At 72.7% G+C, this 57528-nt stretch carries 53 protein-coding genes and 1 tRNA gene (1 of these 54 only partly in view); 45 read left to right on the top strand and 9 right to left on the bottom strand.

Annotated features, from left to right (window positions below):
• From AB0N76_RS09060 to AB0N76_RS09070, 3 genes are all read right to left on the bottom strand, one after another.
• Window positions 1-202: hypothetical protein (locus AB0N76_RS09060; protein WP_363554775.1), on the bottom strand; the 202-nt coding region annotated here is incomplete at its 3' end.
• A gap of 314 nt (window positions 203-516) precedes the next feature.
• On the bottom strand, window positions 517-2472 hold the full coding sequence (locus AB0N76_RS09065; protein WP_363554777.1) for an FAD/NAD(P)-binding protein: 1956 nt from the start codon (window positions 2470-2472) through the stop codon (window positions 517-519).
• On the bottom strand, window positions 2469-3470 hold the full coding sequence (locus AB0N76_RS09070; RefSeq protein WP_363554779.1) for an amino acid ABC transporter permease: 1002 nt from the start codon (window positions 3468-3470) through the stop codon (window positions 2469-2471). The genes AB0N76_RS09065 and AB0N76_RS09070 overlap by 4 nt, the downstream gene beginning before the upstream one ends.
• Window positions 3471-4169: 699 nt before the next feature.
• On the opposite strand from AB0N76_RS09070, the gene AB0N76_RS09075 reads away from it, so the two are divergent.
• The 7 genes from AB0N76_RS09075 (at window position 4170) to AB0N76_RS09105 (ending at window position 11002) form a co-directional block, all read left to right on the top strand.
• A complete protein-coding gene (locus tag AB0N76_RS09075) occupies window positions 4170-5339 on the top strand; it encodes an LLM class flavin-dependent oxidoreductase (protein WP_363554781.1) in 1170 nt (389 codons plus the stop codon).
• Between the two features lie 14 nt (window positions 5340-5353).
• A complete protein-coding gene (locus AB0N76_RS09080) occupies window positions 5354-5824 on the top strand; it encodes a GNAT family N-acetyltransferase (RefSeq protein ID WP_363554937.1) in 471 nt (156 codons plus the stop codon).
• A gap of 34 nt (window positions 5825-5858) precedes the next feature.
• The gene (locus tag AB0N76_RS09085) at window positions 5859-6809 is read left to right on the top strand and encodes an ABC transporter substrate-binding protein (RefSeq protein ID WP_363554783.1); all 951 of its coding nucleotides are present in this window, start codon (window positions 5859-5861) and stop codon (window positions 6807-6809) included.
• A gap of 34 nt (window positions 6810-6843) precedes the next feature.
• Window positions 6844-7848 carry an amino acid ABC transporter permease gene (locus tag AB0N76_RS09090; RefSeq protein WP_363554785.1) on the top strand — a complete coding sequence of 335 codons (1005 nt, stop codon included), beginning with the start codon at window positions 6844-6846 and terminating at the stop codon, window positions 7846-7848.
• Between the two features lie 50 nt (window positions 7849-7898).
• Entirely contained in the window at window positions 7899-8651 is a 753-nt protein-coding gene (locus AB0N76_RS09095) for an amino acid ABC transporter ATP-binding protein (RefSeq protein WP_363554939.1), read from the top strand.
• 49 nt (window positions 8652-8700) lie between these two features.
• Window positions 8701-9687, top strand: a complete 987-nt coding sequence (locus tag AB0N76_RS09100; RefSeq protein WP_363554787.1) for an ABC transporter substrate-binding protein — start codon at window positions 8701-8703, stop codon at window positions 9685-9687.
• Between the two features lie 121 nt (window positions 9688-9808).
• Window positions 9809-11002: a serine/threonine-protein kinase gene (locus tag AB0N76_RS09105; protein WP_363554789.1), complete on the top strand. Its 1194-nt coding sequence runs from the start codon at window positions 9809-9811 to the stop codon at window positions 11000-11002.
• Here the strand turns inward: AB0N76_RS09105 and AB0N76_RS09110 are convergent.
• Window positions 10958-11659 (bottom strand): MBL fold metallo-hydrolase, encoded by a 702-nt coding sequence (locus AB0N76_RS09110; protein WP_363554791.1) that lies wholly within the window; start codon window positions 11657-11659, stop codon window positions 10958-10960. The genes AB0N76_RS09105 and AB0N76_RS09110 overlap by 45 nt on opposite strands.
• A gap of 257 nt (window positions 11660-11916) precedes the next feature.
• Here AB0N76_RS09110 and AB0N76_RS09115 point away from each other — a divergent pair, with 257 nt between their 5' ends.
• Window positions 11917-12777 (top strand): fumarylacetoacetate hydrolase family protein, encoded by an 861-nt coding sequence (locus AB0N76_RS09115; protein ID WP_363554793.1) that lies wholly within the window; start codon window positions 11917-11919, stop codon window positions 12775-12777.
• Window positions 12778-12836: 59 nt separating this feature from the next.
• Here the strand turns inward: AB0N76_RS09115 and AB0N76_RS09120 are convergent, their stop codons facing one another.
• Window positions 12837-13589: a TetR/AcrR family transcriptional regulator gene (locus tag AB0N76_RS09120; protein ID WP_363554795.1), complete on the bottom strand. Its 753-nt coding sequence runs from the start codon at window positions 13587-13589 to the stop codon at window positions 12837-12839.
• A 236-nt stretch (window positions 13590-13825) separates the two neighbouring features.
• Here AB0N76_RS09120 and AB0N76_RS09125 point away from each other — a divergent pair, with 236 nt between their 5' ends.
• From AB0N76_RS09125 to AB0N76_RS09145, 5 genes are all read left to right on the top strand, one after another.
• Window positions 13826-14602 carry a rhomboid-like protein gene (locus tag AB0N76_RS09125; RefSeq protein ID WP_363554797.1) on the top strand — a complete coding sequence of 259 codons (777 nt, stop codon included), beginning with the start codon at window positions 13826-13828 and terminating at the stop codon, window positions 14600-14602.
• Between the two features lie 87 nt (window positions 14603-14689).
• Window positions 14690-16414, top strand: a complete 1725-nt coding sequence (locus AB0N76_RS09130; RefSeq protein WP_363554799.1) for a DUF885 domain-containing protein — start codon at window positions 14690-14692, stop codon at window positions 16412-16414.
• Between the two features lie 219 nt (window positions 16415-16633).
• Entirely contained in the window at window positions 16634-18196 is a 1563-nt protein-coding gene (locus tag AB0N76_RS09135) for an MFS transporter (protein ID WP_363554801.1), read from the top strand.
• Window positions 18197-18390: 194 nt separating this feature from the next.
• Complete coding sequence (locus AB0N76_RS09140) at window positions 18391-19362, top strand: serine protease (RefSeq protein ID WP_363554803.1); 972 nt, start codon at window positions 18391-18393, stop codon at window positions 19360-19362.
• An 83-nt stretch (window positions 19363-19445) separates the two neighbouring features.
• Complete coding sequence (locus tag AB0N76_RS09145) at window positions 19446-20288, top strand: LppX_LprAFG lipoprotein (protein ID WP_363554805.1); 843 nt, start codon at window positions 19446-19448, stop codon at window positions 20286-20288.
• Between the two features lie 135 nt (window positions 20289-20423).
• On the opposite strand, the gene AB0N76_RS09150 is transcribed toward AB0N76_RS09145, so the two are convergent.
• Window positions 20424-20495 (bottom strand) — tRNA-Arg (locus AB0N76_RS09150).
• A 167-nt stretch (window positions 20496-20662) separates the two neighbouring features.
• Between AB0N76_RS09150 and AB0N76_RS09155 the strand changes: the two genes are divergently transcribed.
• From AB0N76_RS09155 to AB0N76_RS09280, 26 genes are all read left to right on the top strand, one after another.
• Window positions 20663-21106 carry a response regulator gene (locus AB0N76_RS09155; RefSeq protein WP_363554807.1) on the top strand — a complete coding sequence of 148 codons (444 nt, stop codon included), beginning with the start codon at window positions 20663-20665 and terminating at the stop codon, window positions 21104-21106.
• A 73-nt stretch (window positions 21107-21179) separates the two neighbouring features.
• Window positions 21180-22841 (top strand): arginine--tRNA ligase, encoded by a 1662-nt coding sequence (argS, locus tag AB0N76_RS09160; protein ID WP_363554809.1) that lies wholly within the window; start codon window positions 21180-21182, stop codon window positions 22839-22841.
• Between the two features lie 89 nt (window positions 22842-22930).
• Window positions 22931-24325, top strand: a complete 1395-nt coding sequence (lysA, locus tag AB0N76_RS09165) for a diaminopimelate decarboxylase (RefSeq protein WP_363554811.1) — start codon at window positions 22931-22933, stop codon at window positions 24323-24325.
• 140 nt (window positions 24326-24465) lie between these two features.
• Window positions 24466-25758, top strand: coding sequence for a homoserine dehydrogenase (locus AB0N76_RS09170; RefSeq protein ID WP_363554813.1), 1293 nt, complete (start codon window positions 24466-24468; stop codon window positions 25756-25758).
• 9 nt (window positions 25759-25767) lie between these two features.
• Window positions 25768-26865: a threonine synthase gene (thrC, locus tag AB0N76_RS09175; protein ID WP_363554815.1), complete on the top strand. Its 1098-nt coding sequence runs from the start codon at window positions 25768-25770 to the stop codon at window positions 26863-26865.
• A gap of 419 nt (window positions 26866-27284) precedes the next feature.
• A complete protein-coding gene (gene thrB, locus AB0N76_RS09180; RefSeq protein ID WP_363554817.1) occupies window positions 27285-28220 on the top strand; it encodes a homoserine kinase in 936 nt (311 codons plus the stop codon).
• Window positions 28221-28819: 599 nt separating this feature from the next.
• A complete protein-coding gene (rho, locus tag AB0N76_RS09185; protein WP_363554819.1) occupies window positions 28820-30913 on the top strand; it encodes a transcription termination factor Rho in 2094 nt (697 codons plus the stop codon).
• Window positions 30914-31086: 173 nt separating this feature from the next.
• Window positions 31087-32184, top strand: a complete 1098-nt coding sequence (locus tag AB0N76_RS09190) for an LCP family protein (protein WP_363554821.1) — start codon at window positions 31087-31089, stop codon at window positions 32182-32184.
• A gap of 139 nt (window positions 32185-32323) precedes the next feature.
• Entirely contained in the window at window positions 32324-32545 is a 222-nt protein-coding gene (rpmE, locus tag AB0N76_RS09195; protein ID WP_148642921.1) for a 50S ribosomal protein L31, read from the top strand.
• 166 nt (window positions 32546-32711) lie between these two features.
• The gene (gene prfA, locus AB0N76_RS09200; protein WP_363554823.1) at window positions 32712-33788 is read left to right on the top strand and encodes a peptide chain release factor 1; all 1077 of its coding nucleotides are present in this window, start codon (window positions 32712-32714) and stop codon (window positions 33786-33788) included.
• A gap of 58 nt (window positions 33789-33846) precedes the next feature.
• Window positions 33847-34713, top strand: a complete 867-nt coding sequence (gene prmC / locus AB0N76_RS09205) for a peptide chain release factor N(5)-glutamine methyltransferase (RefSeq protein ID WP_363554825.1) — start codon at window positions 33847-33849, stop codon at window positions 34711-34713.
• 102 nt (window positions 34714-34815) lie between these two features.
• Entirely contained in the window at window positions 34816-35463 is a 648-nt protein-coding gene (locus tag AB0N76_RS09210; protein WP_363554827.1) for an L-threonylcarbamoyladenylate synthase, read from the top strand.
• A gap of 29 nt (window positions 35464-35492) precedes the next feature.
• Window positions 35493-36134 carry a protein-tyrosine-phosphatase gene (locus AB0N76_RS09215; protein ID WP_363554941.1) on the top strand — a complete coding sequence of 214 codons (642 nt, stop codon included), beginning with the start codon at window positions 35493-35495 and terminating at the stop codon, window positions 36132-36134.
• A 147-nt stretch (window positions 36135-36281) separates the two neighbouring features.
• Entirely contained in the window at window positions 36282-37577 is a 1296-nt protein-coding gene (locus AB0N76_RS09220; RefSeq protein ID WP_363554829.1) for a serine hydroxymethyltransferase, read from the top strand.
• A gap of 160 nt (window positions 37578-37737) precedes the next feature.
• A complete protein-coding gene (locus tag AB0N76_RS09225; RefSeq protein ID WP_363554831.1) occupies window positions 37738-39087 on the top strand; it encodes an MraY family glycosyltransferase in 1350 nt (449 codons plus the stop codon).
• A gap of 291 nt (window positions 39088-39378) precedes the next feature.
• Entirely contained in the window at window positions 39379-39834 is a 456-nt protein-coding gene (locus AB0N76_RS09230) for a hypothetical protein (RefSeq protein ID WP_363554833.1), read from the top strand.
• A 285-nt stretch (window positions 39835-40119) separates the two neighbouring features.
• Complete coding sequence (gene atpB / locus AB0N76_RS09235; protein ID WP_363554835.1) at window positions 40120-40932, top strand: F0F1 ATP synthase subunit A; 813 nt, start codon at window positions 40120-40122, stop codon at window positions 40930-40932.
• Window positions 40933-41025: 93 nt separating this feature from the next.
• Entirely contained in the window at window positions 41026-41262 is a 237-nt protein-coding gene (gene atpE / locus AB0N76_RS09240) for an ATP synthase F0 subunit C (RefSeq protein WP_148642913.1), read from the top strand.
• Window positions 41263-41296: 34 nt separating this feature from the next.
• The gene (locus tag AB0N76_RS09245; RefSeq protein ID WP_363554837.1) at window positions 41297-41854 is read left to right on the top strand and encodes a F0F1 ATP synthase subunit B; all 558 of its coding nucleotides are present in this window, start codon (window positions 41297-41299) and stop codon (window positions 41852-41854) included.
• Window positions 41851-42666: a F0F1 ATP synthase subunit delta gene (locus tag AB0N76_RS09250; protein WP_363554839.1), complete on the top strand. Its 816-nt coding sequence runs from the start codon at window positions 41851-41853 to the stop codon at window positions 42664-42666. Before AB0N76_RS09245 ends, AB0N76_RS09250 begins: the two co-directional genes overlap by 4 nt.
• A 156-nt stretch (window positions 42667-42822) precedes the next feature.
• Window positions 42823-44397 carry a F0F1 ATP synthase subunit alpha gene (gene atpA, locus AB0N76_RS09255; protein ID WP_363554841.1) on the top strand — a complete coding sequence of 525 codons (1575 nt, stop codon included), beginning with the start codon at window positions 42823-42825 and terminating at the stop codon, window positions 44395-44397.
• Window positions 44398-44429: 32 nt separating this feature from the next.
• A complete protein-coding gene (locus AB0N76_RS09260) occupies window positions 44430-45344 on the top strand; it encodes a F0F1 ATP synthase subunit gamma (protein WP_363554843.1) in 915 nt (304 codons plus the stop codon).
• Window positions 45345-45346: 2 nt separating this feature from the next.
• Window positions 45347-46792, top strand: a complete 1446-nt coding sequence (gene atpD, locus AB0N76_RS09265) for a F0F1 ATP synthase subunit beta (protein ID WP_363554845.1) — start codon at window positions 45347-45349, stop codon at window positions 46790-46792.
• 186 nt (window positions 46793-46978) lie between these two features.
• A complete protein-coding gene (locus tag AB0N76_RS09270; RefSeq protein ID WP_045694825.1) occupies window positions 46979-47362 on the top strand; it encodes a F0F1 ATP synthase subunit epsilon in 384 nt (127 codons plus the stop codon).
• Between the two features lie 150 nt (window positions 47363-47512).
• The gene (locus AB0N76_RS09275) at window positions 47513-48013 is read left to right on the top strand and encodes a DUF2550 domain-containing protein (RefSeq protein ID WP_363554847.1); all 501 of its coding nucleotides are present in this window, start codon (window positions 47513-47515) and stop codon (window positions 48011-48013) included.
• A 114-nt stretch (window positions 48014-48127) separates the two neighbouring features.
• The gene (locus AB0N76_RS09280; RefSeq protein ID WP_363554849.1) at window positions 48128-48700 is read left to right on the top strand and encodes a cob(I)yrinic acid a,c-diamide adenosyltransferase; all 573 of its coding nucleotides are present in this window, start codon (window positions 48128-48130) and stop codon (window positions 48698-48700) included.
• A 1-nt stretch (window position 48701) separates the two neighbouring features.
• Here AB0N76_RS09280 and AB0N76_RS09285 read toward each other — a convergent pair whose 3' ends face one another.
• A complete protein-coding gene (locus AB0N76_RS09285; protein WP_363554851.1) occupies window positions 48702-49253 on the bottom strand; it encodes a hypothetical protein in 552 nt (183 codons plus the stop codon).
• 163 nt (window positions 49254-49416) lie between these two features.
• Between AB0N76_RS09285 and AB0N76_RS09290 the strand changes: the two genes are divergently transcribed.
• From AB0N76_RS09290 to AB0N76_RS09310, 5 genes are all read left to right on the top strand, one after another.
• On the top strand, window positions 49417-50628 hold the full coding sequence (locus AB0N76_RS09290) for a histidine kinase (RefSeq protein ID WP_363554853.1): 1212 nt from the start codon (window positions 49417-49419) through the stop codon (window positions 50626-50628).
• A complete protein-coding gene (locus AB0N76_RS09295; RefSeq protein WP_363554855.1) occupies window positions 50625-51275 on the top strand; it encodes a response regulator transcription factor in 651 nt (216 codons plus the stop codon). Before AB0N76_RS09290 ends, AB0N76_RS09295 begins: the two co-directional genes overlap by 4 nt.
• Window positions 51276-51493: 218 nt before the next feature.
• Window positions 51494-52363 carry a 3-hydroxyacyl-CoA dehydrogenase family protein gene (locus AB0N76_RS09300; protein ID WP_363554857.1) on the top strand — a complete coding sequence of 290 codons (870 nt, stop codon included), beginning with the start codon at window positions 51494-51496 and terminating at the stop codon, window positions 52361-52363.
• A 430-nt stretch (window positions 52364-52793) separates the two neighbouring features.
• On the top strand, window positions 52794-53126 hold the full coding sequence (locus AB0N76_RS09305; RefSeq protein ID WP_363554859.1) for an STAS domain-containing protein: 333 nt from the start codon (window positions 52794-52796) through the stop codon (window positions 53124-53126).
• A 146-nt stretch (window positions 53127-53272) separates the two neighbouring features.
• On the top strand, window positions 53273-55681 hold the full coding sequence (locus tag AB0N76_RS09310; RefSeq protein ID WP_363554861.1) for an ATP-binding protein: 2409 nt from the start codon (window positions 53273-53275) through the stop codon (window positions 55679-55681).
• Between the two features lie 4 nt (window positions 55682-55685).
• Here AB0N76_RS09310 and nucS read toward each other — a convergent pair whose 3' ends face one another.
• On the bottom strand, window positions 55686-56345 hold the full coding sequence (nucS, locus tag AB0N76_RS09315; protein ID WP_363554863.1) for an endonuclease NucS: 660 nt from the start codon (window positions 56343-56345) through the stop codon (window positions 55686-55688).
• A 453-nt stretch (window positions 56346-56798) separates the two neighbouring features.
• Here nucS and AB0N76_RS09320 point away from each other — a divergent pair, with 453 nt between their 5' ends.
• Window positions 56799-57191 (top strand): SCO5389 family protein, encoded by a 393-nt coding sequence (locus tag AB0N76_RS09320; RefSeq protein WP_363554865.1) that lies wholly within the window; start codon window positions 56799-56801, stop codon window positions 57189-57191.
• 63 nt (window positions 57192-57254) lie between these two features.
• Here the strand turns inward: AB0N76_RS09320 and AB0N76_RS09325 are convergent, their stop codons facing one another.
• Window positions 57255-57528: the final stretch of an LLM class flavin-dependent oxidoreductase gene (locus tag AB0N76_RS09325; protein WP_363554868.1), read on the bottom strand. Its footprint extends 1034 nt past the window's final position; 274 of the gene's 1308 nt are visible here — the last part of the coding sequence; its start codon lies beyond the right edge, outside the window; its stop codon occupies window positions 57255-57257.

The following is a 57528-nucleotide window of genomic DNA, read 5'->3' on the forward strand; positions in this document are numbered from 1 at the left end:
CGGCGTGGGTGGTGGGCAGGGCGCCGTCCCGGACGAGCGCGGCCAGGGCGGCGGGGCCGTGGAGGAGCACGAGGAAGGTGCCGTCGCGCAGGGCCCGGATGGCCTTGCCGTCACTGCCCGAGGCGTGCAGGGCCAGCGCGGATTCCTGGGCGGCGGCGGGGACCGGGGTGAGGGTGGCGGCGGTGGCCGCGGAGCCGGCCACGTCAGCAGTTGTTCTTGATCGTGGTGATGCCCAGCACCTCGGCGGCGGCGCAGACCACGGCGACGGCACTGGTCTTGAACATTCGGGTACGCACGGTTGAGACCCTTGTCTGATGAGGAAAGGGGAGGGTTGGGTGCGCCGAACGGCCGTGATGCGTCGGGGAGTCGGGCCTGACCCCGGTCCGGGGCGCGGGCCGCGGCGCGGACCGAACGTACGGATCGGATGATCGATCAGGCAAGGTGATCTGATGGAGACTTGAGCCTTACCCGCGAGTAGTCCGGGCGGCGGGGTGGGGCACCCCGCCGCCCGGCGGGTCAGACGGGGACGGAGCGGCCCCGCGGGGTGGATGCGGCGTCCGCCGGGGCCGCGGTAACGGACTCGGGCCCTGCCAGGGCGCGGAGCAGGGCGCGGGCCGCCGCGTCGTTCTGCCGGAAGCCGGGGGAGTCGGTGCGCGGGCGGGCGAAGGCGGCGGCGGCGCGCAGGCTGGTGTGCGGGCCGAGCGCGGTGCGGCGCGGGTGCGGGGCGCCGTCGAGGAGCGGGTCGAGGACGCGGCTGTCGGCGGGGCGGATGGTCAGCAGCCCGGAGCGGTGGGTGTACTCGGGGTCGGTGACCACCTCCTCGACGATCCGTCCGGCCCGGTGCAGCTCGCGCAGCAGTGGGTCCCGGGTGCGGGCCAGCGCGTGCTTGGGCAGGTAGGCCTCGACCAGGGCGGTGGCGGTGACGGAGTGGCCGGGCACGGTGGCGCCGGAGGCCCGCCAGGTGCCGGTGGCCTCGTCCCGTTCGACCCGGACGCCCGCGCCGAGGAAGCGGACCACCCCGGCCTCGGAGAGGGCGAGCAGCTGGCGCAGCCGGAAGCCGGGCGGGCCGGAGGCCAGGTAGCTGAAGTAGCCGAAGAACCACTCGTCGACGTCCCGGGCGACCGACCGGGCGGTGAGCCGGCCGGAGCCGAGCACCCGGGGCAGCTGGACGAAGAGCGACAGGATGCCGAGGAAGGCGCCGAGGTCGGCGCTGTGCGCGGGGTCGGCGCGGCGGTCGGCGTCCTCGGTGATGTAGCGGCGCAGGTGCTCCTGGAGTTCCTCGTCGGTGCCGAGTTCGAGGCCGGCCAGCGGGAAGTCCAGCCGTTCGAAGTCGATCCGGTCGGCCGGGTCGGGGACGGCGCGTTCGATCAGCGCGCGCAGCCCGGGGGCGTACCAGTCGTGCGCGTCGTAGCCGGCCAGGAACTCCGGCCAGGGCAGCGTGGTGCGCCCGGGGTGGGCGTGGAACAGTTCGTGGTAGTGCCCGAAGGCGATGTCCTTGGCCATCAACGGCCAGACGTCGCGCCGCAGTTCGAGCTCCCCGGGCCGGTCGAGCAGGGCGTCGACGGCGGCCGCGTCGAAGTAGCGGGGGAGCGGCGGGCGCGGGCCCTGGAGCCGGTAGCCGGTCTTGGAGTGGTACGGGACGCCGCGCCGCGAGCCGACGTGGACGACCGGCTCGCGGCCGGACGGCCGGTACACCAGGCCGTCGCCGGTCTGCTCGAAGCGGCCGCCGCGGCCCTCGGTGAGCAGTGAGACCAGGTCGACGAAGGCGAGTCCGAAGCCGCGCAGCACGGTGTGCTCGCCGGGCGCGATGCCGTCGAGGTCGGCGTCGGCGGAGTAGGCGGGCGGCAGGTGGAAGCGGCCGTGCCGGGCGGCGAACGCGGCGTCGGCGGCGTAGCCGGGGGCGGGCGCGGAGTCGAGGTGGCCGAGGGTGAGGACGACGTGGTCGGCGGTGAGCACCCGGTCGGTGAGGTGGACCCGCTGCGGGCCGTCGGCCGGGCCCTCGATCCGGTGCGCGGTGTCGCGGTGGACGGTGACCGTGACGTGCGGCGGCAGGTCGGCGACGGCGCGCCGGAACACCCAGTCCAGGTAGGCGCTCTGGGCCCGCCGGGTGGGGAAGTCGGTCGGGTCCAGGTCGCGCAGTTCGGCCCGGACGTCGGGGTCGGCGACCTCCCGGTACGGCGCGAACTCCGCGCGGCGGGCGGCCCATTCGGCGAGCGAGGGGCCGGGGCGGACCGGGCCGTCGATGGTGGAGCGCTCGTCGGTGAACATCGTGACGTCCTCGGCCATCGAGTTCATCCGCAGCAGCGGGGACTGCTCGTGCCGCCAGATCCGGCCCGCGCCGGGCGGGTAGGGGTCGACCAGGTGGATGTGCAACGGCCGGTCGGGGGGCAGCAGTTCGGGGGCGTTGGCGGCGATCCGCTCCAGCACGCCGGTGCCGCGGGGACCGGCGCCGACGATGACCAGGGTGTTCACTTGGCGGTCACCTCCGCGGCGGCGGTGGCGCGCAGTCTGCGGTACGCGGCCCGGGCCCGCTGCAGCGGGGTGGGCGGCAGGCCCTCGCGGGTGGCGCCCTTGGCGTAGTACCGCTCGACGTAGTACTGCCCGATGGACAGCACGGTGGTGATCACGATGTACCAGATGGTGGCGACCATCAGCATCGGGATGACCTGGTAGGTCTGCAGGTAGACCAGCTGGACCGAGTAGAGCAGGTCGGAGACGGCCAGCACGCTGATGATGCTGGTCCCCTTGAGTGCGCCGATCAGCATGTTGCCGGCGGTCGGCACGATCGAGCGCATCGCCTGCGGGACGACGATCCGCCGCAGCACCCGCCACCGGCCCAGGCCGAGCGCGGCGGCGGCCTCCAGCTGGCCGCGGTCGACGGACAGGATGCCGCCGCGCACCACCTCGGCGGCGTACGCGGCCTCCAGCAGGGTGAGGCCGACGACGGCGGTGAGGGTCGGGCCGAACAGGTTGACCGTCCGGACGGTGAGGAACTCCGGGCCGAACGGGATGCCCAGGCCGAGCGTCGGGTAGAGGGCGCCGATGTTGAAGAAGAGCAGCAGCTGCACCAGCGCCGGGGTGGAGCGGAAGATCCAGATGTAGATCCAGCTGAGCGTGCGCAGCACCGGGTTGGCGGACAGCCGCATGGTGGCGAGGAGGGTGCCGAGGACGAAGCCGAGGCCCAGGGTGACGGCGGTCAGCCAGAGCGTCAGGGTGAGGCCGTTCAGCACCGAGGTGGCGGTGAACCAGTCGGCGACCACGTCCCACTGGAAGGCCTTGTTGCGGGCCAGCGAGTTGACCACCATCGCGAAGGCCAGCAGGGCGACGGCGGCGGAGACCCACTGGCCGGGGCGGCGGCGGGGGACGGTCCGGGCGCCGGCGATCGCGGCGTCGGGGGCGGTGTCCGGCGGCGGGCCGGGGGGCTTGGTGAGGGTGGCGGGGGCGGGCAGGACGTCCGGCGGGGTGGCCATGGCGGAGGCTCCAGGCGGGAGGCGCGCGGGGCGGCGCGGGCAGGCGGGCGGGGTACGGCGTGGTCACGTACGGCCGTTGCGGCCGGCCCGCGTCCCTCAACACGGCCGGCCCTGCACTGCACTCCGCTTCGATCGTACGCGTGAGCGATCGGCGGGTGTCAAGGGTGGCGAGGGGGTGGTGCACCGGCGCCCCGGGGCGCTTCGCGGGGCGACAGGAGATCGCAACAGAGCGGTAATGGACGGTGGTTGACGCCGTGCGCGGTTCACTGCTCAACTTGAGGCCATGTACGCCGAGCAGCCCCTGGTCACCCGCGACCACATCGACTTCGGTCGAGTGTGGTCCGCGGCGTGTCGCGGCTGACCCGGCAGCGGGCCGTCCGTCCGGCCCCGTCCTCCCTCGGAGGGCCCTCCCTCGGTGCCCCGTCACGGGCCGGGAGAACCGTCGTGATCTGACGGTTCGTCAACCGCGCGCTGCCGCCGCCCCCTTCTCCGCACCTCCGCGCTGTGCTCCGGCAGTTCCCCCGTCCGCCCCGTGGGTCGTCACGTGCCCGCGCCTCCTCGCACCGAGCTCGGCCCCGCACCGAGCCGCACTGAACCGCGCACCGCACCACGCACCACGGCCCGGGCCCGCCCCGGCCGCCTCCGGTCTGCCCACCCGCAGCCCACCGGACTGCGCACGACCCGAAAGGTTCCGCCACCATGCCCGTCGAATTCCTCGGCATCGCCGCCACCGGCGACGGCTCGGAGAGCGCCGCCCGCACCACCGCCGCCTTCGACCGCGACTACACGCTGCGGCTGGCCCGCGCCCACGAGGACCACGGCTGGGACCGGGTGCTGTTCGCCTACGGCGCCGGCGCCCCCGACCCGGCGCCCGCCGCCGCGTTCCTCGCCTCGCGCCTCGACAAGCTGCAGATCCTGCTCGCCCACCGGCCGAACGTCTCGTACCCGACCTTCGCCGCCAAGACCTTCGCCACCCTCGACCGGATCAGCGAGGGCCGGCTCACCGTCCACTTCATCACCGGCGGCAACGACCACGAGCAGCAGCGCGAGGGCGACTTCCTCACCAAGGACGAGCGCTACGCCCGCACGCGGGAGTACATCGGGATCGTCAAGAAGGCGTGGACCAGCCGGGAGCCCTTCGACCACGAGGGCGAGCACTACCGGTTCAACGACTTCGTCTCGGACGTCTTCCCGGTCCAGCAGCCGCGGCCGGGCGTCTCCTTCGGCGGCTCCTCGGACGCGGCGTACGCGGCCGGCGGCGCCGAGGCGGACGTCTACTGCCTGTGGGGCGAGCCGCTGGCCCGGACCGCCGAGCAGATCGAGCGGGTGAAGGAGGCGGCGAAGGCCGCCGGACGGGCCGACGTGCCGCGGATCCAGGTGGCGTTCCGGCCGATCATCGCGCCCACCGAGGAGCTGGCCTGGGAGAAGGCGCACCGGACGGTCGACGCGATCCGGACCCGCCGGGCCAACGGCGAGCTGGTCCGGCGCGGCCGCCCGCTGGGCGACAGCGCGCCGGAAAACACCGGCTCGCAACGGCTGGTGGAGATCGCCGAGGCGGGCGAGCGCTACGACCGGGCGCTGTGGACCCCGACCGCCGCCGCCACCGGCGGGGCCGGCAACTCCAACGCCCTGGTCGGCACCCCGGAGACGGTCGCCCAGGCGCTGCTCGACTACTACGACCTCGGCGTGGACATCCTCTCCGCGCGCGGCTACCAGCTGCTGGACGACGCCATCGACTTCGGCCGGTACGTCATCCCGCTGGTCCGCGAGGAGGTCGCCAAGCGGGACGCCGAGAAGGCCGCGGCCGCCGCCGAGCAGGCCGACCGGGCCGAGCGCGACCGGCGGCAGCTGATCGCGGTGCAGTCGTGAGCGGAGCGCGGGCCCTGGAGGTCGAGGTCCGCCGGGTCGCCATCGACGACCCGCTCGCCGAGCCGCTGGTGCGCGAGCTCACCGAGGAGTACGTCACCCGCTACGGGCCCGACGCGCACCAGGAGATGACCCGCTACCCGGCCGACAGCTGGACTCCGCCGCACGGCGGTGAGCTGCTGCTCCTGCTGGAGGACGGCGAGCCGGTGGCCGGCGGCGCGTACAAGCGGTACGACGAGCACACCGCCGAGGTGAAGCGGATGTGGACGCACTCGGCGCACCGCCGCCGGGGCCTGGCCACCCGGGTGCTCGCCGAACTGGAGCGCTCCGCCGCCGCCGTCGGCTACCGCCGGATCTACCTCACCACCGGCCCGCGCCAGCCCGAGGCCAAGGGGCTCTACCTGGTCAACGGCTACACCCCGCTGTTCGACGTCACCGCCGATCCGCTGACCATCGGCCCGCTGCCGTTCGAGAAGCAGCTCCCCTGAACTCGTGCAGAAACCCCCGAAAGGCACCTCTCCCGTGAGAACCACCACCGTCCGCCGCCGCCTGCTCGCGAGCACCGCCCTGCTGCCGGTCCTGGCGCTGGCCGCGTGCGGCTCGGACCCGAAGACCCCGTCCGCGCTGGCCCCCGGACAGCAGGCCGTCTCCGCCGCCGCCGAGGACCTCGTCTCCGGCATCAAGAAGTCGGACGCCGCCGCCGCGCTGCTGCCCGCCGAGGTCAAGGCCGCCGGGACGGTGAAGTTCGGTTCCTCGTTCGGCACCCCGCCCTCCGCGTTCTACGCCGACCAGGCCACCAAGAAGGCGGCCGGGATCGACGTCGACTTCTCCGACGCGGTGGCCAAGGTGCTCGGCCTGACCGTGCAGCGCGAGGAGGCCGCGTTCGAGACCATCCTGCCCGCGCTCGGCAGCGGCAAGTACGACGTCGGCACCGGCAACTTCGGGGTCACCACGGCCCGGCTGAAGACCATCGACTTCGTCACCTACATCGACGACGGCCAGGGCTTCGCGGTCAAGAAGGACAACACCACCATCCAGCCGGTCACCGACCTCGTCCAGCTCTGCGGCCTGACCATCGGCACCGGCGCCGGCACCACCTTCGAGACCACGCTGAACGCCAAGAAGAACGTCTGCACCGACGCCGGCAAGCAGCCCTACGAGGTGAAGGCGTTCAGCGAGACCGGCGCCGTCCTGACCGGCCTCCAGCAGGGCCGGATCGACATCACCATGTCGACCATCAACGGCCTGCGCTACCAGGCCTCCCAGGAGGCGGCGGGCATCAGGTTCCTCGGCGAGTTCCACCGCCTGGACGTCGGGTTCGCGTTCAAGAAGGGCTCCCCGCTCACGCCCGCGTTCCAGGCGGCCGTCAACCAGCTGATCAAGGACGGCAGCTACGACCGGATCCTCAAGAAGTGGGGCGTGACCGACTCCGCCATCAAGGAGTCGCAGATCAGCCCGCCCGAGCACACGTGACCCGCTGTCCACGCCCCCTCGGAGGAGTCCCGCCATGACCGTCAGCACCACCGCACCACTCGTGAAACCCGCAGCCACCGTCCTCAAGCCCCCGCTCGACCTCGGCGAGCTGGCCGGACTGCGCACCGTCCGCGCCCGTCACCCCTGGCGGCTGGCCGCCGGCCTCGCCGCCCTCGTCGTACTCGCCCAGTTCGCCCACGGGCTGGCCACCAACCCCGGCTGGGACTGGGCCACCTTCCGGCTCTTCTTCTCCACCGACACCATCCTGCGCGCCGTCGGCCGGACCATCGAACTCACCGCCTACGGCACCGTGCTGGGCTTCCTGCTGGGCGCCGTGGTGGCCGCGCTGCGGCTCTCCCGCAGCGTGGTCCTGCAGTCCATCGCCTGGGCCTACGTCTGGGCGTTCCGGTCGATCCCGCTGATCGTCCAGCTGGTCTTCTGGTTCAACCTGTCCTACCTCTACAAGACCTTCGGCTTCGGCATCCCGTTCGGGCCGACCTTCGGCGACTTCGAGACGGTCGGCGTGCTGGGCGCGCTCGGCGCGGCGGTGCTCGGCCTCGGGCTGCACCAGGCCGCGTTCGCCGCCGAGATCATCCGCGGCGGCATCATCGCCGTCGACCCCGGCCAGCGCGAGGCCGCCGCCGCCCTGGGCGTGCCGCGCTGGCGGCAGGCCTGGCGGATCGTCCTGCCGCAGGCCATGCGCGGCATCCTGCCGGCCGCCGCGAACGAGGTGATCTCGCTGTTCAAGGGCACCTCGGTGGTCTACGTGATGGCCATCGGCGAGCTCTTCTACCAGGTGCAGGTGGTGTACGGCCGGACCGGCCGGGTGGTGCCGATGCTGATGGTCGCCACCGTCTGGTACGTGCTGCTGACGACCGTGCTGTCGATCGGTCAGTACTACGTCGAGCGCTACTTCGCCCGCGGCGCGGACCGCACCCCGCCGCCGACCCCGCTGCAGCGGGCCCGGGACCTCGTCCGGGGCCTGCGCGCCCGCACCCTCGCCGCCACCAAGACCGCATCCCCTGGAGGACGCTCGTGACCACCGCCGTCGAGGAAGCCGCCCAGGGGCCCGCCGCCGGGCCGGCGCCGATGGTGCAGGTCCGCGGCCTGCACAAGAGCTTCGGTCCGCAGGCGGTGCTGCGCGGCGTCGACCTCGACGTCCCGGCCGGCTCGGTGACCGTGGTGCTCGGCCCGTCCGGCTCCGGCAAGTCCACCCTGCTGCGCTCGATCAACCACCTGGAGAAGGTGGACCGGGGCTTCGTCGCGATCGACGGCGAGCTGATCGGCTACCGCCGCTCCGGGGACCGGCTGCACGAGCTCCGGGAGCGCGAGGTGCTGCGCCAGCGCACCGACATCGGGTTCGTCTTCCAGAACTTCAACCTCTTCCCGCACCTGACCGTGCTGGAGAACCTGGTGGAGGCGCCGGTCAGCGCGTTGCGCCGGCCGAAGGCGCAGGCCAGGGCCCGCGCCCTGGAGCTGCTCGACCGGGTCGGCCTGGCCGAGAAGGCGGACGCCTACCCGCGCCAGCTGTCCGGCGGCCAGCAGCAGCGGGTGGCGATCGCCCGGGCGCTGGCGCTGGACCCCAAGGTGCTGCTGTTCGACGAGCCGACCTCGGCGCTCGACCCGGAGCTGGTCGGCGAGGTGCTCGACGTGATCAAGGACCTGGCCCGGGCCGGCACCACGATGATCGTGGTCACCCATGAGATCGGCTTCGCCCGCGAGGTCGCCGACACCGTGGTCTTCATGGACGACGGCGTGGTGGTCGAGCAGGGCCCGCCGCGGGCCGTCCTCGACGAGCCGCGGCACGAACGGACCAAGGCCTTCCTCGCCAAGGTCCTCTGAGCACACCGCTTTCTCCCCTCTCTCTCACCACACCCGCAGGAGTTCCGCCATGTCCGTACCCCGTCGCGCCCTCGTCACCGCCGCCGCGCTCGCCGCCGCCCTCACCCTGGCCGCCTGCGGCAGCTCCTCGGACGCCGCGGCGGAACTCGCCCCCGCCAAGGGCAGCACCGCGCCCAACGGCGCCACGGTGAACCTCACGCCGAACCAGAACCGGGTGAGCACGCCCAAGGTGGACGCGCTCGCGGCCCTGGTGCCGGAGGAGATCAGAAAGCGCGGCACGCTGACCGTGGTCGACTCGATCGGCACCACGCCGCCACTGGACTTCTACGCCAACGACGACAAGACGATCATCGGCGTCGAGCCGGACATCGCCTCGCTGATCGGCAACGTGCTCGGCCTGAAGGTCGAGTTCAACCCGGTCTCCTGGGAGAACATCTTCGTCGGCCTGGACAGCGGCAAGTACGACGTCGGCATCTCCAACATCACCGTCACCGAGGCCCGCAAGGAGAAGTACGACTTCGCCACCTACCGCCTCGACATCCTCGGCTTCGAGGCCAAGAAGGGCGCCGGCTGGAAGGTCACCGGGCCGAAGGACATCGCCGGCAGGACGCTCGCCGTCGCCTCCGGCACCAACCAGGAGAAGCTGCTGCTGGCCTGGAACGAGGAGAACGTCAAGAACGGCCTGAAGCCGGCCGAGATCAAGTACTTCCAGGCCGCCGCCGACTACTATCTCTCGCTCTCCTCCGGCCGGATCGACGCCTATGTCGGCCCCAACCCGGTGGCCGCCTTCCACGCCGTGCAGACCGGCGAGACCGAGGTGATCGGCACCTACTCGGGCGGCGGCGCCGAGGTGCTCGGCAAGATCGCGGCCACCACCAAGAAGGACAACGGCCTGGTCAAGGCGCTGAACGGGGCGATCGACGAGGTCATCAAGAACGGCACCTACGCCCAGGTGCTGAAGCGCTGGGGCCTGGACGCGGAGGCCGTCCAGGCCTCCGAGGTCAACCCGGTGGGCCTGCCCAAGACCAAGCCGTAGCGCCCTCGCGGCGCCGGCTCCGGCGGCCGTCCCGGCCCGTTCACCTCCCTGCCGCCCCCCACCGCTATCGTGACCCGGTCAGCATGAACGGCGTTCGATTCCGGCGGACTTGGGGGCAGGCATGAAGGCGGGCGATGTCGTGGGCGGCCGCTACCGGCTGGACCGGGAGCTCGGCCGGGGCGGGTTCGGCGTGGTCTGGGCCGCCCACGACGAGACCATCGGGCGGCCGGTCGCGCTCAAGGCGCTCTCCGAGGAGAAGGCCGGCGACGAGGACGCGGTCGGCCGGTTCATCCGGGAGGCCAGGACGGTCGGCGGCCTCTCCAATCCGCATATCGTCACCCTGTACGACTACGGCCGGGTGCGGGACGGCGCCCGCTGGACCCACTACCTGGTGATGGAGCTGGTCCAGGGCCGTCCGCTCTCCGCGCTGCTGGCCGCCGGCCGGCCGGAGGTGCCGGTCGCGCTCCGCTGGGTGCGGCAGGTGTGCAAGGCGCTGGACGCCGCGCACCGCAACGGCGTGGTGCACCGGGACATCAAGCCCGAGAACATCATGATCACCGATGACGGCGAGGCCAAGGTGCTGGACTTCGGCATCGCCCGCCTGCTCACCCAGGCCGGCGGCGGGCTCACCTCCACCGGCGTGGTCATCGGCACCCCGCCCTACCTGGCGCCCGAGTGCTGGTCGGGGGAGCAGCTCGACGGCCGGGCCGACCTGTACGCGCTCGGCGTCGTCCTCTACCAGCTGTGCACCGGCAGCCGACCGTTCAACGCCGGCTCGGCGGTCACCATGATGTACGCGCACCTCCACGAGGAGCCGCCGCCGCCCGGCACCCCCGACCCGGCGCTGGACCGGCTGATCCTCCAACTGCTCGCCAAGGACCCGGCCGACCGGCCCGCCGACGCCGCCGAGGTCCGCCGCCGGCTGCGCGACATCAAGGTCGGCACCGACCCGGAGGAGTTGCGGCGCAAGGCCGACGACGCCTGGCGGCGCGGCGCGGCCGGCTCGCCGGAGCGGGCCGTCGAACAGCTGGTCGCGCTGATCCCGCAGTTCGCCCGCGCCTTCGGCCCGGCCGACCCGCGGACCCTGCGGACCTGCCACGACCTGGCGCTCTGGCTGGCCCGCTCGGGCAGTCCGCGGGCCGCCGCCGCACTGCTGCGCGAGCTGCTGCCGACCTTGGACGGCCACCCGCGGGCGCACGCCGACGTCGCGCGCGACCTGGCCCGCTGGGAGCGCGCGAGCGACGGCGCGGAGCCCGACCGGGCCGGGCCGCTACCGCTCGCCGAACTGCTCGGCGGCACGGCGCAGCGCGGCTGAACCGCCCGCCGCGATCGGCTCGCCGTGTCCGAACAGCACGGTCTCGGCGTCGAGTTCGGTCAGCCGGTGGAAGGACGCAAGGGCCAGCGCCGGGTCGGTGTGGAAGACGCCCGGCATGGTCCGGCCGTCGACGTTGGCCGCGAGGTCGCCGGTGAACAGCACGCCGTGCTCGGGCAGGTGCAGCGCGATCGAGCCGTCGGTGTGGCCGGGCACGTGCACCACCACGGCGCCGCCGCCGAAGCCGAGCACCTCGCCGGCCTCGACCTCGCGGTGCACCCGGCACGGCGGGGCCGGCGGCCGCGGCGGCAGGGCGTCCCAGATCTCCTGCTCGAAGGGGCTCAGCACGGGTGGCACGGGCTCCCGCTCGCCGCGGATCACCGGGGCCTCCAGCCGGTGCGCCAGCACCTCGGCGCCCAGCCGCCCGCTCAGTTCGGCGGCCGAGCCGCTGTGGTCCTCGTGGTGGTGGGTGAGCACGATGGCGCGCAGGGCCGCCGGGTCGGCGCCGACGGCGCGGATCGCGGCCTCGATCGCGTCGGCCTGTCCGGCGATGCCGGTGTCGACCAGGGTGAGCGTGCCGTCCGGGTCGCGCCAGAGGTAGGCGGTGCCGAAGGCGAGGGTGACGGCGGTCAGTTCGGGTCGTACGCGGGTGATCTCCATGAGCGGATCCTGCGCCACCGGGCGGCGGTTCGATCGCGTGTTCGCCCGGGGCGTGAAGCGGACCGGGTCCGGCGCCCTGTCAATCGTGCGGACGGCCGGGGCCGGGCCGGTCCGGCGGGGGCGGATCGGGAGGTTCCCGCCGGGTCCGGGGGGCTGGCCCGGCCCGGCGGGCCGTTGATATACCTCACGGACGAGCGCCGGGACCGGTCCGCGACCACCCGGCGCACCGCGACGAACGTGGGGTGGGTGAGGACCGGATGAAGTTCCTTCGCGTCGGCCCGCCGGGCGCCGAGCGCCCGGTCGTGCTGGACCGGGACGGGACCGCGTACGACCTCTCCGGGGTGACCGGGGACATCGACGGCGGCTTCCTCGCCGGGCTGGACCGGAGCGGCCTGGCAGACCTGGCCGGGCTGCTGGCGGCCGGCCGGCTGCCGGTGGCCGAGATCGGCGGACAGCGGGTCGGGCCGCCGGTGGCCCGGCCGGGCAAGGTGGTCGGCATCGGCCTGAACTACCGGGACCACGCGGCCGAGGCGGGCGTCCCGGTGCCGGACGAGCCGGTGGTCTTCCTGAAGCCGAGCTCGACGGTGGTCGGCCCGTACGACGAGGTGCTGGTGCCGCGCGGCGGCGAGAAGACCGACTACGAGGCCGAACTGGCCGTGGTGATCGGCCGCACCGCCCGCTACCTGGACGACCACGCGGCGGCGGCCGCGGTGATCGCCGGGTACACCATCGCCAACGACGTCACCGAGCGGGCCTTCCAGTTCGAGCGCGGCGGCCAGTGGGACAAGGGCAAGTCGGCGGAGACCTTCACCCCGCTCGGGCCCTGGCTGGTCACCGCCGAGGAGGTGGCGGACCCGCAGCGGCTGCCGCTGCGGCTCTGGGTCAACGGCGAGCAGCGGCAGGACGGGTCCACCGAACGGATGATCTTCCCGGTGCTGGAACTGGTCCGCTACCTCAGCTGGTTCATGGTGTTGGAGCCGGGCGACGTGATCGTCACCGGCACCCCGGCCGGGGTCACCCTGGGCCGCCCGGGCACGCCGTTCCTGGCCCCCGGCGACGTGGTCGAGATCGAGATCGAGGGCCTCGGCCGACAGCGGCAGGTCCTCGGCAAGGCCTGAGGCAGCCCGGGGCCCGCCCGGCCCGGCCCCGGCCCCGGCCCCGGGCACGGGGGTCGGGGTCAGGAGGGCGGGGCCGGCACCGTGAGCGCCGCCCGCAGCCGCGCCGTCCGGGGCGAGTCCTGGCCCTCCAGGACGAGCAGCGCGGCCAGCACCTCGGCGGTCTGCCCGTCGTGCAGCGCGGTGGCCGCCGCCATCGCCACGAACTGGTCCACCAGCAGCTCCCGCAGCTCCGCCACCGGCAGCGCCCGGCCCTCGTCGAGCCAGCTCAGCGAGGCCCCCTCGACCACCGCGATCCAGGACCGCACCAGCAGGCTCAGCCGCGGTCCGGGCTGGCGCACCCCGAGGTGGCCCAGCGTCCGCCGCAGCGCCGCCCGCCGGACGTCGTCCACGATCGCCGAGGTGCGCGCCGTCGCCACCACCGAACCGCCGCGCAGCAGCGCCGAGTAGCCGGCGTCGTGCTCGGCGACGAAGTCGAAGTACCGCTCCAGCACGGCGGACAGCTGCTGGGTCGGGGTCCCGCTGACCGGCACCGTGAACCGGGCGGTCAGCCGGTCGGCGGCGCTGCGCAGCGCGGCCTCGTACAGCTGCTGCTTGCCGCCGGCGAAGTAGCGGTACACCAGCGGCCGGGAGGCGCCGGCGGCCTCCGCGACGTCGTCCAGGCCGACCTCCTCGGGAGGCCGGGTGGCGAACAGCTCCAGCGCCACCGCGATCAGCTGCTCGCGCCGCTGCTGCACCGGCAGCCGCCGGTACCCGGCACGGCGCGGCCGTGCCGGTTCGGTCGCGGGCGGGACGGGCGCTGAGCTGGCATCCATGGCGGTCAGCGTAACGGCCGCGGGCCGGATGGGATCCGGCTGTGCGCCGATCTTCCGAACGGGTGTTTGCCGCTCCCCGGGCGGGCACCCGGTCCGTCCCGCGGGCGCCGGGTCCGTCCGGCGGGTGCCCCGGGCGGCGGGCGGGCGCTCCGGACCGCAGGATGGGGACGGACCGCGGGGCGGGGGCCGCGCGAGGGGGGCGGACCGGATCGGATCGATCGAGGAGGCCCCGCCGGATGGCGCAGACGCTGGAACGGCCGCCCCGCGCGCACCGGCTGCGCGGGGCGCCCCGCGCGCTCTGGTCGTGGGTCCGCTCGGCCCCGGGGACGTACCTGTGGCTGCTGGTGCTGGCGGCCACCAGCTTCGTGGTGGCGCGGATGGACCAGCGGACCCTGGACTGGTTCCTGGCCGCCCGGTCGACCAACCTCGACCAGCTGCGCTCGCGCCCGGTGCACGCCCTGATGGCCAGCGCGCTGTGGACCGAGCAGTCCAGCTGGCCGCTCTACCTGGTGCTGTTCACCCTGTTCCACGCCAACGCCGAGCGCTGGCTGGGCACCGCGCGCTGGTTCACCGTGGCGGCGACCGCGCACGTGCTGGCCACCCTGGTGAGCGAGGGGGTGGTCGCCTGGGGGATCGTCCGGGGGAGTCTGCAGCGGAGCATGGCCGACACCGTGGACGTCGGGGTCTCGTACGCGCTGGCCGGGGTGGTCGCGGTGCTCGCCCACCGGTTCGCCGGCCGCTGGCGGTGGCTGTACGGGGGCGGGGTGCTGGTCGTCTACCTGGTGCCGCTGGTCGCCTCGCACACCTTCACGGACCTCGGGCACTTCACCGCGATGCTGATCGGCTTCTGCTTCTTCCCCTTCGCGCGCGGCCGGCCGCGCTGGGACCCGGGCCTGGTCCTGCGCGGACTGCGCGCGCGACTGCGGCCCGGAACGCGGCCCGGAACGCGGCCCGGAGCACCTCCCGCAGCGGGTCCCGGCGCACCTCCCGGAGCCCGCCGGAAGGACGGGTGAAGGAAAACCGGCCGTTCATCCGATTTGGCCGGTCCATGCCACCGGTTAGGGGCTTGCAATCGGGCCGGGTCACGAAATGATGTCCGGATGGTTGAACTGATCAGCTCCGACGGCACCACCCCCCGCCGTATCGCCGACGACTACGTGCGGGACCTCGCCGAGCTCGACCCGCTGACCGCGGTGTACCTGGGCCTCAACCCCGAGGACGACCGCCTCCCCGACCTCTCCCCGGCCGGCGCCGAGGCGATCGCGGACCTCGGCCGCTCCAGCCTGGCCCGGCTCGACGAGGCCGAGGCGGCGCTCGACGCGGCGGAGGCGGCCGGCGCCCCCCGGGACGAGGCCGAACGGCGCTGCGCCCGCCTGCTGCGCGAGCGGCTCACCGCCGAACTCGCCGTCCACGACGCGGGGGAGGGGTTCCGGGCGGTCCAGAACCTGGGCTCGCCGGTCCACAACACGCGGGACGTCTTCACCCTGATGGCCACCGACACCGAGGAGGAGTGGGCGATCCTCGGCCGCCGCCTCGCCCGGGTGCCGGCCGCGCTCACCGGCTACCGCGCGACCCTCGCCGAGGGCATCGAGCGCGGGCTGCTCTCCGGCCCCCGCCAGGTGACCACGGTGGCCGGCCAGTTCGACGAGTGGCTGGCCGGGGACACCCCGGGCGGCTGGTTCGGCGAGCTGGTCAAGGACGCCCCCGAGGCGCTGCGCGCGGAGCTGGCCGGGCACGCCGTCGCCGCCGCGGCGGAGCTCACCGCGCTGCGCGACTGGCTGCGCGAGGTCTACGGCCCGGCCGCCGCCGACGCCCCGGACACCGCCGGCCGGGAGCGCTACGGCCGCTGGGTCCGCTACTGGACCGGCGCCGACCTCGACATCGACGAGGCCTACGCGTGGGCCTGGCAGGAGTTCCACGGCCTGCTCGCCCAGATGCGGATCGAGGCCGAGAAGGTCAAGCCCGGCGCCGACCCGATGGAGGCGATGAAGTGGCTGGAGACCGACGGGCCCGCGCGGTTCGGCGCCGAGGCCGCCCGTGAGTTCCTCCAGGGCCTGATGGACGGCGCGATCGCCGACCTCCAGGGCGTCCACTTCGACCTGGCCGAGCCGATCACCCGGGTCGAGTCGATGCTCGCCCCGGCCGGCAGCGCCGCCGCGCCGTACTACACCGCGCCCTCGCTGGACTTCACCCGCCCGGGCCGGACCTGGCTGCCGACCCTCGGCCGGGAGCGCTTCCCGGAGTGGGACCTGGTCTCGACCTGGTACCACGAGGGCGTCCCCGGCCACCACCTCCAGCTCGCGCAGTGGAACTACGTCGCCGACCAGCTCTCCACCTACCAGGTCAGCCTCGGCGGGGTGAGCGCCAACCTGGAGGGCTGGGCGCTGTACGCCGAGCGCCTGATGGACGAGCTCGGCTACCTCACCGACCCGGGCCACCGGCTCGGCTACCTCAACGCGCAGATGATGCGGGCGCTGCGGGTGATCGTCGACATCGGCATGCACGCCGGCCTGGACTTCCCGGCCGACTCGCCGTACCACCCGGGCGAGCCGGTCGCCCCGGACGCCGCGCGCGAGTTCTTCGGCCTGTACTGCGGGCTCTCCGCCGACTTCCTGGACAGCGAGCTGGTCCGCTACCTGGGCCTGCCCGGCCAGGCGATCGGCTACAAGCTGGGCGAGCGGGCCTGGCTTCGCGGCCGGGCGGCGGCCCGGGCCGCGCACGAGGCGCGCGGCGAGGAGTTCGACCTCAAGGCCTGGCACATGGCGGCGCTCTCGCAGGGCTCGCTCGGCCTGGACGACCTGGTCGCGGAGCTCTCGGCGCTCTAGCCGCGCTCCGGCCGGGCCCCGACGGGCACGGCCGGCCGACCCCTCCCCGCAGGCCCCCGGGCATGGTCCCGGGGGCCTCGGGCGGTGGTCCCGGGCCGTCTGGTTCTTTGGTCCCATTTCAACCGATTTGGTCAGATTTTTCCTTGCCAATCGCGATTTCGCGCGTTTGGCTGGAAGGCGACTGCGTGACCTCTCCGCCCCTTCGGAAAGGCTCCCGACGTGTCTTCCCAAGCTGCCACCGGTCATCAGCCGGCGGACTCCCGCCGCTGGTGGGCCCTGGCGGTCATCGCCATCGCCCAGCTGATGATCGTCCTCGACATCACCATCGTGAACATCGCCCTCCCGTCGGCGCAGAAGGACCTCGGGATATCGGACGCGGACCGGCAGTGGGTGATCACCGCCTACACGCTGGCCTTCGGCGGACTGCTGCTCCTCGGCGGCCGGCTCGGCGACCTCTTCGGCCGTAAACGGGTCTTCACCATCGGCCTGCTCGGCTTCGCCCTCGCCTCCGCGATCGGCGGCGCCGCGAGCGGCCCCGAGATGCTCTTCGGCGCGCGTGCCCTCCAGGGCGCCTTCGGAGCCCTGCTCGCCCCGTCCGCGCTGGGGCTGCTCTCCACCACCTTCTCCGATCCGAAGGAACGGAGCACCGCCTTCGGCATCTTCGGCGCGATCGCCGGCGGCGGCGCCGCGATCGGCCTGATCCTCGGCGGCCTGCTCACCGAGTACCTGAACTGGCGCTGGTGCCTGTTCGTCAACACCCCGATCGCGATCGGGGCCGCCTTCGCGGCCTTCTCGGTGCTGACCCGCGACCACATCGGCAAGGGCACCCGGGTGAAACTCGACCTGCCCGGCGCACTGCTCGGCTGCGGCGGTCTGCTCGCCATCGTGTTCGGCACCTCCGAGGCGGTCACCCGGGGCTGGGGCGACTGGCTGGTGCTGGGCTCGCTGCTGCTCGGCGTGGCCCTGCTGGCGTTGTTCGTGCTGGTGGAGAAGCGCACCCCGCACGCGCTGCTGCCGCTGCACATCGTCGCCGAACGGAACCGGGGCGGCGGCGCGCTCTCGGTCGGCCTGGCCATGGTCGGCATGTTCGGCCTGTTCCTGTTCCTGACCTACTACCTGCAGGTGATCAAGGGGTTCTCGCCGGTGATGTCCGGCGTCTCGTTCCTGCCGATGACCGCCGCCATCGTGATCGCCTCGACCGGCTTCGCGGCCCGGCTGATGACCCGGATCCCATCCCGCAACCTGATCGGGCCGGGGCTGCTGCTCGCCGCCGCCGGGATGGCCTGGCTGACCCAGATGAAGGTCAGCAGCCCGTGGGCCGGCATGGTGCTGCCCGCCGAACTGCTGCTCGGCTTCGGTATGGGCCTGGTGTTCATGCCGTCGATGAGCCTGGCCACCCTCGGCGTCGCGCCGAACGAGGCCGGCGCCGCCTCGGCCACCATCAACTCGGCCCAGCAGGTCGGCGGCTCCTTCGGCACGGCGCTGCTCAACACCATCGCGGCCAGCGCCACCGCGAGCTGGCTGGCCACCCGGATCGCCTCCGATCCAGGGGTGCGGGCCCAGGGCGCGGTGCACGGCTACGTGGTGGCCACCTGGGTGGCGATGGGCATCCTGCTGCTGGCCGCGCTGATCGCCTTCGTGATGATCGACCACCGGCCGGCACCGGGCGAGGCCACCGGCGCGACGGGCGGGGCGACGGACGCGACCGCCGCGACCGCCGCCGCCGAGACCCCCGCCGGAGCGGACGCGCAGACCGCGGCCCAGCGGCAGCGCGCCCCCTGACCCTTCACCCTCCGTCCCGTACCTCCGTACCCCCGTACCCCCGTCCCCGCCTCCGGTCGCCGAAGACCGGGGGCGGGGACGACCGGTTGAATTCTCATCCGGCTCCCAGCCGCGCATCACGGCCCTCCAAGCTCCAGCCGCCATAGTCGGACCGTCCCCGCAGCACCGCCGACCAGGGCAGGAGCCGACCAGGCATGGGCCAGCACCGCCGCCGACGACCCCGACGCCGCCTCCTGGCCCCGACCCTGCTCACCACGACGCTCTCCGTGCTCACCGTGGCCGCGGTCGTCACGGGCACCCACAGCGTGACCTCCCGGGCCACCGCCGCCGACTCCCCGGCCGCCACGCCCACCGCCGCCACGCCCACCCCGGTCCCGCCCGCGGTCGCCGCGCCGCCCCCCGAACCCACGCCCGCGGCCCAGCCCACGCCCGCGTCCGAGCCCGTCCTCACGACCGAACGCACCCCCACACCCACTCCCACCCCCGCCGTCACTCCCGCGTCGGACACCCCGCCGGGCACCACCGCCGTCGCCCCGGCCACCCCCGAGGCGGCCACCGTCGGCGCGCTGTTCACCGGCGCCGTCCAGCCCGGCGACCACTTCTGCACCGCCAGCGTGCTGCACAGCCCCACCGGGAACCTGCTGCTCACCGCCGCCCACTGCCTGGACGACCCGGCCGGCGTCACCTTCGCCCCCGGCTACCGCGACGGCCGCGCCCCGTACGGCACCTGGCGGGTCACCGCCGTGCACACCACCGCCGGCTGGTCCCGGGACGGCGACCAGGACGAGGACTTCGCGATCCTGGAGACCGCCGCCGACGCCGCCGGTCGCCGGATCGAGGACGTGGTCGGCGGCAACACCCTCGGCACCGACGAGCCGTTCGGCACCCCCGTCCGCCTCTACGGCTACCCGGCCGGCCGTGAACAGCCGCTGCTCTGCACCAACACCACCGGCCGGCAGAGCGCCTTCCAACGGGTCGTCGACTGCCCCGACTACCCGGGCGGCACCAGCGGCGGCCCCTGGATCTCCACCACCACCGGCCACGTCATCGGCGCCATCGGCGGCTACCAGGAGGGCGGCGACACCCCCGACATCTCGTACAGCGCCTACTTCGACCACACCATCGCCGCCCTCTACACCGAGGCCGCGGGCACCCCCGCCCACTGACCCGGATACCGGTTCGATTCCCGCGGGCCGTTCGTGCCAAGCTCTTCGCACACAGAGCCACGAAGCCCCGGGGGGAATCCGCCATGCGCCGTGCCACCGTCCTCGTCGCCACCGCGACCGTCGTCGCCCTGACCGCCCTCACCGGCTGCAACGACGACACCGACAAGTCCACCGCCGCCACCTCGGCCGCACCCACCTCCACCTCGGCCGCACCGACGAGCGCGGCACCCACGAGCGCGGCACCCACGAGTGCCACGCCCACGAGCGCCGCACCCACCTCGGCGGCCCCGTCCGCCGCCGGGGACTTCGACCCCGCGCAGGCGCTGGCGACCAAGCGCGCGCCCGGCGCGGCGACCATGACGATCCTCACCGAGGCCGCCGGCCGGAAGGTGCTGACCACCACCGGCCGGGTCAACGTCGACACCGTGTTCACCGGCCGGATGGAGGTCCGCACGGCGGACGACATGCCGGAGGCCCAGGCGGTGCGGATGGAGACCGTCGTGACGGCCGACGGCTACTACTACCGCGACCTGGCCAAGCCGGGCAGCGGCTGGACGAAGGCCCCGCGCTCCGAGGACAACCAGCAGGCCGACTACGCGGGCTACGCCAAGCTCCTGCTGGCGACCGGCCCCGCCGCCCGGGTCGGTATGGAGCAGCAGGACGGCGTCCCGACCTACCACCTGAAGGGGCACCTCGGCATCGACGACGTGGCCGCCATCGACCCGAGCACCCAGCGCAGGATGAAGGCCAAGGGCGTCACCGGCTTCGACTGCGACCAGTGGATCGACAAGCAGGGCCGCACCATCCGCTTCGAGCAGCGGATGGACATGCGGGGCATCCCGGGCCTCAACACGGCCACTTTCAAGGACTTCGGCCCGGTCGAGTCGTTCCCAGCCCCGGTGGAGGGCACCGCCAACGCGGCCTGACCGTACGGCGGCGGCCGGGGGCGGGGGACAACTCCACCGCCCCCGGCCGCCGTTGCGTGGTCCGGAAAACGAATCAGGCCCAGTCCTGCGGTAACTAACCGCTGGGCTGGGCCTGTTCAAGCACTTCTCGCGAAGTGCCCCCGGCAGGATTCGAACCTGCGCACCCGCCTCCGGAGGGCGGTGCTCTATCCCCTGAGCTACGGGGGCCTGCTGTTGTTGTCGTCGCGTTCGCTTCGACGTGGAGAACATTACCAGGCTCCGGACGTGCTCCGTGCACGGGTTTCGGGGCGGGGTGCCGGAGGCGGATCCGCGGGGGCGGGTGGAAGTGCGGAAAGGCCGGACGGGGCGGTGGGGGCGCCGATACCCTCGGTGAGGTGTCGGGAGTGTCCGGGCGGGTCCTCGTGGTGGACGACAGCGAGGTGATCCGCCAGCTGATCAGGGTCAACCTGGAGCTTGAGGGCTTCGAGGTGGTGACCGCCGCCGACGGTGCCGAGTGCCTGGAGGTGGTCCGCCGGGTGAAGCCCGACGTGGTGACGCTGGACGTGATGATGCCGAGGCTGGACGGTCTGCGGACGGCGGCCCGGCTGCGGGCGGCGCCCGGGACGCGGCTGCTGCCGATCGCCATCGTGAGCGCGTGCACGCCGGCCGATCTGGACCTGGGGGAGTCGGTCGGGGTGGACGGCTACCTCGGCAAGCCCTTCGACCCGGCGGACCTGGTGGCCCTGGTGCGCCGCCTGATGACGTTGGGGCGCGTCACCCCGGGCCGACCGGCCGAAGGGTTTCGCCCTCAGCGAACAGAGGGGACCGATCGGGGCTGAGTGCTGTGCAACTGCGTCTCAACCGGCAAACCGAGTGGCGGGCGCCCACCCCACCTCGCCTACGCTTGGCGTCGTGACCCCCGCAGAGCTTTCCCAGGCAGTCCAGGCCGCAGTGAGCGCCGCCGTCGAGGCGGGCGAGCTGACCGTCGCCGTGCCCGAGCACGTGACGATCGAGCGGCCCAAGAACAGGGACCACGGCGACTACGCGACCAACGTGGCCCTCCAGCTCGCGAAGCCGGCCGGCAAGCCGCCGCGCGCCGTGGCGGACGTCCTGGCCTCCCGCCTGCGAGGGATCACCGGGGTCGCGAAGGTCGACATCGCCGGTCCGGGCTTCCTGAACATCACCTTCGACGCCGCCACCCAGGGCGAGCTGGCCCGCACCATCGTCGAGGCCGGGGCGACGTACGGGCACAACGACGCCCACAAGGGTCTGAAGATCAACCTGGAGTTCGTCTCCGCCAACCCCACCGGCCCGATCCACATCGGCGGCGTCCGCTGGGCCGCCGTCGGCGACTCGCTGGCCCGCGTGCTGCGCGCCACCGGTGCCGACGTCACCACCGAGTACTACCTCAACGACGCCGGCGTGCAGATCTCCAAGTTCGCCAAGTCGCTCCAGGCCTCCGCCAACGGCCGGCCGGTGCCGGAGGACGGCTACGTCGGCGAGTACATCGCCGACATCGCCAAGGCGATCACCGAGGGCGTCCCGGGCGTGACCGACCTGCCCGAGGACGAGCAGCTGCAGGTCTTCCGCACCGAGGGCCTCAAGCTCATGGTGGCCGAGATCCAGCGCTCGATGGAGGAGTTCGGCACCCACTTCGACGTCTGGTTCTCGGAGAAGTCGCTGCACGACTCCGGCGCCGTCGAGAAGGCCATCGAGCGGCTGCGCGAGCAGGGCCACGTCTTCGAGCAGGACGGCGCGATCTGGCTGCGCACCACCGACTTCGGCGACGACAAGGACCGGGTCCTGATCAAGGCCGACGGCGAGACCACCTACTTCGCCGCCGACGCCGCCTACTACCTCTCCAAGCGGGACCGCGGCTCCGAGGTCTCGGTCTACATGCTGGGCGCGGACCACCACGGCTACGTCAACCGCCTCAAGGCCATCGCGGCCTGCGCGGGCGACGACATGGACCGCAACATCGAGGTCAAGATCGGCCAGTTCGTGAAGATGATTCGCGACGGCGAAGAGGTCCGCATGTCCAAGCGGGCCGGCAACATCATCACCATCGACGACGTGGTCGACTGGATCGGCGTGGACGCGGCGCGCTACACCCTGGGCCGCACCCCCACCGACTCCACCATCACGCTCGACATCAACGTGCTGACCAGCCAGACCAACGAGAACCCGGTCTACTACGTCCAGTACGCCCACACCCGGATGTGCGGCGTGGCCCGCAAGGCCGCCGAGCTGGGCGTCGACAAGGGCGCGGCCGCCGACTTCAAACCCGAGCTGCTCGCCACCCAGTGGGAGAACGACATCCTCGGCGTCCTCGGCGAGTTCCCGAAGGTGCTGGCCACGGCCGGCGAGCTGCGCGAGCCGCACCGGGTCGCGCGCTACCTGGAGGTCCTCGCGGGCAAGTACCACCGCCTGTACGAGAACTGCATGTTCCTGCCCAAGGGCGACGAGGAGCTCACGGACACGCACCGGGCCCGGCTCTGGCTGGTCGAGGCCACCCGCACGGTCATGGCCAACGGCCTCACGCTCCTGGGCGTGACGGCGCCCGAGCGGATGTAAGTACCACCCCCTAGCGCACAGCGGGGGCGGCTGACGGTCAACGAGGACCGTCGCCGCCCCTCGCCATAGGTCTCGAAGGACATTCGAAGATGAGTCGCTCCGCACACCCGGCAGGCCCCCGCCACGGTGACGTCCTGCCCGAGGGCCACTACCAGGCCCCGCCGACCGACCTGAACGCGCTCGACCCCAAGGTCTGGTCCCGCACCGTCGTCCGGGACGCCGAGGGCGTGGTCACCGTCGGCGGCGTCGACGTCAAGCGGCTGGCCGCCGAGTTCGGCACCCCGGCGTACGTCCTGGACGAGGCCGACTTCCGGGCCCGGGCCCGCGCCTGGCGCGAGGCCTTCGGCACCGAGGCCGACGTCTTCTACGCGGGCAAGGCCTTCCTCTCCAAGGCGGTCGTGCGCTGGCTGCACGAGGAGGGCCTCAACCTCGACGTGTGCAGCCCCGGCGAGCTCGCGGTGGCGCTGGCCGCCGGGATGCCGCCGGAGCGGCTCGCGCTGCACGGCAACAACAAGTCGGTGGACGAGCTCGAACACGCGGTGAAGACCGGGGTCGGGCACATCGTGGTCGACTCCTACGAGGAGATCGAGCGGCTGGCGGCGATCGCCGGCCGGCAGGGCGTCCGCCAGCCGGTGCTGATCCGGATCACGGTCGGCGTCGAGGCGCACACCCACGAGTTCATCGCGACCGCGCACGAGGACCAGAAGTTCGGCCTCTCGCTGACCGGGGGAGCCGCCGCCGAGGCGGTCCGCCGGGTGCTCGCGCACGGCGACAGCCTCGAACTGCGCGGCATCCACTCGCACATCGGCTCGCAGATCTTCGACATGGCCGGCTTCGAGGTGGCCGCCCGCCGGGTGGTCGGCCTGCTGGCCGGGATCCGTGACGAGCACGGCGTCGAGCTGCCCGAGATCGACCTCGGCGGCGGCCTGGGCATCGCCTACACCAGCGAGGACGACCCGCGCGAGCCGGCCGAGATCGCCGCCGCGCTGGCCGAGATCGTCCGCCGCGAGTGCGCCGCCGCGAACCTCACCGCCCCCCGGCTGAGCGTGGAGCCGGGCCGGGCGATCGTCGGCCCGACCGCCTTCACCCTGTACGAGGTGGGTACCGTCAAGCCCCTGGAGGGCCTGCGCACCTACGTCAGCGTGGACGGCGGGATGTCCGACAACATCCGTACCGCGCTCTACGACGCCGAGTACTCGGTCGCCCTGGTGTCGCGGACCAGCGACGCGGAGCCGATGCTGGTCCGGGTGGTCGGCAAGCACTGCGAGTCCGGCGACATCGTCGTCCGGGACGCCTTCCTGCCGGCCGACCTGGCCCCCGGCGACCTGATCGCGGTGCCCGCCACCGGCGCCTACTGCCGCTCGATGGCGAGCAACTACAACCACGCCCTGAAGCCTCCGGTGCTGGCCGTCAAGGACGGCGCGGCCCGGGTGATCGTCCGGCGCGAGACGGAGGAGGATCTCCTGCGTCTCGATATCGGATGACGAAATCCTTGTCTCAGATCATGGAACGACCGTAGTTCCGTACGGAAAGTCCCGGAGACTGGGTAGAGACCGAAAGTCCGGCGGACCCCCGAAATACCCGCCGGAACGACCGAAGAACGATGAATGCAGAGCGGAGTCGGATGATGCGTACGCGGCCGCTGAAGGTGGCGTTGCTGGGCTGTGGTGTGGTGGGCTCCGAGGTGGCGCGCATCATGACGACAGACGCCGCCGACCTCGCCGCGCGCATCGGCGCGCCGGTCGAGCTCGTCGGCATCGCGGTGCGCCGGGCCGGGCGCACCCGCCCGGGCGTGCCCGAGCACCTGCTCACCACCGATGCCGAGGCCCTGGTGAACCGGGGCGACATCGACGTGGTGATCGAGGTCGTCGGCGGGATCGAGCCCGCCAAACAGCACATCCTGTCGGCGTTCAAACGGGGCGCCTCGGTGGTCAGCGCCAACAAGGCGCTGCTCGCCCAGGACGGCGCCGAGCTGCACGCGGCGGCGGCCGAGGCCGGCGTGGACCTCTACTACGAGGCCGCGGTGGCCGGGGCGATCCCGCTGCTGCGCCCGCTGCGCGAGTCGCTGGCCGGCGACCGGGTGAACCGGGTGCTGGGCATCGTCAACGGCACCACCAACTTCATCCTCGACAAGATGGACACCACCGGCGCCGGCTACTCGGAGGCGCTGGAGGAGGCCACCGCGCTCGGCTACGCCGAGGCCGACCCGACCGCCGACGTGGAGGGCTTCGACGCCGCCGCGAAGGCGGCGATCCTGGCCGGCATCGCCTTCCACACCAAGGTGACCGCGGCGGACGTCTACCGCGAGGGCCTGACCGAGGTGACGGCCGCCGACATCGCCTCCGCCAAGGCGATGGGCTGCGTGGTCAAGCTGCTGGCGATCTGCGAGCGGGCGGCCGACGGCGAGTCGGTCACCGCGCGCGTCCACCCGGCGATGATCCCGCTGTCGCACCCGCTGGCCTCGGTCCGCGAGGCCTACAACGCGGTGTTCGTGGAGGCCGAGGCGGCCGGCCGGCTGATGTTCTACGGCCCGGGCGCGGGCGGCGCGCCGACCGCCTCGGCGGTCCTCGGCGACCTGGTCGCGGTCTGCCGCAACAAGCTCGCCGGCGCCACCGGCCCCGGCGACTCGGTGTACACCCAGCTGCCGGCCAAGCCGATGGACGAGGTGATCACCCGCTACCACGTCAGCCTGGACGTGGACGACCGCGCCGGCGTGCTCGCCCAGGTCGCGTCCGTCTTCGCCGAGCACGGCGTCTCCATCGACACCGTGCGCCAGCAGGGCCGCGACGGCGACGCCTCGCTCGTCGTGGTCACCCACCGGGCCACCGACGCCGCGCTGTCGGCGACCGTGGACAAGCTCCGCGCACTCGACAGCGTGCGCGACGTGGCCAGCATCATGCGGGTCGAAGGGGAATAGGAACAGATGATGAGCAGCGTTGCCGAGAACGCCGCCCGTGGCACCCACACCCACCAGTGGCGGGGCCTGATCGAGGAGTACCGGGACCGCCTGCCGGTCACCGCGGCCACCCCGGTGGTCACCCTGCTGGAGGGCGGCACCCCGCTGGTGCCCGCCCAGGTGCTCTCCGAGCGCACCGGCTGCGAGGTCTACCTCAAGGTCGAGGGCGCCAACCCGACCGGGTCCTTCAAGGACCGCGGCATGACGATGGCCATCTCCAAGGCGAAGGAGGACGGCGCCCAGGCCGTCATCTGCGCCTCCACCGGCAACACCTCGGCCTCCGCCGCCGCGTACGCGGTGCGGGCCGGGATGGTGTCGGCGGTGCTCGTCCCGCAGGGCAAGATCGCCCTCGGCAAGATGGGCCAGGCGCTGGTGCACGGCGCGAAGATCCTCCAGGTGGACGGGAACTTCGACGACTGCCTCACCCTTGCGCGTGAACTGTCCGAGAAGTACCCGGTGGCCCTGGTCAACTCGGTGAACCCGGTCCGGATCGAGGGTCAGAAGACCGCCGCCTTCGAGATCGTGGACATGCTCGGCGACGCGCCGGACATCCACGTCCTCCCGGTCGGCAACGCGGGCAACATCACCGCGTACTGGAAGGGTTACCGGGAGTACGCGACGGACGGCCTGGCCGCCCGCACCCCGCGGATGTGGGGCTTCCAGGCGGCCGGCTCGGCCCCGATCGTGGACGGGGCCCCGGTGCTCAGCCCGCAGACCATCGCCACCGCGATCCGGATCGGCAACCCGGCCTCCTGGGACTTCGCGCTCGCCGCGCGGGACGAGTCGGGCGGTCTCATCGACAAGGTGACCGACCGTCAGATCCTCTCCGCGTACCGGCTGTTGGCCTCGCAGGAGGGCGTCTTCGTGGAGCCCGCCTCGGCCGCCTCGGTGGCCGGTCTGCTGGCCAAGGCGGAGGCCGGCCTGGTCGACCCGGGCCAGCGGATCGTCTGCACCGTGACCGGCAACGGCCTCAAGGACCCGGACTGGGCGGTGGCCGGCGCGCCGCAGCCGCAGATCGTCCCGATCGATCCGGAGGCCGCCGCCCAGCGCCTCGGCCTGCTGGACTGACGCTCCGCCTGCCGGGCTGAGGCCCTGCTCGCCGGACTGACGTTCCGCCAACAGCCCCCGGGCCCCCACCCGGAGGAGCGCGCGTGATTCGACCGGGCCGACCCTTTCGGGGGTCGGCCCGGTCTCGTTCCCGAGTGACACTTTGGTGTCGATTCCGCGCCGCTTTCCGAACCGATTCCGGCATGAATTCCGGCCAGAACCGGCAACACACCAGATCGAAGGCCCACGGGGTGTACCGCTGTGGAACCTCTCTTCGATACTCTGGGTCCGGCCGTGTGGCACATGCCCCGGGTCCGGCCCCACAGCGGGCCGCACCATCGACTGTGACCGTCCGCCCCGGTCGGGGCCCGCGGCCCCCGCTCCCCACCCTCGCACCGACGCGCTTCGCGCCGCCCGATTTCCCCAGGAGAGTCCACCGCATGGCCGGTCCTGCGTTCCGTGCCGCCGCCGTCCGGGTCCGGGTTCCCGCGACCAGCGCCAACCTCGGCCCCGGCTTCGACGCCTTCGGACTCGCGCTGGGTCTGTACGACGACGTGGTCGTCCGGGTCGCCGACTCCGGCCTCTCCGTCGACATCGCCGGCGAGGGCGCCGAGACGCTGCCGCGTGACGAGCGCCACCTGCTGGTCCGCTCGATGCGGGCCGCCTTCGACCGCCTCGGCGGCCAGCCGCGCGGCCTCGAAGTGGTCTGCGCCAACCGGATACCGCACGGCCGCGGCCTGGGCTCCTCCTCGGCCGCGATCTGCGCGGGCATCGTGGCCGCCCGCGCCGTCACCATCGGCGGCCCGTCCGCCCTGGACGACGACGCGCTGCTGGCCCTCGCCTCCGAGCTGGAGGGCCACCCGGACAACGTGGCCGCCTGTCTGCGCGGCAACTTCACGGTCGCCTGGACCGAGGAGGACACCGCCCGGGCGATCGCCCTGGAGCCGTCCGCCGACGTCGTCCCGGTGGTGTTCGTGCCGGCCGTCGAGGTGCTCACCGAGACCGCCCGCGGCCTGCTGCCGAAGACCGTCCCGCTGGCCGACGCCGCCGTCAACGCGGGCCGGTCCGCGCTGCTGGTCGAGGCGCTGACCCGGCGGCCCGAGCTGCTGCTCACCGCCACCGAGGACCGGCTGCACCAGGACTACCGGGCCTCCGCGATGCCGGACAGCGCCGCCCTGGTGGCCGCGCTGCGCTCGGAGGGCGTCCCCGCCGTGATCTCCGGCGCCGGCCCGACCGTGCTGGCGCTCACCGACGAGGCGGGCGTGCAGAAGGTCCTGGGCTTCGCGGCCGACCACGGCCCGGCCGGCCCGGTGTTCGCCGCGCACCGCCTGGAGCTGGACCGGACCGGCGCCGCGGTGCTCCCGCTCGACGTCTGAGCACCCGTCCGGGGCGGCCCGGACCGGTGCCCCGGCGCCGGGCCGTCCGGACACGATTGGCAAGCGCAAGGCTGGGGAATGTCTGAGGGGGTCGGTAGTGTTAACCTCATTGCTGCACCAGGTGCCCTCCGGGGCTCGGTGCGCCGCGTCCCGATCCCAGCACTCCGCACCAGCGGAGTCCCGGCGATGCACGGGGCGACGATTCTCCGGGAGCCCACCGCAGCGCGTACGCAGCCTGCCTGCGCGACTTGCGGCCGCATCCCGAAGCCGTGACGGCACCTGACTCCCACCCGCGGCCTCCCACCTCGAGGCCAGGACGGGCGGAGCGCGGGCCACCGTCACGCGACGGGGGCCCGGGATTCGCAGGCAGCGTGGGGGCAGCTCCCGGCCGGCGGCCGGGGGGAGGGTCGACACACGACCGTCCCGCCACGCCACTCAGCACCACCGTGCTTCACGCACCGCACCTCGCAGCTCTCCCTCGACTGGTCAGCCATTCGGGGGATCACCGCCTCGGACCGACGCAGTCGAGCGTTGGTCAGGACAGCACAACCGGTCGCCGAGCCAGACAGGCCGACGTCCGCTCCAGGGAAGGACCCTTAGTGAGCGACACCACCGATCTGATGGGCGCGCGCCCGGACGCCGAGGCGTCGGACGCGGCCACCCCCGCGGCCCCGGCGCGGCGCCGTCGTACCGCTGCCGCCGGGCTGGACGGCATGGTCCTGGCCGAGCTGCAGAAGCTCGCCGCGGACCTGGGCATCACCGGTACCGGACGCATGCGCAAGAGCCAGCTGATCGAGACCATCAAGGAGAAGAGCGGCGGCGACCCGCTGCTCGCCGGTGCCTCCGCCCCCGCCGCGGCGCCCGCCAAGCGCGCCGCCAAGGCCGAGACCGCCGAGCCGGCCGAGAAGCCGGCCCGCCGGACCAAGGCCGCCGCCCGCACCGAGGCGCCCGCCGCCGAGGCGCAGGCCCAGATCGAGATCCCGGTCCAGGCCGCCGCCGAGACCGCCGCCGCGCCGGCCCGGGCCGAGCGCACCCGCCGTCGGGCCACCTCGGCCGCCGGCGCCCCGGTGGCCGAGGCCGCCGCCGAGGCGCCCGCCGCCGTGGTGACCGAGGCCAAGGCGGCCGAGGCCCGTCCCGAGGGCGCCCGCGCCTTCGAGGGCCGCGAGGAGGGCCGCACCGAGGCCCGCCGCGACCGCCGGGACCGCCGCGACCGCCGCGAGGGCGGCGAGCGCGAGGCCCGCCCGGAGGCCGCCGAGGCCCAGGCCGGCCAGGACGGCGAGCGCGAGTCGCGCCGCGACCGTCGCAACCGCCGGGACCGCGCCGACCGCCAGGGCGGCCAGCAGCAGGGCACCCAGGGCGAGGGCCAGCAGCAGGGCCGCCAGAGCGGCGGCGGCCAGCAGGCCCAGCCGCAGGCGCAGCCGCAGGGCGGCTTCGACGACGACGAGTACGGCGACGGCCGTCGCGGCCGCCGCGGCCGCTACCGCGACCGCCGGGGCCGTGGCAGCCGCCGCGAGGGCTTCGAGGCCGGCGCCACCCCCGACGTGCAGATCGGCGAGGACGACGTCCTGATCCCGGTCGCGGGCATCCTCGACATCCTCGACAACTACGCGTTCGTGCGCACCTCCGGCTACCTGCCGGGCCAGAACGACGTCTACGTCTCGCTCGCCCAGGTCCGCAAGAACGGCCTGCGCAAGGGTGACGCGATCACCGGCGCGGTGCGCCAGCCGCGCGACGGCGAGCGCCGCGAGAAGTTCAACGCCATGGTGCGGCTGGACTCCGTCAACGGCATGGACCCGGAGAGCGGCCGCGGCCGTCCCGAGTTCAACAAGCTGACCCCGCTCTACCCGCAGGAGCGGCTGCGCCTGGAGACCGACCCGGGCGTGCTGACCACCCGGATCATCGACCTGGTGTCGCCGATCGGCAAGGGCCAGCGCGGTCTGATCGTCGCGCCGCCGAAGACCGGCAAGACGATGGTGCTGCAGGCGGTCGCCAACGCGATCACCCACAACAACCCCGAGTGCCACCTGATGGTCGTCCTGGTCGACGAGCGTCCGGAAGAGGTCACCGACATGCAGCGGTCGGTGAAGGGCGAGGTCATCTCCTCGACCTTCGACCGCCCGGCGGAGGACCACACCACGGTCGCCGAGCTCGCCATCGAGCGCGCCAAGCGCCTGGTGGAGCTGGGCCACGACGTGGTGATCCTGCTGGACTCGATCACCCGCCTGGGCCGCGCCTACAACCTGGCGGCGCCGGCCTCCGGCCGCATCCTGTCCGGTGGTGTCGACTCGACCGCGCTGTACCCGCCGAAGAAGTTCTTCGGTGCCGCGCGCAACATCGAGAACGGCGGCTCGCTGACCATCCTGGCCACCGCGCTGGTCGAGACCGGCTCGCGGATGGACGAGGTGATCTTCGAGGAGTTCAAGGGCACCGGCAACATGGAGCTCAAGCTCGACCGGAAGCTCTCGGACAAGCGCATCTTCCCGGCCGTCGACGTGGACGCCTCCAGCACCCGCAAGGAGGAGATCCTGCTCGGCAGCGAGGAGTTGGCCATCGTCTGGAAGCTGCGCCGGGTGCTGCACGCGCTCGACTCGCAGCAGGCGATCGAGCTGCTGCTGGACAAGATGAAGCAGACCAAGAGCAACGCCGAGTTCCTGATGCAGATCGCCAAGACGACCCCCGGGTCCGGCGACTGACCGTCGCGAGACGCGTTGACAGCACGGAACCCCGGCCCGCGCCAGCGGACCGGGGTTCCGGCGTTTCCGGGGCCGGCCGCGGGGCCGGTCGTGGGGGCTGCGGCGCGGCTTTGTTCCAGAGTTGGGACATCTTGGGGTCTTTCAAGCATCTTGTCCGATTTACTCTGGACCGTATGGCCGAACACAAGAGGGTCCCGAGCCGCCGCCGCAAGCTCCTGCGCGCGGCCGCGTGCGCGCTCGCCGCGCTCGTCGTCCTCGGGGCCGGGGCGGCCGGCTACGCGTACCACCGGCTGAACGGCAACATCAAGAGCGTCGACATCGACGCCCGGCTCGGCACCTCCCGCCCGCCGACCGCCACCGACGGCTCGTTCAACCTGCTGGTGCTGGGCTCCGACTCGCGCGCCGGCGGCAACGCCGGGCTGGCCGGTGGCGACACCGGCGGCACGGCCCGCTCGGACACCGCGATGGTGGTGCACGTCGACCAGGGCCACACCCGGGCCGACGTGGTCTCCATCCCGCGCGACACCCTGGTCCCGCGCCCCGACTGCGTCGACGCCCAGGGGAGGACCGTGCCCGGGGCCAAGCGCGCGATGTTCAACAGCGCGTACGAGACCGGCGGCGCGGCCTGCGCGGTCAAGACCGTGGAGCAGCTCAGCGGGCTGCGGATGGACCACTACGTCGAGGTGGACTTCGCCGGCTTCGCCCGGGTCGTGGACGCGATAGGCGGGGCCACCGTGACCACCACGGTGGCCATCCACGACAAGGACAGCGGCCTGGACCTCGCGGCCGGCGAGCACCACCTGGACGGCCGGCAGGCGCTCGCCTTCGTCCGCACCCGGCACGGCGTCGGCGACGGCAGCGACCTCGGCCGGATCGAGCTGCAGAAGCAGATGGTGCGCTCGCTGCTCAAGCAGGCCGGCGGGATCGGGCTGCTGGGCAACCCGGTCAAGCTCTGGGCGGTCGGCGACACCCTGACCCGCTCGATCACCACCGACTCCGCGCTCGCCTCGGTCAACTCCCTGGTCGGGCTGGCCGAGCAGCTCAAGGGGATCGGACCGGACCAGCTCACCATGGTCACCCTGCCGGTGGTGACCGCCCCGACCGACCCGGACCGGGTGGTCCAGCAGCAGCCGCAGGCGGACCAGCTCTGGGCGGCGCTCAAGGCCGACCGGCCGGTGCCGCAGGCGGTGGTGGGCGCCCAGCCCGTCAACCCCGCCCAGGCCGCCCCGACGGCCCCCGCCAAGGCCCCCGCGGCCCCGGCGAAGCGGTAGCGGGCGGCGCGGAATATCCCGGGGCGCCCCCCGGTTTGGGAAGAAGCGGCCGGTCCTGGCAGACTGGTACGTCGGTCCCGGTTCACGTGCGGCATTCCAGCCGCCGACCCGGTGCCCTCCCGAACACTAGGAGAACCCCTTGAAGCCCAACGTTCACCCCGAGTACGTGGTCACCCGTGTGACCTGCACCTGCGGCAACGAGTTCACCACCCGCTCGACCGAGACCAGTGGCGAGATCCGCGCCGAGGTCTGCTCGCAGTGCCACCCGTTCTACACCGGCAAGCAGAAGATCCTCGACACCGGTGGCCGCGTGGCCCGCTTCGAGGCCCGCTTCGGCAAGCAGCACAGCGCGAAGGCCTAGCGCTCACTCGGCGCCGGTTCCCGGTGCCCCCGTACTCGTTCCGGGGGCGCTGGGGACCGGCGCCGTTCGCGTCCCCCCGCAGTGTCCCCGCGGCGTCCGCGCCCGCGGCGCCCGCGACCTCCCCGCACCGCTCCCACCCACCGATCCCCGGGAAGAAGGCCACCCCATGTTCGAGGCAGTCGAAGAGCTCCTCGTCGAGCACGCCGACCTCGAGACGAGGCTGGCCGATCCGTCCGTCCACGCCGACCAGGCGAACGCCCGCAAGCTGGCCAAGCGCTACGCCGAGCTGACCCCGATCACCCGGGTCTACCGGGCCTGGAAGCAGGCCGGCGAGGACATCGAGGCCGCCCGCGAACTCGCCGCCGAGGACCCGGAGTTCATCGCCGAGGTGAAGGACTCCGAGGCGCGCCGCGAGGAGCTGACCGAGGAGCTGCGGCTGCTGCTGGTCCCGCGCGACCCGAGCGACGACAAGGACGTCATCCTGGAGATCAAGGCCGGTGAGGGCGGCGAGGAGTCCGCGCTGTTCGCCGGCGACCTGCTCCGGATGTACCTGCGGTTCGCCGAGCGGATCGGCTGGAAGACCGAGATCATCGACGCCAACGAGTCCGACCTCGGCGGCTACAAGGACGTCTCGGTGGCCGTGAAGACCAAGGGCAACGCCGAGCCCGGCCAGGGCGTCTGGGCCCGGCTGAAGTACGAGGGCGGCGTGCACCGCGTGCAGCGCGTCCCCGCCACCGAGTCGCAGGGCCGCATCCACACCTCCGCGGCGGGCGTGCTGGTCACCCCCGAGGCGGAGGAGGTCGAGGTCGAGATCGTCGCCAACGACCTGCGGATCGACGTCTACCGCTCCTCGGGCCCCGGCGGCCAGTCGGTCAACACCACCGACTCGGCGGTCCGGATCACCCACCTGCCGACCGGTATCGTGGCGTCCTGCCAGAACGAGAAGAGCCAGCTGCAGAACAAGGAGCAGGCGATGCGCATCCTGCGTTCGCGGCTGCTGGCCGCCGCGCAGGAGGAGGCCGAGCGCGAGGCCTCGGACGCGCGCCGCAGCCAGGTCCGCACGGTGGACCGCTCCGAGCGGATCCGGACGTACAACTACCCCGAGAACCGCATCTCGGACCACCGCACGGGCTTCAAGTCGTACAACCTGGACCAGGTCCTGGACGGTGAGCTGAACGCCGTCATCCAGTCCTGCGTCGACGCGGACGCCGCGGCCAAGCTGGCCGCGGCCCAACAGAACTGACACCGCCGGCAGCGAGACCGACGTCGAGGCCGGAGAGCGGAAGCAAGAGGTCGTACGGATGAACCTGCTACTCGCCGAGGTGGCCCAGGCCACCCAGCGGTTGGCCGCGGCCGGCGTGCCGTCGCCGCGCTTCGACGCGGAGGAGCTCGCCGCACACGTCCACAACGTGAAGCGCAGCCAGCTGCACACGGTGAAGGACGCCGACTTCGACGCCCGGTACTGGGAGGCCGTCGCCCGCCGCGAGGCCCGCGAGCCGCTCCAGCACATCACCGGGCGGGCCTTCTTCCGCTACCTGGAGCTGGCGGTCGGCCCCGGCGTCTTCGTGCCCCGCCCGGAGACCGAGACGGTCGTCGAGTGGGCCATAGACGCGGTCCGCGACATGGACGTCGCCGAGCCGCTGGTGGTCGACCTCTGCTCCGGCTCCGGCGCCATCGCGCTCGCCCTGGCCCAGGAGCTGCCGCGCTCCATCGTGCACGCCTTCGAACTCGACGAGGGCGCGCTGCCGTACACCCGGCGCAACATCGAGGCCTCGCCCGACCGCGCCCGGATCACCCTGCACGAGGGCGACGCCACCCGGGCCTTCGAGGACGACCGCAGCTGGGACGGCCGCTTCGACCTGGTGATCTCCAACCCGCCGTACATCCCGCTCACCGAGTGGGAGTACGTCGCGCCCGAGGCCCGCGACCACGACCCGCAGATGTCGCTGTTCTCCGGCGAGGACGGCCTCGACACCATCCGCGGCATCCAGCGGGTGGCCGCCCGGCTGCTGCGCCCGGGCGGCGCGGTGGTGATCGAGCACGCCGACACCCAGGGCGGGCAGGTGCCGTGGATCTTCAACGAGGAAGCCGGCTGGACCGACGCCGCCGACCACCGCGACCTGAACAACCGCCCGCGCTTCACGACCGCCCGAAAGGCGTCGTTGTGACCGACAGCCACCGCAGCACGGCGCGCAAGGCCTCGCTGTGAACACCGCGGCGGACACCGCCGCGAACACCGTCATGAGCCCGTCCGGAAGGGGACCGCACCGATGAGCCGCCGTTACGACTGTGCCGACGCAGGGGACCGCGCCACCGGCCTGCGGGAGGCCGCCTCGGCGATCCGCCGCGGCGAACTCGTCGTGCTGCCCACCGACACCCTGTACGGCGTCGGCGCCGACGCCTTCTCCCCGGAGGCCGTCGGCGCGCTGCTGGCCGCCAAGGGCCGCGGCCGCAACATGCCCTCGCCGGTCCTGGTCGGCTCGCCGACCACCCTGCACGGCCTGGTCACCGACTTCTCCGAGCAGGCCTGGGAGCTCGTCGACGCGTTCTGGCCGGGCGGGCTGACCCTGGTCGCCCGGCACCAGCCCTCGCTGCGCTGGGACCTCGGCGAGACCCGCGGCACCGTCGCGGTCCGGATGCCGCTGCACCCGGTCGCCATCGAGCTGCTGAACGCCACCGGCCCGATGGCCGTCTCCAGCGCCAACAAGACCGGCGGCCCGTCCCCGGCCACCTGCGACGAGGCCCAGCAGCAGCTCGGCGACGCCATCTCGGTCTACCTGGACGGCGGCACCGCCGACCACGCCCAGGCCTCGTCGATCGTCGACGTCACGGGCAAGGTGCCGGTGCTGCTGCGGGCCGGCGCGATCTCCGTCGAGCAGCTGAGGGAGGTCGTCCCCGACCTGGAGGCCGGCAGTTGACGGCCGCCTCCCTCCATGCCGGGCCCGGCATATCGCCGTACCTGAGCGTGGGCCCCAGGCCGCTGGACCACTTCCGGATCCTGTACGTGTGCACGGGCAACATCTGCCGCTCGCCGATCGCCGAGCGGCTCACCCGGCGTGAGCTGGACACCCGGCTGAGCCCCCGGGTGGCCGGGCGGATCCTGGTCGAGTCGGCCGGCACCTGGGGCCACGAGGGCGCGCCGATGGAGGACCACGCCGCGACCGTGCTCGACGAGTACGGCGCGGACAGCGGGGGCTTCACCGGCCGCGAGCTGCTGGACGTGCACGTGGTCGAGGCCGACCTGGTGCTCACCGCCACCCTGGACCACCGGGCCCAGGTGATCTCGATGGGCCACGAGGCGGGCCTGCGGACCTTCACCCTGAAGGAGTTCACCCGGCTGGTCCGGACGATCGACCCGGGCACCCTGCCCGACCCCCGGCGCGGCGCGGACGTCACCGAGCGGGCCCGCGCCCTGGTCCGGGCGGCGGCCTCGCTGCGCGGCTGGCTGCTGGCCGCCACCCCCGAGTCGGACGAGGTGCACGACCCGTACGGCGCGCCGATCGGCATGTTCCGCAACTGCGGCGAGGAGATATTCCACGCGGTCGACCCGGTGGTGACGGCCCTCACCGGAGTACCCGCCCGGTACTGAGGACATCCCCGTCCGGCCCGGAGCGTCCCGACGGCCGAGCCGGGTTCGTACAACAGGACGTACCCCGGCCCGCGTCGCCGTGCCGGGGCCCGGGGGCGGTCATACGCTGGAGAAACTCCACCCCCCGACGCGCCCGGGAGCCCCGCGATGACCGTCACCGATGCCGCGACCGGTCCCACCGAGACGACCGGGCACCGGTGGGTGTCCGAGGCCCCCTACCGGGAGGCCCTGTACCGGGCCGATCCGCAGCTGGCCGACCTGCTGGCCGCCGAGGACGAACGGCGGGCCGAGACGATCCAGCTGCTGGCGGGGGAGAACCTCACCAGCCCGGCGGTGCTGGCCGCGCTCACCGGCCCGCTGATCGACAAGTACGCCGAGGGCTACCCCGGCCGCCGCCACCACACCGGCTGCGCGCTCGCCGACGCCGCCGAGCTGCTGGCGATCGACCGGGCCCGGTCGCTGTTCGCCGCCCCGCACGCCAACGTCCAGCCGCGCTCCGGCACCTCCGCGATGCTCGCCGCCTACGCCGCGCTGCTGCGGCCCGGGGACATCGTGCTGGCCATGTCGCTGGAGCACGGCGGCCACCTGAGCTGCGGCTCGCGGGCCAACTTCTCCGGCCGCTGGTTCGACTTCGTCGGCTACGGGGTGCGCCCGGACGACGGGCTGATCGACCTCGACCAGGTCCGCGAGCTGGCCCGCCGGTACCGCCCCAAGGCGATCGTGGCCGGCTCCATCTCCCACCCCCGGCACCCGGACTGGGCCGCCTTCCGGGAGATCGCCGACGAGGTGGACGCCTACCTGGTGGCCGCCGCCGCGCAGACCACCGGCCTGATCGCGGCCGGTGTGGCGCCGTCCCCGGTGCCGTACGCGGACGTCACCGTGGCGGCCACCCACAAGCTGCTCCGCGGCCCGCGCGGCGGCCTGCTGCTGTGCACCGCCGAGCTGGCCGAGCGGGTCGACCGGGCGGTCTTCCCGTTCAGCCAGGGCGGCGCCGCGATGAACGAGGTGGCCGGCAAGGCGGTCGCGCTGGCCGAGGCCGCCACCCCCGGCTACCGCGCCTACGCGCACCGCACGGTGGCCGGGGCGCGGGTGCTGGCGGCCGGGCTCGCGGCGGCCGGGGCGCGCCCGCTGACCGGCGGGACCGACACCCACCTGGTGACCGCAGACCTCGCCCCGCTCGGGGTCAGCGGGGCGGAGGCGGAGCGCCGCTGCGCGGCGGCCGGACTGCTGCTCGGCAAGTGCGCGCTGCCGTACGACCCGGCGCCGCCGTCCGAGGCCTCCGGGATCCGGCTCGGCACCGCCACGGTGACCTCGCAGGGCATGGGCGAGGAGGAGCTGACCGAGATCGCCGGGCTGGTCGGACGGCTGCTCGCCGGGGGTACGGACGTCCGGGTGGGGGAGCGGGTCCGGGAGCTGGCGCGGGCCTTCGCCGGGCGCCGCTGAGCGGGTGACGCAATCTCCTACCCGGTAGGGCGAACCGCGATGCGCGCCCCCGGCGTCGGACTCAATAAGGTGTGTGCCGTGGCGACGCACCTCGAACCCCGGACAGGCACGGGAGTACCTTCGGTACCCACCCGTCGGACGATGCTGCAGGAGGCCAGTGGTGCGTGAGTATCTGCTGGTGCTGTTCTGCACGGCGGCCGTCACCTACCTGCTGACCGGCCCGGTCCGGAAGTTCGCCATCGCGGCGGGCGCGATGCCCCCGCTGCGCGCCCGCGACGTGCACCGCGAGCCCACGCCGCGGCTCGGCGGCATCGCCATGTTCGGCGGTCTGTGCGCCGGCATCCTGGTCGCCTCCCAGCTGGACAACCTGAGCAAGGTGTTCTCCCAGGGCACCGACATCCGGGCGCTGCTCTCCGGCGCCGGGATCATGTGGCTGCTCGGCGTGCTGGACGACAAGTGGGGCGTGGACGCCCTGGTGAAGCTCGGCGGCCAGATGATCGCCGCCGGTGTGATGGTCTGGCAGGGCGTCACGGTGATCACCCTGCCGGTGCCGGGCGTCGGCCCGGTCGCGGTCAGCCCCACCCAGGGCATGGTCATCTCGGTGACCCTGGTCGTCGTCATGGTCAACGCGGTGAACTTCATCGACGGCCTGGACGGCCTGGCCGGCGGCATGGTCTGCATCGCCGCGATGGCGTTCTTCCTGTACTCCTACCGGCTCTGGTACGGCTACACGATCACCGACGCCGCCCCCGCCGTGCTGTTCAGCGTGCTGCTGATCGGCATGTGCCTGGGCTTCCTGGCGCACAACATGCACCCGGCCCGGATCTTCATGGGCGATTCCGGGTCGATGATGCTCGGCCTGATGCTGGCCGTCGCCGCGATCTCCATCACCGGCCGGGTCGACCCCGACCTGATCACCAGCGAGCTCGGCTCGCAGACCGCCGCCACCCACGCCCTGGTGCCGATCTACATCCCGCTGCTGCTGCCGCTGACGGTCATCGCGCTGCCGCTGGCGGACCTGCTGCTCGCGGTGGTCCGCCGCACCTGGGCGGGCCAGTCCCCGTTCGCCGCCGACAAGCGGCACCTGCACCACCGACTGCTCCAGGTCGGCCACTCGCACAGCCGCGCCGTACTGATCATGTACTTCTGGGCCGCGCTGATCGCGTTCGGGACCGTCGCCTTCTCGGTCACCAACACCGGCCGGACCGTCGTCCTCGCGCTGGCCGGGCTCTGCCTGGTCGGCCTGGTGGTGCTGCTGACGCCGCGGTTCCGGCCGCGGGCCCCGCGCGCGGTGCAGGCCTTCGTGCCGCCGCGCTACCGGCGCCGTCCGGTGGCCCGGACCGCCGCCCCGGTCACCGAGGGTGAGGTGCTCACCGGCGAATCGGCCGCCCGCGCGGCGTCCGAACCGATGGCCGAACTGTCGGCCGAGGACAAGCGCCTGCTGGGCGGGGTGCCGAAGGGCTCCTCGACGGCCGGCGGCACCGGCAACGGCAAGGGCCGCGGCCGATAGGGAGGGTGACGGTCCGTCAACCTGCTTCACCCGATCGGCGGCACTGTTGGGCCGTCGGTGTGACAGGTACCACACATTCATGGTAAAGCTCTCATCAAATAGTTTGTGATACCGTTCACGAGTACCGAGAACGCGCCGAAAGACCTGACAGGTGGATGACTTCCGTCCCTGGTGGGTCTCCCTCGACGGGCTGCCGTCGAGCGGCAGGCCCGCGGCGGTTCCGGTCCGGTCTCACCCACCGTTTTCTGTGCCCGTCCCCCGTCACCTCGACATGCCGCCGGAGTTGCCGACATGCCGTCCAACGACGCCCGGATCCTCCGAGGCGCCGCGATCCCCACTGCGGTCGCCGGAGTCATCGCGATGGCGATCTCCTTCGCCGTCGCCGGGGGCAAGGGCGCGCTCGGCGCGCTCTTCGGAACGCTGCTGGTGATGGCCTTCTTCAGCTCCGGCCAGGTCGCGCTCGACCGGCTGACCAGGTCGAACCCGCACATCATGATGGCCGCGGCGCTCCTGGTGTACACGACTCAGATCCTGCTGGTGGGCATCGTCCTGGCGGTCTTCAAGGACACCGACCTCTTCAACCGGCAGGCCTTCGCCTTCACCTTGCTCGGCTGCGCTCTGATCTGGACGGGCTTCCAGGTGCGCGGCGCGCTCAAGGCCAAGATGTTCTACGTCGACCCCGACGCCGGCTCCGGTTCCTCTGAAACGAAGGCCGACAAGCCGTCCGACAAGGGGCGTCAACAGTGACGGCGCCCCACTGTCCCCCCAACGAGGGGGGCGGTGTTTATGCCGCACTGACGGGCTGCTATCGTCCGTCGCAACAACGGAGTACGGGAAGAGGCCTGGTCTGTCCGCAGAGCGGATCGATCGCCCCCCGGATCCGCGCAGTCTTCGATGATCCCGCTTCGGTGCAGAGCACTGGCGCGCGGGGTCGGCGAGAAACCCATCAAGTTCCAGTGCCGCTCCGTGGTCGCAGGCCACGCCGACACACCGAGGTTGCCGTAACCATGCGTCACGACGAAGGAGTCCGTGGTGAGTGCTGAACTCACGTCCCTCGCCTCAGGCAGTTGCCACTTCGGGGACGCTGGCTGCGGCTTCCCGGCCCCGGGCCTGAACGAGTTCCAGTTCGAGCCGATTTTCACCATCGGCAGCTTCGAGTTCAACAAGCCGATGCTGCTGTCGATGATCGTCTCGGTGCTGGTCGTGCTGTTCTTCTGGGCGGCGTTCGCCAAGCCGAAGCTCGTCCCGGGGAAGCTGCAGCTGGTCGGTGAGATCGGCTACGACTTCGTCAAGCGCTCCATCGTGCTGGAGACGATCGGCAAGAAGGGCGAGAAGTACGTCCCGATGCTCGTCTCGATGTTCTTCTTCATCTGGCTGATGAACATCATGTCGATCATCCCGTTCGCCCAGTTCCCGGTCACCGCGGCGATCGCCTTCCCGGCGGGCCTGGCAGCCGTCGTGTGGATCACCTACATGACGCTGACCTTCAAGAAGCACGGCTTCGTCGGCGGCCTCAAGAACCTCTGCTGGCCCTCGGGCATCCCCGGCTGGGTCATGTTCATCCTGGTGCCGATCGAGTTCTTCTCGAACATCTTCGTGCGCCCCTTCACGCTCGCGGTCCGAGCCTTCGCGAACATGTTCGCCGGCCACCTGCTGATCGTGATGTTCTCCATCGCCTCCTGGTACCTGCTCAGCCCGACCCTGGGCGCGCTCTACGGCTCGGCCTCGTTCATCGTCGCCGTCGCGCTGACCGCCTTCGAGCTGCTGGTCCAGTTCCTGCAGGCCTACATCTTCGTGATGCTGGCCAGCAGCTACATCGCCGGTGCCCTCGAAGAGGCGCACTGAGCCAGGGGGCCCTGGCCCCACCCCGAACCACACTCCCGGAATGCCCGGTGGCCAATCACCACCGGTTCACCACCCCTGCAAAGGACAACTGCAATGAGCTTCCTCGCTGAGGGCACTGTCTACGGTTCCGTCGCCTCCATCGGTTACGGCCTCGCCGCCATCGGCCCCGGCATCGGCGTCGGTCTGATCTTCGGTAACGGTGTCCAGGCCATGGCCCGCCAGCCCGAGGCTGCTGGTCTGATCCGCTCCAACATGTTCATCGGCTTCGCGCTCACCGAGGCCCTCGCGCTGATCGGCATCGTCATGCCGTTCGTCTTCGGCAACAAGTAATCCCGCCGTAGACCCATTCGAGGAAGGTCCAGATATGAGCATCGCGGCTCAGCTCGCGGCCGAGGAGAAGATGAATCCTCTCCTCCCCGCGTGGCCCGAGATCATCATCGGCCTGCTCTGCTTCTTCATCGTCTTCGGTCTGCTCGGCAAGAAGCTCCTCCCCAGCATCGAGAAGGTGCTGTCGGAGCGCCGGGACGCCATCGAGGGCGGCATGGAGCGTGCCGAGGCCGCTCAGGCCGAGGCCCAGGCCCTGCTTGAGCAGTACCGCGCCGAGCTCGCCGATGCCCGCCACGAGGCGGCCCGCATCGTCGAGCAGGCTCGCGAGCAGGGCGCCGCCCAGCTCACCGAGATGCGCGAGGAGGGCCAGCGTCAGCGCGAGGCCATCGTCGCGGCCGGCCACGCCCAGATCGAGGCCGACAAGAAGCAGGCGACCGCCGCCCTGCGCCAGGACGTGGGCTCGCTGGCCACCCAGCTGGCGTCCCGCATCGTGGGTGAGTCCCTTGAGGACCACACGCGGCAGAGCGGTGTCATCGACCGCTTCCTGGACGAGCTGGAGGCCAAGGCCGCCGTTGCTCAGGGTGCGGCCAAGTGATCGGCGCCAGCCGCGAGGCGTTCGCCGCCGGGCGGCAGAACCTGGAGAGCCTGACCGACTCCACCTCGGTGGACGCGGCCAAGCTCGCCGAGGAGCTCACCGCCGTCACGGCCCTGCTGGACCGTGAGGTGTCGCTGCGCCGCGTGCTGACCGACCCGTCCCGGTCCGGTCAGGACAAGGCCCAGCTGGTCTCCTCGCTGCTGGCCGGCCAGGTCTCCGGTGAGACGGCCGACCTGGTCGCCGGCCTCGTCCGGTCCCGCTGGTCCGGTGGCCGCGACCTGGTCGACGCCACCGAGGAGCTGGCCGCGTACGCCGAGGTCATCGCCGCCGAGAAGGCCGGTGTCCTGGACGACGTCGAGGACGAGCTCTTCCGGTTCGGCCGGGTGGTGAGCGGCTCGCACGAGCTGCGCGCCGCGCTGACCGAGCCCAAGGCCGGCGCCGTCGCCAAGACCGCGCTGATCAAGAAGCTGCTCGGCGGCCGCGCCAACGCGGGCACCGTGCGGCTGGTCACCAGCCTGGTGAACAACCCGCGTGGCCGTAGCCTGGAACAGGGTCTGGAGACCTACTCCAAGCTCGCCGCCGCGCGGCGCGGCCGAGTGGTGGCCCTGGTCACCTCCGCGGTCCCGCTGTCGGACAGCCAGAAGGAGCGCCTGACGGGCGCCCTCGGCCGGCTGTACGGCCGCCAGGTCCACCTGAACATCGACATCGACCCCGAGGTCGTCGGCGGTGTCCGGGTGCAGATCGGTGACGAGATCATCGAGGGCACCGTGTCGAGCCGCCTCCAGGGCGCTCGCCAGTCGCTCGAAGGCTGAGCACACCCAAGCAGCACATCCGACCCTCGGTCGGGAACCGGCTCCACCGGAGTCGGCAAATCGTACGGCCGGTTCATACGACCCGGCCGAGAGTCGAGTACTTGCGGCCCTCAATGGCGGGCCGAGGATCGCAAACTAGGAGAGCAGGGAAGCCTGATGGCGGAGCTTACGATCCGTCCGGAGGAGATCCGGGACGCGCTGGCCGACTTTGTCCAGTCGTACCAGCCGGACGCCGCCTCTGTGGAAGAGGTCGGCACGGTCACTGACGCGGCGGACGGCATCGCGCATGTCGAGGGTCTGCCCTCGGTCATGGCCAACGAGCTGCTGAAGTTCGAGGACGGCACGCTCGGCCTCGCGCTGAACCTCGACACCCGCGAGATCGGTGTCGTCATCCTCGGTGAGTTCGGCGGCATCGAGGAGGGTCAGACGGTGCGCCGCACCGGCGAGGTCCTCTCGGTTCCGGTCGGCGACGGCTACCTCGGCCGCGTCGTGGACCCGCTGGGCAACGCGATCGACGGTCTGGGCGACATCGCCTCCACCGGCCGTCGCGCCCTGGAGCTGCAGGCCCCCGGCGTCATGGTCCGCAAGTCGGTCCACGAGCCGATGCAGACCGGCATCAAGGCCATCGACGCGATGACCCCGATCGGCCGCGGCCAGCGTCAGCTGATCATCGGCGACCGCCAGACCGGCAAGACCGCGGTGGCGATCGACACGATCATCAACCAGCGCGACAACTGGCGCTCGGGCGACCCGAAGAAGCAGGTCCGCTGCATCTACGTCGCCGTGGGTCAGAAGGGCTCCACCATCGCGTCCGTCCGCGGCGCCCTGGAGGAGGCCGGCGCGCTGGAGTACACCACCATCGTGGCCGCTCCCGCCTCCGACCCGGCCGGCTTCAAGTACCTCGCCCCGTACACCGGTTCGGCCATCGGCCAGGAGTGGATGTACGACGGCAAGCACGTCCTCATCATCTTCGACGACCTGTCGAAGCAGGCCGAGGCGTACCGCTCCGTGTCGCTGCTGCTCCGTCGTCCGCCGGGCCGCGAGGCCTACCCGGGTGACGTCTTCTACCTGCACTCCCGCCTGCTGGAGCGCTGCGCGAAGCTCTCCGACGAGCTGGGCGCGGGCTCGATGACCGGTCTGCCGATCATCGAGACCAAGGCCAACGACGTCTCGGCGTACATCCCGACCAACGTCATCTCGATCACCGACGGCCAGTGCTTCCTGGAGTCCGACCTGTTCAACGCCGGCATCCGCCCGGCCGTGAACGTCGGTATCTCGGTCTCCCGCGTCGGTGGCTCGGCCCAGATCAAGGCCATGAAGTCGGTCGCCGGTCGTCTGCGCCTGGACCTCGCCCAGTACCGTGAGCTGGAGGCCTTCGCGGGCTTCGGTTCCGACCTGGACGCGGCCTCCAAGGCCCAGCTGGAGCGCGGTGCGCGCATGGTCGAGCTGCTGAAGCAGGGCCAGTACCAGCCGTTCCCGGTCGAGGAGCAGGTCGTCTCCATCTGGGCCGGCACCACCGGCAAGCTGGACGACGTCCCGGTCGCCGAGATCCGCCGCTTCGAGCGCGAGTTCCTGGACCACCTGCGCCTGCAGCACAAGAACCTGCTGGCCGGCATCGTCGAGACCTCCAAGCTGGAGGACGGCACCATCGACGCGCTGACCACCGCGATCGAGGCCTTCAAGCAGGGCTACACCACGGCTGACGGCAAGCTGCTCTCCGAGCAGGCCTGAGTCCGGTAGCGAGGGAAAGGACGTAACGACCCATGGGAGCACAGCTTCGGGTCTACAAGCGCCGGATCCGCTCTGTCACCGCGACGAAGAAGATCACCAAGGCGATGGAGATGATCTCCGCGGCGCGCATCGGTAAGGCGCAGCGCGCGGTGGCCGCCTCCACTCCGTACGCCGACGAGCTCACCCGGGCGGTGACGGCGGTGGCCACCCGGTCCAACGCCAAGCACCCGCTCACCAGCGAGAACCCGGCCGCCACGCGCGCCGCGGTGCTGCTGATCACGGCGGACCGCGGTCTGGCGGGCGGCTACTCGTCCAACGCCATCAAGGCCTCGCTGGTGCTCACCGAGCGCCTGCGCGCCGAGGGCAAGGACGTGGTGACGTACGCCGTCGGCCGCAAGGGTGTCTCGTACTACGGCTTCCGTGACCTCGCGGTCGCGGAGTCGTGGACGGGCTTCTCGGACAAGCCGACCTACGGCGACGCCAAGGCCGTCTCGGCGGCGCTGATCGAGGCCTTCACGGCCGAGACCGGCGGCGTGGACGAGGTCCACGTGATCTCGACCCGCTTCGAGTCGATGCTGACCCAGACCGCCGTCGAGGCGCGGCTGCTGCCGCTGAAGCTCGACGAGGTCCAGCTCAGCGACGAGTCGTCGGCCAAGACCGAGATCTTCCCGCTCTACGACTTCGAGCCGTCGGCGGAGGGCGTCCTCGACGCGCTCCTGCCGCGGTACGTGGAGAGCCGGATCTACAACGCGCTGCTGCAGTCGGCCGCTTCCGAGCACGCCGCCCGCCGCCGCGCGATGAAGAGCGCGACGGACAACGCCGGCGAGCTCATCAAGTCGCTCACGCGGCTTGCCAACTCGGCCCGTCAGGCCGAGATCACCCAGGAAATCAGCGAGATCGTCGGTGGCGCCAACGCGCTTGCTGACGCGAGCCGCGGGAGCGAATGAGAATGACCACCACTGTTGAGCCGACCACGGCGACGGGCCGCGTCGCGCGGGTCATCGGCCCGGTCGTCGACGTGGAGTTCCCCGTCGACGCGATTCCGGACATGTTCAACGCCCTGCACGTCGAGGTGGACAACCCCGACGGCACGGGCAAGAAGACCCTGACCCTCGAGGTCGCCCAGCACCTCGGCGACGGCCTGGTCCGCGGCATCTCGATGCAGCCGACCGACGGCCTGGTCCGCGGCGCGCAGGTCTCCGACACCGGTACCGCCATCTCGGTGCCGGTCGGCCAGATCACCAAGGGCAAGGTGTTCAACGCCCTCGGTGAGGTGCTGAACGTCGACAAGGCGGAGTTCGAGTCCCAGGTCGAGGTCCGCTGGCCGATCCACCGCAAGGCGCCGGACTTCAAGGACCTCGAGTCCAAGACCGAGATGTTCGAGACCGGCATCAAGGTCATCGACCTGCTCACCCCGTACGTCACCGGTGGCAAGATCGGTCTGTTCGGTGGTGCCGGTGTCGGCAAGACCGTTCTGATCCAGGAGATGATCTACCGCGTCGCCGAGAACTTCGGTGGTGTGTCGGTCTTCGCCGGCGTCGGCGAGCGTACCCGTGAGGGCAACGACCTCATCCACGAGATGGTCGACTCGGGCGTTCTGGACAAGACCGCGCTGGTCTTCGGCCAGATGGACGAGCCGCCGGGCACCCGTCTGCGGGTCGCGCTCTCCGCGCTGACCATGGCGGAGTACTTCCGTGACGTCGAGAAGCAGGACGTGCTCCTCTTCATCGACAACATCTTCCGGTTCACCCAGGCCGGTTCCGAGGTGTCGACCCTGCTCGGCCGCATGCCCTCCGCGGTGGGCTACCAGCCGAACCTGGCCGACGAGATGGGCCTCCTGCAGGAGCGCATCACCTCGACCCGCGGTCACTCGATCACCTCGATGCAGGCGATCTACGTCCCCGCGGACGACCTGACCGACCCGGCCCCGGCCACCACCTTCGCCCACCTGGACGCGACGACCGTTCTGTCGCGCCCGATCTCGGAGAAGGGCATCTACCCGGCCGTCGACCCGCTGGACTCCACGTCCCGCATCCTCGACCCGCGGTACATCGCGCAGACCCACTACGACACGGCCGTCCGTATCAAGGGGATCCTGCAGAAGTACAAGGACCTCCAGGACATCATCGCCATCCTCGGTATGGACGAGCTGTCGGAGGAGGACAAGATCACGGTCCACCGTGCCCGTCGCATCGAGCGCTTCCTCTCGCAGAACACCTACGTGGCGAAGCAGTTCACCGGTGTCGAGGGTTCGACCGTGCCGCTGTCCGAGACCATCGAGGCCTTCAACTCGATCGCGGACGGCAAGTACGACTCCGTTCCGGAGCAGGCCTTCTTCATGTGCGGTGGCATCGAGGACCTCGAGCGCAACGCCGCCGAGCTGGCGAAGAAGTAATCGCGGCCGGTAGCAGCCGAGCGTGACCGCGAGGGGTGGGCCCCAGCCCTGGGACCCACCCCTCGCGTCGCACCGGCTGTGATTCCGGTCAAATCCGTGCCGCCGGTTTCATGCCGGGGGCGCGGGCCCGTTATTCTTACCGAAACTCCCGAGTAATCGGGCGTTGCATGAGCCTAGGAGCCCACGTTGGCTGAGCTGCACGTCGAGCTGGTCGCAGCCGACCGCAAGGTGTGGTCCGGTGCGGCCACCATCGTCGTCGCCCGTACGGCCTCCGGCGACACCGGCATCATGCCGGGTCACACCCCGGTGCTGAGCGTGCTGGAGACCGGTCCGGTCACCATCCGCACCACGGACGGCGGCACCGTGATCGCCGCGGTGCACGGCGGCTTCATCTCCTTCGCCGACAACAAGCTTTCTCTGCTCGCGGAGATCGCCGAGCTGGCGGACGAGATCGACGTCGCGCGCGCCGAGCGCGCTCTGGAGCAGGCCAAGTCGGACCTGGACGCGCACGCCGAGCGTCGCGCCGAGGTGCGGCTGTTCGCGGCGCGCGGCCTCAAGGCCCACGCCTGAGTGCACCCGACCCCGCCTGCGCGGGGTCGACCGACGGTCCCGGGGACGCGCGAGCGTGACCCCGGGACTGTCGTCTCAGTTGGTAGGTCAACGCGGTCGGGCCTGATACGACCGAAACGGGGAACGCGGGTAGCGAGGAGGTAGGTGAGCATGGTCCTCGCCCTTGTGGTGTGTGCGGCGGTCGTGGCGCTCGGTGTGATCGGGCTGGTCGCGTTCGCGGTACGGCGCCGGGTGATCCAGCGGGTCGGCGGCACGTTCGACTGCAGTTACCGGCTCAAAATGCCCGCCGACGCCTCGACGCAGCCCGACCTCGACGAGAACGGCAAACCCACCTCGGCCCCGGTCCCCCAGACCGACGGCAAGGGGTGGGTTTTTGGTATCGGTCGGTACAGCGGTGACTCCATCGAGTGGTTCCGGGTCTTCTCCTACGCGCCGCGGCCGCGCAAGGTGCTGCCGCGCCGGGAGATCGAGGTCCTCGGCCGGCGCTACCCGGAGGGGCAGGAGGAGCTGGCCCTGCTCTCCGGCTCGGTGGTGCTGCGCTGCCTGCACAACGGCGCGCCGCTGGAGCTGGCGATGAGCGAGGACGCGCTCACCGGCTTCCTCGCCTGGCTGGAGGCCGCCCCGCCCGGGCAGAGGGTCAACGTCGCGTAGCGACGAGAGCCTCGGATGGGGGTCCCCCCGGCCGGAGGCTGGGGGAGGGTCAACGTCGCATAGCGGGGTCGACGGGGGTTAACGCGGCCTAACCGGTCCGGTTAGTCTGGCCGCATGGTCAATCTGACGCGCATCTACACCCGTACCGGCGACGACGGCACCACCGCGCTGGGCGACATGAGCCGCACGACCAAGACCGACCCGCGCCTGGTCGCGTACGCGGACGCCAACGAGGCGAACGCCGCGATCGGCGTGGCGATCGCGGCCGGCGCGCTGCCCGAGGACGTGGTCACCGTGCTGACCCGGGTGCAGAACGACCTCTTCGACGTCGGCGCCGATCTGGCCACCCCGGTGGTGGAGGACCCGAAGTACCCGCCGCTGCGGGTCCTGCAGTCCTACATCGACAAGCTGGAGGCGGACTGCGACCACTACCTGGAGTCGCTGGAGAAGCTCCGCAGCTTCATCCTGCCCGGCGGCACCCCCGGCGCCGCCCACCTGCACCTGGCCTGCACGGTGGTGCGGCGGGCCGAGCGGGCCACCTGGGCGGCGATCGACGAGCACGGCGAGAGCGTCAACCCGCTGACCGCCAAGTACCTCAACCGGCTGTCGGACCTGCTGTTCATCCTGGCCCGCGCGGCCAACAAGGAGCGCGGCGACGTGCTCTGGGTGCCGGGCGAGAACCGCTGAGTCAGCCCTTCCCCGTGACGTCGGCCGGGGGCTGCTTCGGCCAGAGGGAGTAGCAGCCCGCGACGATGGTGTTGATCACCGCCGCCAGGCCCAGCTTCCAGTACCACTGGTCGAACACCTCGGTGCCGGGGGCGTCGGTGAACACCTTCAGCGCGGTGATCAGGGTGATCGTGATCGCCGCCGAGGTCACCGTGCGCCGGCAGACCTGCCACTCGTAGCGGGTCCGCTCGCGGCCGTACTTCGGCGCGGGCTGCGGCTTCGGCCCGCCGGCGAAGCGGTGCAGGAAGCGGGCGTCGGCCCAGCGGACCACGGAGGGGCCGTAGCCGACCGAGAAGCCGAGGTAGCTCGCGGCGAGCGCGTGCGTCCAGGAGGCGGTGGCGCCGCCGCGCAGGTCGAACAGGGTGAGCAGGAAAAGCACCAGGTCGAGCACGGGCAGTCCGACCAGCAGGACGGTGCTCGCCGTGCGCCAGCGCAGCAGGTACCGGGCGGCCAGGCCGAGCCCGAGCACCACCCAGAAGGCAACCTCGGCGGCGGCGATGAAGGTGACGATCATGGGGGACCCCCGGTCCGGGTTGTGCGGTGGTTCCTCCAGGCTCTCCCGCGCGGCCTCGCGCGCGCGTCGTCCGCGGAGCCGAACGCGTGCTGCACCTTTCGATGTACCGGGGCTCCTCCCCGGACCGGAGCCGGGCGGCCGACCGGGATGATCTGATGGGGTCGTGCGCAGACCCAACCTCAGCCCGCGGCAGGTCGACGGCGCGATCGCCGTCTTCGGCCTGCTCGGCGGACTGCTGCTGATGGCCTTCCGGGTGTACGACCACTCCTCCGCCGTCCCGCGCTGGCAGGTGCTCCCGGCGCTGTTCGCGATGGCCGCGCTGGAGCTGGTCCGGCGGACCCGGCCGATCCTGATCGCGACGCTCGGCGGGCTGGTCTTCGCGGGGAGCATCTTCACCGGCGCGCTGCTGGCGACCACCATGATGTACACCGACCTGCTCTACGCGGCGGTGGTCTACGGCAAGCGCCGGATGTCGCCGATCCTGCACGTCACCGGCACCGCCTCGGTGATCGTGCTGACCACCCTGACCTTCGTCTACAGCGATTCGGCGACCGCCGTCGCGGTGGTCGTGGTGACCACCCTGATCTTCCTCGGCCCGCTGTGGACCGGCGACATCGTGCGCAAGCACCGGGAGGCGGCGGAGACCGAGCGGCTGCGGGCCGAACAGACCGCGCTGCTCTCGGAGATGGACCGGCGCGAGGCGGTGGTCGCCGAACGGTCCCGGATGGCGCGCGAGTTGCACGACGTGGTGGCCAACCACCTGTCGGCGATCGCGATCCACGCGACCGGCGCGCAGTCGCTGGCCCGGCGTCAGGGGCGCTCGACCGAGGACCCGGTGCTGGAGGTGCTCGGCGTGATCCGGGAGAACAGCGTCCAGGGATTGGCCGAAATGCGCCGCATCATCGGGCTGCTGCGCGACAGTGGCGGTGGCGAGGCCGACGAGTCCTACGCCGCGCCCGACCTCGCGGCGGTGGACGCGCTGCTCGCCAAGGCGCGGGCCGCCGGGCGGGGCGTCGGGCTGGACTTCGAGCTGGCCGAGCGGGGCGAGCGCGGCGAACTGCCGGTGCCGGTGGAGCTGGCCGCGTACCGGATCGTGCAGGAGTCGCTGACCAACGCGCTCAAGCACGCCGGTCCGGGCGGGGTGCGGGTGCTGCTGGAGTTCCGTCCGGAGGAGCTGCGGATCACGGTGGACAGCCCGTTCCGGCGCGGCGCGGGGCAGTCGCTGCCGGGCGCCCGGGCCGGGCTGGTGGGCATGGCGGAGCGCGCCTCGCTGCTGGGCGGCAGCTTCACGGCCGGCCCGGAGGGCGAGTGCTGGAGCGTCCGCGCGGTGCTGCCGCGCGAGCTGGTGACGGAGGAAGGGGCGGGACGGGCATGACGATCCGGGTGCTGGTCGCGGAGGACCAGGCGGCGGTCCGGGCGGCGCTGGTGATGATCCTGCGGGCCGAGCCGGACCTGGAGGTGGTCGGGCAGGCCGCGGACGGCGAGGAGGCCGTCCGGCTGGCGCTGGAGCTGCGGCCGGACGTGGTCCTGATGGACGTGCAGATGCCGCGGCTGGACGGGGTCTCGGCGACCCGCGAGGTGGTGGCGGCGGGCGCCGGCCAGGTGCTCGTGCTGACCACCTTCGACCTGGACGAGTACGTCTACGGCGCGCTGCGGGCCGGCGCGGCCGGGTTCCTGCTGAAGGACCTGGAGGCGGACACCCTGGTCGAGGGGATCCGCACGGTGGCCCGCGGGGACGGCATGCTGGCGCCCTCGGTGACCCGGCGGCTGATCGGCACCTTCGCCCGTCCGGAGCGGCCGGTGGGGTCGGAGGCCAAGGCGGCGCTGGCGGAACTGACCCCGCGCGAACGGGAGGTGCTCGCCTGCATCGGCGCCGGGATGTCGAACGGTGAGATCGCCGGCCGGCTGGAGATGGCGGAGGCGACCACCAAGACGCACGTCAGCCGGATCCTGGCGAAGCTGCGGCTGCGCAGCCGGGTGCAGGCGGCGATCCTCGCCCAGGACCTGGGGTTGATGATCTGAGACCCGGGGCTGATGATCCGACCGATCCCACTGATCTGATCAGCTGACCTTCTCACCTGCTCAGGTCGGTCGCAGATCACACTCCCGGACGCCACCACGAGCACCGTTTGGGCACTAAAGTCCGGCCCATGAGTGATGCGGCTCGGTGGGTGACCCCTGCCTTGAGCCGCCTTCAGGGCCCGCCCACCCGGGCGACGACGGCGTCGGGAGACCAAGCCATGAGCAGTGCGTCCAGCAAGCAGATCGCCGTGATCGGTGCCGGCCTGATGGGCGCCGGTATCGCCCAGGTCTCCGCCCAGGCCGGGCACCCCGTGGTCCTGCGCGACGTCACCGAGGAGGCGCTGCGGCGCGGCCTCGACGGCATCCGCGCCTCGTACGACAAGTTCGTCGCCAAGGGGCGGATGACCGCCGAGGACGCCGCCGCGGCGCTCGCCCGGATCACCACCACCACCGACCTGGGCGCGGTCGCCGAGGCCGACCTGGTGGTCGAGGCGGTGTTCGAGCGGCTGGACGTCAAGGAGGGCGTCTTCAAGGAGCTCGACAAGCTCGCCAAGGACGGCGCGGTGCTCGCCTCCAACACCTCCGCCATCCCGATCACCCGGATCGCCGCCGCCACCGCGCGCCCCGAGTCGGTCGTCGGCGTGCACTTCTTCTCGCCGGTGCCGCTGATGAAGCTGGTCGAGCTGGTCCGCGGCTACAAGACCAGCGACGAGACGCTGGCCGCCGCCCGGGCCTTCGCCGAGGGCGTCGGCAAGGAGGTCGTGGTGGTCAACCGCGACGTGGCCGGCTTCGTCACCACCCGCCTGATCACCGCGCTGGTCGTCGAGGCCGCCAAGCTCTACGAGTCGGGCGTCGCCACCGCCGAGGACATCGACACCGCCTGCCGGCTCGGCTTCGGCCACCCGATGGGCCCGCTGGAGACCGCCGACCTGACCGGCGTGGACATCCTGCTGCACGCCGCGCGGAACATCTACGAGGAGACCCAGGACGAGAAGTTCGCCGCCCCGGAGATCATGGCGCGCATGGTCACCGCGGGCGACCTGGGCCGCAAGAGCGGCCGCGGCTTCTACCCGTACCCGGGCAAGTGACCGGACGCGGCTGAACGGGCGGGCCGCGCGGTCCAGGGACCGCGCGGCCCGTGCTGCCGGGGCTGGTGAGTTTCCTCACGCCGGGTGCCGCAGACGGGTGATTTGGGCGGTAATCGAGCGTAGGTATGGACGGTTCCTGCGTATATTCCCTCGGACGAGTGAAGTTGCTTCAGATCTGGCCGGAACCAGCAACCCAGGGCGCTGGATCGCCGTCAGATGAGGGGGAACCCGGCATTCCGGCCGGGGCCGGGCGTGGGGCCGCAGGCCCGCCCGCATCGACACGACATCGATCGCGACGATCACCTCGATCACCGACACCCGACGATCACCGACATCCGAGCCCGGTCCACCGGGATCGCCGACCGACACCGACACCCCGTCCCGGGAACCCCCGTACCCGGACGCGCCCGACCCCGCGGAGGAGGAGAGCATGCGCATCACCGGCGACCACACGGCGCTGGCCCTCGAAGGCCGCCTCGACGTGCGCACCGCCGCCGACGCGCGGGCCCGGCTGCACCAGGCCGTCGACGGCGGCCTCGGCGACCTCGTGATCGACCTCGCCCGGCTGGAGTTCTGGGACGCCACCGGTCTCGGCGTGATCATGGGCACCCACCGCCGGGCCGGCCGGATCGGCCGCCGACTGGTGCTCCGCTCCGTCCCGGCCCAGCTCCAGCGCCTCCTGGTGGCCACCCGGCTGCACCGGATCCTCGCCGTCGAGGGCGTGGCCGCCGAGCCGCGCGGCGCCACCCTGCCGGCCCTCTGACCCCGGCCCCCGCCGCCCGCGGGAAACGGTCCGCGCAGCCCGCTGCGCGCCCGGGCACGGATGTGCGAGAGTCTGGCGTCAGGAGGCGGGCCGGGGAGAGCGGCCGCCACCCGAGTCGACGGCGCTAGCGCGGGGCGGAGCAGAACGTGGGACAGCCAACCGGTGACTTCCGGCCGGAGTCCGTACGCATCCGGAGCGGTGAACTGGTCTCCGGCGGACTGCTGGTGACGGTCGGCGCCCCCGAGGGCTCCGAGGTGCGCCCCTGCCCCGAGGAGTGGCGCCCGCGCCCCCGCCGGACCGAGCGCAGCCTGCCCGCCCGCGGCCCGGCCGGCGGCGCCGGCCGCCAGGTCGGCCCGCTCGCCCTCGGTGCCGGCCCCGCCGACCTGCCGCTGCTCGACCGCGAGGCCGACGTCGCCCAGCTGCTCGCCCTGCTCGCCGAGGGCCGCTCGGTCCGCCTGGTCGGCCAGGCCGGCTCCGGCCGCAGCGCCCTGCTGTCGGCCGTCGCCGAGGCGGCCGGCGACCTCGCCCCCGGCGGCGTCGTCCAGCTCTGCGGCCACCGCCGCACCGCCGCCGACCTGCTCCAGGACCTCTTCGCCGCGACCCACCACGCTCCCGGCTTCCGCCCCGACCCCGGGCAGCTCGCCGAGCACCTCGCCCGGGTCCACGCGGTCGTCGTCATCGACGAGGCCGAGCCGGTCGGCCCCGAGCTCGAACAGCTGCTCGCCACCGCCCCGGACTGCGCCTTCCTGATCTCGGTCGCCCCCGACAGCCCGATGCTGACGCCGGACTCCCGGCTCCGGGACCACCTGGTCGCCGGCCTCTCCCGGCCCGCCTGCCTGGCGCTCGCCGCGCGGCTCGCCGGGCGGGCCCTGGACGCCGCCGAGAAGGCCTGGGCGGTGGACCTCTGGTTCGAGTCCGAGGGGCTGCCGCTGCGGTTCGTCCAGGCGGCCGCGCTGCTGCGGCAGCGGGACGTCGCGGTGGACGCGCTGGTCGCCGCCGAGGAGGACCGGATGGACGTCTTCGGAGCCGTCCGGGAGCCCGTCCACGACCCCGACCCGGCGGTCCGCGAGGCCGCCCTGCGCGCCACCGTGCCGCTGCCCTCGGTCGCCGAGTCCACCCTGCCCGCCGTCCGGCTCGCCGCGGGGCTCGGGGAGACCGCGCAGGCCGTGCTGCGGCTCGCCGTGGCGCTCGGCGGCGAGTGCCCCACCGCCCCGCACCTGCCCGCGCTGATCGACGTCGGCCACGGCGAGAGCGCGCTCGCCGAACTCGCCGACGCCGGGCTCGCCGTCTCCATCGGCGGCCACCACCGGCTGACCGCCGGGGCGCTGGAACTGCTCGCCCCGCACTGGCCGGCCCGCGACAGCGTCGACGGCGCCGCCCAGCACTTCGCCTGGTGGGTCGGGCACTCCTCGGTCTCGCTGCCGCAGATCGCCGCCGAGGCCGAGGTGGTGGTCGGCGTCCTGCTCGCCGACCGGGCCGCCGGGCGGCACGACGCGGTGCTGCGGCTCGCCCGGGCGGCGGCGCCGGCCCTGGCCCTGGCGCTGCGCTGGGGGGCCTGGGAACGGGCCCTGCAGCTCGGCCTGGAGGCCGCCCGGCGGACCGGCGCGCGGGCCGACGAGGCCTGGTTCCGCCACGAGCTGGGCGTCCACGCCATCTGCGTCCACGAACCCGGGCGGGCCGTCGCCGAGTTGGAGGCGGCGCTGGCGCTGCGGGCCGCCCTCGGCGAGCCGCGCGGGGCGGCCGGCGCGCGCCGGATGCTCGACCTGCTGCGGGCCGAGGGCCGGCAGCTGGCGCCCGCCGCGGCCGGTGGTCCGGCGGCGGCCCGGCGGCCCGTCATCCGGGCCATCGCCCGGGTGCCGCTGCGGTTCAAGGCCACCGCCGGCGACGGGCCGGGCCGCGCCCGGCGCACCGTGATCGCCGCCTCGGCGGCCGTCCTCGCGCTCGGCGTGCTCGGCACCGCGGTCGGGATGGCCGTCGGCGGCGAGGAGAAGGGCACCGACCCGCACAGCAGCAGCGACGACGCCACCACGCTGCCCGAGGCGGGCGGCTCGCCGCGGGCCGTCAGTCCGCGGCCGACGGCCACCGGCTCCGCCTCGCCCGCCGCGGTGCCGTCCGGGGAGGCCGCCGGGTCGCCGGCCGTGCCCGCCACGCCGTCGGCGCCGTCCGGGTCGTCCGGGTCGTCCGGGTCGTCGGCGCCGTCGGGGCCCGAGGAGCCGGCGGACGAGCCCGCTCCGAGCGGCACCGCCAAGGCCTCGCGGACGCCGTCGGCCTCGGCGTCGAAGCGGCCGAGCCGCTCGCCCGGCCCGGGGGAGAGCGGTACCGGCGCGCCCGCGCCGCCGCCGGCCCCGACTCAGCCACCGCCGCCCCCGCCGAACACCGGGGGAGGGGGCGGTCAGACCCCGCCGGCCACCGAGCCCTCCCCGGTGCCGCCGCCACCGCCACCGTCGTCCGCCCCGGCCACGCCCACGGCCCCGGACCCGGCGACGACGACGCCGTCGGACCCGGGGAGTCCGACGGCGTCCGCGACGTCTCCGTCGCCGAGTGGCACTGGCTGAGTGGTCAGAACAGCTTCAGCTTGTCGTCGTCGATGCCGCGCAGCTCGTCGTAGTCCAGGACCACGCAGCCGATACCGCGGTCGGTGGCCAGCACCCGGGCCTGCGGCTTGATCTCCTGCGCGGCGAAGACGCCCTTCACCGGGGCCAGCAGCGGGTCCCGGTTGAGCAGCTCCAGGTAGCGGGTGAGCTGCTCGACGCCGTCGATCTCGCCGCGCCGCTTGATCTCGACGGCGACCGTCGCGCCGTCCGCGTCGCGGCAGAGGATGTCCACCGGGCCGATGGCGGTCATGTACTCACGGCGGATCAGCGACCAGCCGGCCCCGAGCACCTCCATCCGGTCCGCGAGCAGCTCCTGGAGGTGCGCCTCGACGCCGTCCTTGATCAGACCCGGGTCCACCCCGAGTTCGTGCGAGGAGTCGTGCAGCACCTCCTCCAGCGTGATGATGAGCTTCTCGCCGGCCTTGTTCTCCACCGTCCAGACCCCGTCGGCCTCCTTGAGGACGCACGGCGGGGACATCCAGTTGAGCGGCTTGTAGGCGCGGTCGTCGGCGTGGATGCTGACGCTGCCGTCGGCCTTGACCAGGATGAGCCTGGTGGCGGAGGGCAGATGGGCGGAGAGCCGACCGGCATAGTCGACTGAGCAGCGGGCAATTACGAGACGCACGGTCGACCACGCTAGCCCACCGGGGCCAGTTGATGCGATTCCGCGACGACCGGGTGAAGAATCCGCGAACCCCGCGAACATGGATGCCCGGCGATCCCGCGAAAGCCTGTCGGCACCCTGGCGGCCACCACCATAGGCAGCTACGGTGTGTGACTGAGCGCTTGCGGGAGCGCTGTCAACGGGGATGGAGACTTCAGATGAACGATCCGACAGGATCCGGCCAATCTGGTGCACCGGGGCGTATTCCCGGAGCAATCCACCGGAATCACCGGACGGGCCCGTCGTCGACTGCCACGCTGTTCTGAGCGGTCGCGCCCCCCGGCCACGTCCTGTCGACGGGTCGCCCGGCGGTGTTCCGGACACCACGCGCGCCGCCACCCTCACCCTCAGCTTGGACTTGGACCACGCACCACCACCCGCGCGCCGCACGGGTGGACCGCGAGAGGAGAATCCATGTCGCTCGACGTCTCACCGGCCCTGCTGGAGAAGGCCGCGCGGGACGAGGTCGACGAGCGGGAGTTCGTCGACTGCGTCCGCGTCTCGCTGCCGTACGCCTGGGACCTGATCAGCTCGCTGGTCGCGCAGGCGAAGGTCGACGGCACCGACTTCGCCGACAACCAGGTGCCGCCGCCCACCGAGGAGGCCCGCGGCCAGCTCCTGCGGGCGCTCGCCAGCGACGCCATCCGGGGGGCCCTGCAGCGGCACTTCGGCGTGCAGCTGGCCTTCCAGAACTGTCACCGGGTGGCGGTGTTCCTGCCGTCCTCCGCCAACAAGAAGCGGTACGACCGCTTCACCTCGGTCCGCGAGCAGCTGCTCAACCAGTCCGAGGAACTGCGCGACTGCTGAGCAGGACCGCCACCGGGCCGCCAGTCCCCACAAGGGACGGGCGGCCCGGGCCGTTGGGAGTCCTCAGGTCAGCTGGGGGAGGACCTCGGAGCCGAGGCGGGCGATGTTGTGCAGGGTGGCCTCGCGGTCGCCGCTGCCCTCGGCGAGGAGGGCGAAGCGGCGGATGCCGGTCCGTTCGGCGGTGGCCAGCAGCCGGTCCGCGCACTGCTTCGGCGTGCCGACCGCGTGCAGGTCGCAGAGCAGCTCGGTGTACTGCCGCGGGTCGCGCATCTTGCGTTCCCGGCCGTCCACCGTGCGGTGCGCGCCGAGCCCGAACTCGAACCAGCCGGGCATCGCC

This window comes from Kitasatospora sp. NPDC093806 (genome assembly GCF_040683335.1).
Taxonomy (GTDB): Bacteria; Actinomycetota; Actinomycetes; order Streptomycetales; family Streptomycetaceae; genus Kitasatospora.

Bases quoted from the DNA above. Each gene is read 5' to 3' on its own strand.
- AB0N76_RS09070 (WP_363554779.1), bottom strand. From the start codon at position 3,470: ATGGCCACCCCGCCGGACGTCCTGCCCGCCCCCGCCACCCTCACCAAG.
- AB0N76_RS09075 (WP_363554781.1), top strand. From the start codon at position 4,170: ATGCCCGTCGAATTCCTCGGCATCGCCGCCACCGGCGACGGCTCGGAG.
- AB0N76_RS09090 (WP_363554785.1), top strand. From the start codon at position 6,844: ATGACCGTCAGCACCACCGCACCACTCGTGAAACCCGCAGCCACCGTC.
- AB0N76_RS09095 (WP_363554939.1), top strand. From the start codon at position 7,899: ATGGTGCAGGTCCGCGGCCTGCACAAGAGCTTCGGTCCGCAGGCGGTG.
- AB0N76_RS09100 (WP_363554787.1), top strand. From the start codon at position 8,701: ATGTCCGTACCCCGTCGCGCCCTCGTCACCGCCGCCGCGCTCGCCGCC.
- AB0N76_RS09105 (WP_363554789.1), top strand. From the start codon at position 9,809: ATGAAGGCGGGCGATGTCGTGGGCGGCCGCTACCGGCTGGACCGGGAG.
- AB0N76_RS09110 (WP_363554791.1), bottom strand. From the start codon at position 11,659: ATGGAGATCACCCGCGTACGACCCGAACTGACCGCCGTCACCCTCGCC.
- AB0N76_RS09115 (WP_363554793.1), top strand. From the start codon at position 11,917: ATGAAGTTCCTTCGCGTCGGCCCGCCGGGCGCCGAGCGCCCGGTCGTG.
- AB0N76_RS09120 (WP_363554795.1), bottom strand. From the start codon at position 13,589: ATGGATGCCAGCTCAGCGCCCGTCCCGCCCGCGACCGAACCGGCACGG.
- AB0N76_RS09125 (WP_363554797.1), top strand. From the start codon at position 13,826: ATGGCGCAGACGCTGGAACGGCCGCCCCGCGCGCACCGGCTGCGCGGG.
- AB0N76_RS09130 (WP_363554799.1), top strand. From the start codon at position 14,690: ATGGTTGAACTGATCAGCTCCGACGGCACCACCCCCCGCCGTATCGCC.
- AB0N76_RS09140 (WP_363554803.1), top strand. From the start codon at position 18,391: ATGGGCCAGCACCGCCGCCGACGACCCCGACGCCGCCTCCTGGCCCCG.
- AB0N76_RS09145 (WP_363554805.1), top strand. From the start codon at position 19,446: ATGCGCCGTGCCACCGTCCTCGTCGCCACCGCGACCGTCGTCGCCCTG.
- lysA (WP_363554811.1), top strand. From the start codon at position 22,931: ATGAGTCGCTCCGCACACCCGGCAGGCCCCCGCCACGGTGACGTCCTG.
- AB0N76_RS09170 (WP_363554813.1), top strand. From the start codon at position 24,466: ATGATGCGTACGCGGCCGCTGAAGGTGGCGTTGCTGGGCTGTGGTGTG.
- thrC (WP_363554815.1), top strand. From the start codon at position 25,768: ATGAGCAGCGTTGCCGAGAACGCCGCCCGTGGCACCCACACCCACCAG.
- thrB (WP_363554817.1), top strand. From the start codon at position 27,285: ATGGCCGGTCCTGCGTTCCGTGCCGCCGCCGTCCGGGTCCGGGTTCCC.
- AB0N76_RS09190 (WP_363554821.1), top strand. From the start codon at position 31,087: ATGGCCGAACACAAGAGGGTCCCGAGCCGCCGCCGCAAGCTCCTGCGC.
- prfA (WP_363554823.1), top strand. From the start codon at position 32,712: ATGTTCGAGGCAGTCGAAGAGCTCCTCGTCGAGCACGCCGACCTCGAG.
- prmC (WP_363554825.1), top strand. From the start codon at position 33,847: ATGAACCTGCTACTCGCCGAGGTGGCCCAGGCCACCCAGCGGTTGGCC.
- AB0N76_RS09210 (WP_363554827.1), top strand. From the start codon at position 34,816: ATGAGCCGCCGTTACGACTGTGCCGACGCAGGGGACCGCGCCACCGGC.
- AB0N76_RS09220 (WP_363554829.1), top strand. From the start codon at position 36,282: ATGACCGTCACCGATGCCGCGACCGGTCCCACCGAGACGACCGGGCAC.
- AB0N76_RS09230 (WP_363554833.1), top strand. From the start codon at position 39,379: ATGCCGTCCAACGACGCCCGGATCCTCCGAGGCGCCGCGATCCCCACT.
- atpE (WP_148642913.1), top strand. From the start codon at position 41,026: ATGAGCTTCCTCGCTGAGGGCACTGTCTACGGTTCCGTCGCCTCCATC.
- AB0N76_RS09245 (WP_363554837.1), top strand. From the start codon at position 41,297: ATGAGCATCGCGGCTCAGCTCGCGGCCGAGGAGAAGATGAATCCTCTC.
- atpA (WP_363554841.1), top strand. From the start codon at position 42,823: ATGGCGGAGCTTACGATCCGTCCGGAGGAGATCCGGGACGCGCTGGCC.
- AB0N76_RS09260 (WP_363554843.1), top strand. From the start codon at position 44,430: ATGGGAGCACAGCTTCGGGTCTACAAGCGCCGGATCCGCTCTGTCACC.
- atpD (WP_363554845.1), top strand. From the start codon at position 45,347: ATGACCACCACTGTTGAGCCGACCACGGCGACGGGCCGCGTCGCGCGG.
- AB0N76_RS09275 (WP_363554847.1), top strand. From the start codon at position 47,513: ATGGTCCTCGCCCTTGTGGTGTGTGCGGCGGTCGTGGCGCTCGGTGTG.
- AB0N76_RS09280 (WP_363554849.1), top strand. From the start codon at position 48,128: ATGGTCAATCTGACGCGCATCTACACCCGTACCGGCGACGACGGCACC.
- AB0N76_RS09285 (WP_363554851.1), bottom strand. From the start codon at position 49,253: ATGATCGTCACCTTCATCGCCGCCGCCGAGGTTGCCTTCTGGGTGGTG.
- AB0N76_RS09295 (WP_363554855.1), top strand. From the start codon at position 50,625: ATGACGATCCGGGTGCTGGTCGCGGAGGACCAGGCGGCGGTCCGGGCG.
- AB0N76_RS09300 (WP_363554857.1), top strand. From the start codon at position 51,494: ATGAGCAGTGCGTCCAGCAAGCAGATCGCCGTGATCGGTGCCGGCCTG.
- AB0N76_RS09305 (WP_363554859.1), top strand. From the start codon at position 52,794: ATGCGCATCACCGGCGACCACACGGCGCTGGCCCTCGAAGGCCGCCTC.
- AB0N76_RS09320 (WP_363554865.1), top strand. From the start codon at position 56,799: ATGTCGCTCGACGTCTCACCGGCCCTGCTGGAGAAGGCCGCGCGGGAC.